Genomic DNA, 56,945 nt, shown 5'->3' on the forward strand with positions numbered 1-56,945 from the left:
ACCGTGTCTATGCGGCCAAGCTGGCTGAGTCCACGGGAGCCCATCTTGAAAGCACCATGCAGCAACTGGCATACAGCGCCAGTTTGCTAGCTGCGGCCATGGACAATCCGGCCCGTGTGAACGAGGAGGCCGAGCGCTTGCGCTTGCAGACCAGGAGCCTGAACTCGGTGGCCATCGTCCGCCAGGACGGCATGGTGCTATCCGTGTCGCCAGCGGCCTTGCGCCGGGCCGGACAGAGCGTGAGGTCCGATTGGGGGCACACGCTCCTGACCACCCGCACCCCGGCGATCAGCGAGCCCTTTACAACTTCCAGCGGGCGGCTGATTATCTTTATTTCCCATCCCATAATTAATGCGGAGGGGCGGCTGCTTGGTTATGTCGGGGGTACGATTTATCTGAATGCCAAGAACCTGCTGCATGAGATTCTCGATAGCCATTATTATCGGGATAGCTCTTATGTCTATGTGGTGGACCGTAAGGGCACCGTGATTTTTCACCCGGACGACACCCATGTTGGCAAGTCGATCTTCAAGAATTCGGTCGTGCTGGCGGTAACCAGCGGCGCAGCGGGCGCGCAGCAGATAATGAACCAGTACGGTGTCGAGATGCTTGCAGGCTATGCGCCGGTCGCGTCCACCGGGTGGGGCATCGTGGCGCAAAGATCCACGCAAGCCACGTTAGCCGATCTGAATGACCTGGTGCTGGTGACATTCGGCAACAGCATTCCCATCCTGCTTCTGTCGCTGGTCTTTATCTTGTGGTTTTCCCGCTGGATCTCGCGGCCGCTGGGGCAGTTGGCCGATGATGCCCGGATGGGCACCACGCCCGACGGGATGGAGCGGATCGAGCGGATCCAGGCCAGGTATGTCGAAGCCGATCGTCTCAAGAAGGCGCTGCTGCGGGGCATGAGCCTGACCAGCAGCAAGCTGGACCGGCTCAACCATGAATCCATCACCGACGCACTGACGGGGCTGCGCAATCGGCGCGGGCTGGGCAATGCGCTCAGCCTGTACGCGCTTGGCGGGCAGTCCTTTGCCGTCATCACGCTCGACGTGGACCACTTCAAGTCGATCAATGACCGCTACGGGCACGATGTCGGTGACGAGGTGCTGGCGCATATCGCTAGCCTGATGCGGGCCGGCTCCCGGGGCGGCGACATGACATGCCGCAACGGCGGGGAGGAGTTCGTTATCTTGCTGCCCGGCACGACCGCGGACAATGCGTTCCTGATTGCGGAGCGTTTGCGCGAGGCTGTGGAAAAGACGCCTAACCCCACCGGTGGGGTCGTGACGGTTTCGCTTGGCGTCGCGCATTTTCCTTCTTCGGCGGAGGAGGTTGGCGAGGTGCTGAAAAAGTCGGATATCGCGCTCTATCAGGCCAAGCGCAACGGACGCAACAACACGGTCCGGTACCAGCCGGAACCGGCCGTCCAGGCGGATTCACCCTGATCGCGCTGGCAGCGCCGCCTGGCGCGACAACTTGCGCGAAGCATGGCGGCCCTCACTCGCGCGACGGCGACTCCGGCGCTGGCATCGGTTGCGCGGACAGCGCGCTGCGTAGCGGCGGACGCGCCAGGTTGGCCCGCCACGCGCGCTGGATCACTCGCGCTATCTGGTTGTAGGCTTGGCTGGAAATGACCTTCTCCTCGCGCATGGCCTCCAGCGAACGCTGGCCCTTGCGCAGGGCAAACAGCATCAGCAGGCGCTTCTCCAGCGCCACCGTGTAGCCGCCGAATTGCGCGCGCATCTCATCCAGGCCACCGCCGGCCGATTTGACGCGCTCCTCCAGCACGCCGTCCAGCAAGGTCGCCATGCGCGCGCCGAACACCGGCGTGAGCAGCGAGCGGTTGTACTGGCGCAGCCGCTCCAGCACCGTCTGGCGGCAGACCAGCAGCTCGAAGCGGTCGGCCAGCGCGTGGGCCAGCGGCCGGTCGATCGACAGGCGCTGGTGCAGGAAGAGCGCCACGCGGTAGCCGCGCTGGTAATCCAGGATATGCCGGGCGGCGCGGTTGTAGCCCAGGCGGCCATGCTCGCGCGCGGCGTCGATCATCAGCGTGGTGTTGCGCATCATGGCGTCGAGGTTGGCTACCGAGATCACACCGTCGCCGTACTCCGGGATCAGTTCGCGCTCGCGCGTGGCCAGCGTGACCAGGCCAATGGTGACGCGGTCGCGCTCGGATAGCGCGGCGTCGAAATCGAACTCCAGCGCGCCCAGCTCGATGTCGCGCCGGTAGTGCTGCGCCACCTCGCGCGCCGCCGCGGGAGGCAGGTCGAAGGTCTGCGCGATGTGGTTGAGCGTGGTTTCGACCTCCTCGGTGGAGAGCTGGATGGCCTGCTGCTGCAATGCCCGGTCCTGGGCGGTGAGCTGGTCCAGCCCGAGCCGGTGGATGAGCCCGCGCAGGGTGGTGCCGTTGAGCAGCAGGCTGACCAGCACGAATCCGGTGGCCAGGATGGCGATGAAGTGCCGTGCCTCATAGGGCAGCGCCTCGTTCTCGGCGATGCCCAGCGCCAGCACCAGCGTCACCGCGCCGCGCAGGCCGCCCCACGCAATGGCCAGCTTGTAGGCATTGCTGATCGGCGCGCTGACCTTCAGCCAGGAGAGCAGTGGCAGCAAGCCGAACAGCGTGAGCAGGCGCGCCCCCAGCGCGGCCACTACGAGTGCCAGCAGCAGCAAGCCGTGATGCACGCTCACCCCGGCCAGCAAGGACGGCACGCGCACCGCCGCCAGCAAGAACACGACGGCCCCCGTGATGCCGGCGTACTGCTCCCAGATCATGCGCATGTGGTTCCAGTTGCGCGGGCTCAGCCGGGTGGGCCCGAGCGCGCTCACCATCAGGCCGGCGCATACCACGGCCACCACCCCGGACACGCCGAGCAACTGGTCGGCGAGCAGGTAGAGCGGATAGGGCAGCGCCAGCGTCAGCGCGCCCTCGGCCATGGCCAGCCCGGCCAGGCGCGGCAGCAGGTCGGCCAGCAGGCGTCCGGCGATCGCGCCGCACACCACGCCGCCCACGAATGACCAGGCCAGTTCCCGCGCGCCAGCGGCCAGCGTGGCCTCGGCGCCATGGCCGGTCAGCATGGCCACCAGCACGCCGGCAATGGCAATGGCGGCGGCGTCGTTGAGCAGGCTCTCGCCTTCCACCAGCCGGATCAGCCGGCCGGGCGCGCCGACATCGCGGAAGATGGCGATCACCGCGGCCGGGTCGGTGGTGGCTACCACCGCGCCCAGCAGCAGGCACACCACCAGGCTGGCGCCGCTGACCAGCGTGGTGACCAGCCCGATCACGCCCGTGGCCACGATCACCGCGACGATGGCCAGCAGCAGGATCGGCGCGGCGTCCGGCAACATGCTGCGCACATCGGCGGTCAGCGCGGCGTGGAACAGCAAAGGCGGGAGGAAGATCCACAGATAGGCCTCGGGCGGGAGCGCCGGGTCGATCAGGGGATGGAGGAAATGCAAGGCGAACTGCGGGTAGGCGGCGTCGACGGCTACATAGCCCGCGCCGATAGCGATGCCGATGGCCGAGAGCAGCGTGGACTCAGGCAGTGCCAGCTTGGCGGCGGCGACCTGCACCACCGCCACGATGGCCAGCAGCGCGCCCGCCAGGATGAGCACGTCGACGACGATATTCAAGCGCGCCTCCGTTGCCGGGCGCGGGAGGGCCCGGGTTGCATTGTGTGTACTGTGGGCGACGACTGTGTCACTAAGGGATCCTTGCGCTTAGGTGGCTGCCGGCTCCGAACATACCGCGATATCGCGCGCGCTTTCAAGCCTTGTGCGCTTTGCCCACCGCTTTGCCCACCGCTTCTCGCGATCCCGTCCCCGCTCGCTCATGCCGGATCGGCAACACCGCCGTCGGCTTGGGCCAGGTGGGCGCGCAGCACGCCGACCAGCGCCGCCGCCGCGGGCGACAGGCTGCGGTTGCGTGCCGTCACCAGCCCGATCGAGCGCTCCGTCACCGGCGCGGTGAGCAAGCGCTCGACAATGCCGGCCTGGCGCACCGTGCCGGCCGCAATCTCAGGCAGCGCCGCCACGCCGAAGCCGCATTCGACCATGGCCGCGATGGTGGCCAGGTGCTCGGCCTCGAACACCGGCTGGAAGCGGATACGGTTCTGCAGGAAGGCCCATTCGGCGTACTGGCGCACGCTGCTGGGGTGCGTCATGGAAACATGGCCGGCGTCCACCGTATCGGCCCAGCGCACCGGCCCCTTGCCGTGGGCCAGCGGGTGCTCGCTGGGAATCAGCAACACGAAGCGGTCGGACATCATGGGGTCGTAGTGCAGGTCCGCCTGCTGCGGGTCGGCCGCGGTCAGTGCGAAATCCACCTCGCCCGCACGCACCAGGTCGAAGGCCGGGCCGGAGAGCGTATCGAAGACCTTAAGCGTGACCTTGGGATGCTCCCGCCGGTAGGCCATCAGCACGCGCGGCAGCAGGCGGGCGGCCAGCGAGGGCAGGGCGGCCACCGCAACATGGCCGCGCTCGGCGCTGGCAATGCCGCTCACGGCGTCGATGGCGTCCCGGAAGGCGGCCTGCAGGATCGCAGCCTGCTGCATGAAGACTTCGCCTGCCGCGGTCAGCCGCACGGTGCGGGTGGTGCGATCGAACAGCCGCACGCCGAGGGATTCCTCGATGCGCAGGATCTGGGTGGACAGCGCCGATTGTGACAGGTGCAACTGCCCCGCTGCCTGGCGGAAGTTCAGGGTGCGGCCAAGCACCAGGGTGGTCTCGACATCGCGCATCGACAGATTGATTTTCACGGCATGGACGGCGGATTGATCTTGATTGTCGATCATTCTATCCAGAAAATCTGATTCATCAATCAAAGCGGCTTGTCTACACTCATGGTCAATCCCGCTGAACCCGGGCCATGACGTGGCGCAGGCGATGTTTTCGCCATATTTTCATGGCAAACACGGGTTCAGCCGCCTAACGACAACACCAGACAGTTCAAAGGAACGCCATGCCCGACGCCGCCCACTTTTCGCTAGCCGCACCTGGCACCGCACACGCCGTGGTGGTAGGCGGCGGCACCATGGGCGCCGACGTGGCCGTGGTGCTCACCCGTGCGCACTGCCGCACCACCGTCGTGGAGCCGGATGCGCCGCGCGCGCAGGCAGTCGCCGCAAGGGTAGCCGCCAATCTCGCCGCGATTGGCCCTGCGGCCGAGGTTGGCCTGGCGGGATTGACGGTAGCCGCAGGGCTCGACACGGTCGACTGGAGCACGGTCGACCTGGTGATCGAGTGCATCCCCGAGCGGCTCGACATCAAGCGTGCGCTGTTCGCCGACCTGGCCCAGCGTGCGCGCCCGGATGCCATCCTCGCCAGCAATAGCTCGAGTTTCCCGATCAGCGCCATCGGCGCGGGCCTGCCCACCCGCGAGCGCATGCTCGGCCTGCATTTCTTCATGCCCGCGCACCTGGTGCCGCTGGTGGAGGTGGTGCTGGGCGAGGGCAGCGCCGAGGCCGGCGCCGACGCCTTGATCGCTTTCATGCGGCGTTGCGGCATGGTGCCGGTCAAGGTGAAGAAGGACTTGCCGGGTTTCCTCGCCAACCGCCTGCAGCACGCGCTGTCGCGCGAAGCCTTCGACCTGATCGACCGCGGCATCGCCTCGCCCGAGGATGTGGATGCGGCGGTCCGCTTTGGCTTCGGCTTTCGTTTCCTGGCCGCCGGGCCGGTCATGCAGCGCGACCACGCTGGCATCGACGTGCACGCGGCGGCCGGGGCTACCATGTATCCCACGTTCAACAACGCGGCGGAGCCGGCCCGGTGCCTGACCGAGCGCGCGGCGGACGGCCGCCACGGCATGAAGAGCGGTGAAGGCTTTTACCAGTGGACGCCGCAGACCATCGCCGCGGAACGTGAGCGCTATGATCGGCTGCTGCGCGCGGGGCTCGACCTGATCGCGCCCGAGCTGCCCAAGATCGAACCCTGAACCTCGCCAGATCCACCAGATTCACTAAATCGATTAGATCGACCAGGTCGACCAGAGCGCACTATGAGTGAACACACCTTGCTGGCGGATTCGCCGCTGATTATTACCGTCGCGCCCAACGGCGCCTACAAGACCGCCAAGGACCACCAGGCCGTGCCGCTGACCGCGGCGGCACTGGCGGCGGACGCGCGGGCCTGCCTGGAAGCCGGCGCGGCCATGATGCACATGCACGTGCGCCAGCCCGACGGCCGTCATTCGCTGGATCCACAGATTTATCGCGAAGCGCTTGCCGTGGTGAAGAAAGAAGTGGGCGATGCCTTGCTGGTCCAGGTGACCAGCGAAGCCGCCGGCATCTACCGCGCGGCCGAGCAGATCGCCATGGTGCGCGAGCTGCGCCCGGAGGCAGTTTCCATCGGGCTGCGCGAGATCGCCGTACCGGACATTGCCGAGGCCGAGCTGGCCGATTTCCTGGCCTGGCTGGCACGCGAGCGGGTGATGACGCAGATCATCCTGTACGACGCAGCCGACGTGGCGCGCTGGCAAGCGCTGCGCGCGCGCGGGCTGGTGCCGCCGGGTGCGTGGTCGGTGCTGTTTGTGCTGGGCCGGTATTCGGCGGGGCAGGTATCGTCGCCGCGCGACCTGCTGCCGTTCCTGCAGGTCTATGACGGCGCGCTGCCGTGGGCAATCTGCGCCTTCGGGCGCGAGGAGAATGCCTGCGTGACCACGGCCGCTGCGTTTGGCGGGCACGTGCGGGTGGGCTTCGAGAACAACCTGAAGCTGCGCGACGGCAGCACCGCGCCAGGCAACGCGGCACTTGTCGGGCAGGCGGCCGAAGGCGCGCGCACGCTTGGGCGCCCGCTAGCTTCGGCCAACGAAGCCAGGCAAATCTACAGCGAGATCCGCTGATCGGCGGCGCTCGGCGCCGATGCTTATGCGCCGTCGCTGAACGAGTCGCGGGTGCCGTTGCGCGCGCCGTCGGTGAACGGGTCCCGCGTGCCGCTGCGTGCGCCGTCGGTGAACGGGTCGCGCGGGCCGAGCTTGTTGGCGCCCTGGGTGTAAATGTCTCGCGCCTGGCCGGTGGCCGCGCCATCGAGATACGGGTCCACGCTGCGCGGGGCGGCGCTGGCGAGGCTGGCGACACCGCCAAGGGTGGCGGCCAGCGCAGTGGCGAGCAGGGCTTGCTTGAGTGTACGCATTGTTTTTCTCCGAGGATTCGAGGGGCGGGCAATCTCTTTCGATCGACCGTGCTGGCAGTCTAAGAAACAGGCACCCACGACAACATGACCGGCACATGACAATGCTGTCATGCGGCGGGCGTTGCCTCGGCGGCACTCCTTGTCCGCCGCCACGTGATTTCCACAAGTTCCAACGCCTTCGAAGTTCGCGCAATTTCTCCCCGTTGCGCCCCAACTTTTGCCAACTGGCGTGACTCGCTAATCCTGGCGGGTAGCAACTTGGCTCGGCACGCCCAAACTGTGTCGAAAATGTGCCAAAAATCTCATAAGTTCTTAGTGATTGGCGAAAACGCGCAATCAAGCTATGCTTGCCCGATTGTCGGGCGTGCAGCACACCATCCGCGCGTCAAAGGCGGCTGCAGGGAGGCTGGGCAACGGGTCCGGCATGGCCAGTGGCCGCGGGCGCGGATACCATGGCCGAAAATGACGACCGAAGATGACATTAGGCCTGAAAAGGTCGTGAAACATGACGCTTTACCAGATCAAACCGAAGTTCCAGGCCCTTCTGCGGCCATTGGTGAAGCGCCTCGCCGCGCGCGGCGTCACCGCCAACCAGGTCACGCTGGCGGCGGCTGGCGGGTCACTGGTGGTGGGGGCGCTGGTGGCCGCGCTGGCCTGGCTGCCGGGCGTCTTCCTGCTGATGCCGCTATGGCTGTTCGTGCGCATGGCGCTCAACGCCATCGACGGCATGCTGGCCCGCGAGCACGGGCAGCAGAGCTTGCTGGGCGCCTATCTCAACGAACTTGGGGACATCGTCTCCGATATTGCGCTGATCCTGCCGTTCGCCCTCGTTGCGCCGTTTGGCGCTGGCGAGATCATGGTGTTCGCGCTGCTGGCCGTCATCGTCGAGTGCGCTGGCCTGATCGGGCCGCTGGCCGGTGCCAGCCGCCGCTACGATGGCCCCCTGGGCAAGAGCGACCGGGCCCTGGTGCTGGGTGCGCTGGGCTTATGGGCAGGCCTCGGGCTGAGCCTGGCGCATGCCGCTCACTGGCTGTGGGTGCTGTTGTCGCTGCTGTCGTTGCTGACCATCGCCAACCGGGTGCGCCGCGGCGTGGCCGAGGGCGAGCAGGCACGCCAGGCCCGTGCCCAGGCAGCCCCGCACGCCAAATCGTCTTCCCAACCCGTGGAGTGATACTACGTGGATAGTCAAACCGGCCGTACCGCTATTGAGTCACAGTTCGAAACCCACGATGGCCAGTCGCTGTTCTATCGCCACTGGCCTGCGGCGCCTGCCACAGGCCAGGCGCCGCAGGGCGCCGTTGTGCTGTTTCACCGCGGGCACGAGCATTCGGGCCGCATCGCCCACCTGGTGGACGAACTGGGCTTGCCCGGCCACGCCTTCTTCGCCTGGGACGCGCGCGGCCATGGCCGTTCGCCGGGCGAGCGCGGCTATAGCCCCAGCCTGGCCACGTCGGTGCGCGATATCCAGACGTTCATCGACCACATCGCCACCGAGCACGGCATTCCGGTAGAGCGCATTGCCGTGGTCGCGCAGAGCGTTGGCGCTGTCCTGGCGTCAACGTGGGTGCACGACTACGCGCCGCGGATCCGCGCCCTTGTGCTGGCTTCGCCGGCGTTCAAGGTCAAGCTCTACGTGCCGCTGGCGCGGCCGGGCCTCAAGCTCATGCACAAGCTGCGGGGCAAGTTCTTCGTCAACAGCTACGTCAAGGCCAGGTTTCTCACGCACGATCCCGACCGGGTCGCCAGTTACCAGCAAGATCCGCTGATTACGCGCCCGATTGCCGTCAATATCCTGCTGGATCTCTACGAGACGGCTGATCGCATCGTGGCCGATGCGGCCGCCATCACCGTGCCCACGCAGTTGCTGATCTCCGGCGCGGACTGGGTGGTGCATCGCGGCCCGCAGGATGCGTTCTATGAGCGGCTGGGCTCCAGCGTCAAGGAGCGCATCGTGCTGGACGGCTTCTACCACGATACCTTGGGCGAGCGCGACCGCGCGCAGGCCGTGGCGGCGGCGCGGCGCTTTATCGTGCGCGAATTCGAGACGCCATCGGCGCCGGTCTCCTTGCTGAACGCCGATCGCGGCGGCGCCTTCAAGGATGAGTCCGACCGGCTGGCGCAGCCGCTGTCCGCGGCCAGCCCGGCAGGCATTTACTGGGGCCTCACGCGCGCCGGCCTGAAGTTCGGCGGCCTGCTGTCCGACGGGGTGCGGCTCGGGCACAAGACCGGTTTCGATTCTGGCTCCACGCTCGACTACGTCTACTGCAACAAGGCGCAGGGGCGGTTTGGCGTCGGCTCGATGGTCGACCGCAACTACCTGGACGCGATTGGCTGGCGGGGCATCCGCCAGCGCAAGGTGAACATCGAGGAGCTGCTTGGCGTTGCCATCGGCAGCCTGCGCGCCGCCGGCGTGCCGGTGCGCATCGTCGATATCGCCGCGGGCCATGGCCGCTACGTGCTGGAGGCGCTGGCAGCCAAGGGCATCAACGGAGCGGCCGCGCAACAGGTGCAGAGCATCCTGCTGCGCGACTACAGCGATATCAACGTGCAACAGGGCCGCGCGCTGATCCGCAGCAAGGGCCTGTCCGATATTGCCCGCTTCGAGAAGGGCGACGCCTTCGACGGCGACGATCTCGCCGCGCTCGATCCGGCCCCCACGCTGGCCATCGTCTCAGGCCTGTATGAGCTGTTCGGCGACAACGGCATGGTGTCTCGTTCGCTTGGCGGCCTGTCGCGGGCGGTGGCGCCGGGCGGCTACCTGGTCTATACCGGGCAGCCCTGGCATCCGCAGCTCGAGTTCATTGCGCGGGCGCTCACCAGCCATCGCGCAGGCTCGGCCTGGGTGATGCGGCGCCGCTCGCAAGCGGAGATGGATGAACTGGTCCGGCAAGCCGGCTTCGAGAAGATCGCGCAGCGCATCGACCCGTGGGGCATCTTCACAGTCAGCCTGGCGCGCAGGGTCGCGTGATGCTGCGCCAGCAGGCCGAAGACGGGGCCGCGGACATGGCCGCAGGGGAGCCGGGCGCTGCCGAGGCTCGCCCCTGGGGCCTTGCCCTGGTCCTGCTGGCCGGCATGGGCGCCTTGTTTTTCTCGTCCTATGGGCTGGCCAACTGGCTGGCGAGCCAGCGTGCCGACGTCCCGTTCTTCTATTTTGAATGGGAGCGGCATATTCCCTTTGTGCCCTGGAGCATCGTGCCGTACTGGTCGATCGACCTGCTCTACGGCCTGTCCTTTTTCCTCTGGCGCACGCGTGCCGACCTGCTCGTCCATGCCAAGCGCTTGCTGGCGGCGCAACTGATCTCGGTTGCCTGCTTCATTGCCTTTCCGCTGCGATTCGCCTTTGATCGCCCGCAGGCCGACGGCGTGCCCGGCCACCTCTTCACGTTGCTGGGCGGCTTCGACAAGCCGTTCAACCAGGCGCCGTCACTGCACATCAGCCTGCTGGTGATCCTGTGGGTGGCCTATGCCGTGCACGCGCGCGGGGCCTGGCGCTGGCTGCTGCACGGCTGGACCGCGCTGATCGGTGTGTCGGTGCTGACCACGTACCAGCACCATGTCATCGACGTGCCCACCGGCTGGCTGGTGGGCTGGTTCTGCGTTTTCCTGTTTCCCTTCGGGATGGGGCAGGGCAATGCGGTGCCCGCTGCCCGCGTGCGAACGCGGCAACTGGCCGGGCGCTACGCAGTGGGCGCACTGTCCGTCGGGGCGGTAGCGCTGGCGTTATTGCCCGCCTCGGCCCTGGCCGCCTTGCTGCTGGGCTGGCTGGCCCTGTCGCTGGCTTGCGTCGCGGCGATCTACCGGCAGGGCGTTCCGGCCATGTTCCAGAAGCGGCACGACGGCACCATGCCGATGGCCGCGCGCTGGGTGCTGGCGCCCTACCTGCTGGGCGCGCTGGCCAACTCACGCTGGTGGACGCGCCGCCAGCCCGGCGCCAGCCAGATCGTGCCCGGCCTCTGGGTCGGCCGCTTCCCCGGCGGCGCCGAATTGCGCCGCCTCGGGGCCGATGCCGTGCTCGACCTGACCGCCGAGTTGCCGCGGCTGGCGGATGCCGCCTGGTACCGCTGCGTGCCGGTGCTGGACCTGACGGTGCCCGCGCCGGCGCAACTGGACGAAGCGGTGGCCGTGCTTGAATCATGGCATCGCGATGGCCGCAAGGTGCTTGTATGCTGCGCGCTTGGTTATTCGCGCAGCGCGCTGGTGGCCGCCGCCTGGCTCGCGGGCCACGCCGGCGCGCGCGATGCCGGGCAGGCGCTGGCCCTGCTGCGCAAGGGGCGCCCGGCCGTGGTGCTGGGCCCGGATAGCGTGGCGGCGCTGTCGCAATTCATCCGCCGCCGGCAGGCGGCCGCACAGTCTTCTGGGGGAGCAGGCCATGTCCGTTCCGATGCATGACGACCATCACCTGGATGCTGCCGCCGGGCACTGGATGGCGCAGGCTGCGGTGGGTGGCCTCGATGGCGCCGGCCGCGTGCTCTGGGCCGGGTTGGTGCTGGCACTCATCAATCTGCTGCTGGCCGGTACCTTGTCGCCGGCGGGGCAGGTCTATCTGGTGCTTGGCATCGTGGCGGCGTTGCTCGGCGCTGTCCAGCTGTGGCTGCTGATCCGCGTGGCAATCGACCGCCGCTTGTTTGCGGCGCTTGCCGAGGCCTTGCGCATCGCCGATCCAGTCTCGACGCTGGCCTCGCTGGACCAGGCGCTGGGGCTGCTCGGATGGGCGGGTCCCGAGGCCGGCGGGCGATCCCTGGTGCAGCGCGCTCGCGGCGCTTTGCGCTTTCTCCACTGGGCCGCGGGACTCGCTGCCCTGCAATTGCTGGTGGCCTTGCTGCTACTGCTGCTGAGATAACACACGATGTGGATTTCCAGACTGGTGGCGCGCGCCATCATCCTGTTCGCGCGCTTGCTGACCGGTATGCAGGCGCGTTGGAACGGCTGCATGCCCGCCGCGGCGCAGCGTATCTATTTTGCCAATCACAGCAGCCACGGCGACTTCGTGCTGATCTGGGGCTGCCTGCCGCCGGAGCTGCGCTCGCTCACGCGGCCCGTGGCCGGCGCGGATTACTGGAACAAGTCGGCGTTGCGCCGCTTTATCGGCAAGGATGTATTCAACGCGCTGCTGATCGATCGCACCCGCAGCGAGCCGGGCAGCGATCCCGTGGCCCTGATGCAGCAGGCGGTGCGCAAAGGCGACTCGCTGATCCTGTTTCCCGAGGGCACGCGCAATACCACCGACGAACGGCTCCTGCCCTTCAAGAGCGGCATCTACCACCTGGCGAAAGTTTGCACAGAGATCGAGTTCGTGCCCGTGTGGATCGACAACCTCAACCGCGTGATGCCCAAGGGCGAGATCGTGCCGGTGCCGCTGCTGTGCACCGTGACGTTCGGCAAGCCGCTGACCCTGGGCGCGGAAGAAGCCAAGGATGATTTCCTGGCGCGCTGCCGGGACGGCCTGCTGACGCTGGCGCCCGCGCTGGACTAAGAACCCATGACCTTTCCTCACCTGACCATGATGCATGAGACCTGGCTGCTGTTTGGCGGCGTGCTGGGCGTACTCGTGCTGGCTTCCACGGTGACCGCGCTGCTGCGCTGGCGCGTGGCCGGGGGCGGCCCGCACGCGGTCATCGACAACCTTGCCGCGCGCGTATCGGCATGGTGGTGGATGATCGGCGTGCTAGGGGTAGCGTTCGTGATGGGGCGCACCGCCATCATCGTGTTGTTCTACCTGCTGTCGTTCTTCGCCTTGCGCGAGTTCATCACCATCACCACCACGCGGCGGGGGGACCATCGCGCCATCGTCGCCGCCTTCTTCGTCTTCCTGCCGTTGCAATACGTGCTGGTGTACACCGGCTGGTATGGGTTGTTTTCCATCTTCATCCCGGTCTACGCTTTCCTGATCCTGCCCATACTTTCAGCGCTGTCTGCGGAGACCACGCGCTTTCTCGAGCGTTGCGCGGGGGTGCAGTGGGCGGTGATGATCTGCGTGTTCTGCGTATCGCATGTGCCGGCGTTGCTGACCTTGCCGATTCCGGGCTTCGAGGATCGCAACCTGCTGTTGATCGCATTCCTGGTGATCGTGGTGCAGGGCAGCGACGTGCTGCAGTACGTGTGGGGCAAGCTGCTAGGCAAGACCAAGATCGCGCCGCTGCTGTCGCCGTCCAAGACCGTGGAAGGCTTTGTCGGCGGCGTGGCCAGCGCCACCGCGCTGGGCGCCTCGCTCTGGTGGATCACGCCGTACGGCTCGCCCTGGAAGGCGGGGCTGATCGCGCTGGTGATTGCCTTGATGGGCTTCCTGGGCGGGCTGGTGATGTCGGCCATCAAGCGCGACCGCAACATCAAGGACTGGGGCCAGATGATCCAGGGCCACGGCGGTATGCTGGACAGGCTGGATTCGGTGGTGTTCGCCGCGCCGATCTTCTTTCACATCACGCGGTACTGGTGGGTGCCCTGAGCGGGTCCATCGCCTTCGTCCTCATTTTTCTTTGAATTTTGCCGGCCCAGCCCGCGTGTTGGCCCGGCACGTTGTTTGTCATCATGTCTAGCAAGCGCATCGAGCATATCGTCATTGTCGGTTTTGGCTGCATCGGCCAGGCCATCCTGCCCTTGCTGGCGCAGGCGCACCCGGAAGCGGCGGTTACGGTTGTCGACCGGGCCATGGACGCCCACCGCCTGGCGCTGGCCCGGCAATACCGGGCCACGCCGCTGCATGCCACGGTAGCGCCGGACAACTTTGCGCGGGTGCTGAGTCCGCTGCTGGGGGCGCAAACCTGCCTGCTTAACCTGGCGCCCGCCGTGTGCAGCCGCGACCTGATCGCGCTGGCGCAGGCACACCATGCGCTCTACCTGGATAGCGGCATCGAACCATGGGACTACGAAGACGGCGCTGCCTCATCCCATCTGAGCAACTACGCTCTGCGCAGCGAGATGCTGGCATTTGCCCGCGGCCGCGAGCGGATGTCCACCGCGCTGGTTGCTCATGGCGCCAATCCCGGGCTGGTCTCGCTACTGGTCAAGGCGGCCTTGCTGAAACTCGCGCGGCACGCCGGCGTGCCGGACACCCCACCGCAGGACCAGGCTGGCTGGGCCCGGCTCGCGCGCCGGCTCGACGTGCGCGTGATCCAGGTGGCGGAGCACGATAGCCAGTGCGCCCCGGGCTATCCGGCGCACGGCGAATTCGCCAATACCTGGTCGGCCGACGGCTTCATCACGGAATGCCTGCAGGACGCCGAACTGGGCTGGGGCAGCCACGAGCCCGCGCTGCCTGCCGGTGGCCGGCGCCATGGCTACGGCAGCGATGCGGCGATCGTGCTGGACCGGCCCGGGCACCGCACCCGTGTGCGCTCCTGGTCCGCGCTGCACGGTCCGTTCGATGCCTACCTGATCACGCACAACGAATCTATCTCGATTGCCGAGTATTTCAGCTGTGCCACGCCCGGCGAGCCGCATTACCGGCCCACGGCCTACTACGCCTACCGTCCCGCCCGCGCCACGATGGCATCCATGCAGTGGCTGGGCGAGCGCGACGCCAGCCGCATTGCCAGCCACCGCATCCTCAAGGACGAGATCGTCGATGGCGTGGATGAGCTTGGCGTGCTGCTGATGAGCGGGCGCCATGGTGCGGTGTGGCACGGCTCGCAGCTCGACATCCACCGGGCACGCGCGCTGGCGCCGCACAACTCCGCCACCAGCCTGCAGGTGGCCTCCAGCATCGTCGCCGGGATGCGCTGGGCGCAGGCCAATCCGGCGCGCGGTGTGACCGAGTCCGATGCCATGGATCACCACGCGGTGCTGGAGCACGCAGCCGCCTGGTGGGCGCCTCTCGTCACGCGCTTCACCGACTGGACGCCCAGGCCGGGCCGTCGCTCGCTGGCCTTCGACGAATTCCTCATTACCGCATCCGCGCCGGCGCCAACGCTGAGCGCCGCGGAGATCGCCCTGCCATGAAACGCATTGCCCAGACCCCGCGTGCCGACTGGCCGCAGCAGCTTGAGCGCATCGGTTTTCACTTCCACTCGCTCGACGAGCAAAACCTGCCGCGGCAGGTGGATCGCAACACGTTCTTCTACTGGCGCGAAGACGTCGCCTACGAGTTCGAGGCGCATGAGATCGAGGCGCTGTATGCCGCCGCGCTCGATCTGAACCAGCGCTGCCTGGAAGCCGTGCAGCACGTGATTGACCACAACCTGTTTGCGCGGCTCGCCATTGCCCCGGATTTTGCCGAGTTGATCCGCACCTCCTGGGACCGCGACGAGCCGACGCTGTTCGGCCGCTTCGACATGACCATGGATGCGCTTGGCGTACCCAAGATGTACGAGTTCAACGCCGATACGCCCACCTCGCTGATCGAATCGAGCCTGGCGCAATGGTTCTGGAAGGAGGCGGTGCGCCCGGATGCCGACCAGTTCAACAGCCTGCATGAAGCGCTGGTGTCGCGCTGGCAATGGCTGCGCCGCCACTATCGCGACGCCAAGGTCCTGCATTTTGCCTGCATGTTTGACAGCCAGGAGGATGTCTGCAATGTCGAGTACCTGATGGACACGGCGCTGCAGGCAGGGTGGTCGGTCAAGCTCACCGACCTGGAGCAGGTTGGCTCCGATGGGCGCGGCGGCTTCTACGACGGCGACGACCAGCCGATGGAGCTGGTCTTCAAGCTCTACCCGTGGGAATGGATGGCCACTTCCGACTATCGCACGGAGCTGGCGGGCAGTGCGGTGCGATGGGTGGAGCCACCCTGGAAGGCCGTGCTCTCCAACAAGGCCATCCTGCCGATCCTGTGGGACCTGTTCCCCGGCCATCCGAATCTGCTCGAGGCCTCGTTTCGCGAAGCCACCTTTGCCGGGCGCTCTTACGCCAGGAAGCCGTTCCTGTCGCGCGAGGGCGAGAGCGTGGCGCTGGTGACCCCGCAGGGGCGTTTCGAGAATCCCGGCGAGTACGGCGAGGAAGGCTTCATCTACCAGGCTTACGCGAGCGCGCAGCGCTTTGACGATCGCTACACCACGCTCGGCGTATGGCTGGTCGACGACGTGCCCAGCGGCCTGTGCGTGCGCGAGGAACTGGGACCGATCGCCAAGAACACCAGCTTCTTCGTCCCGCATTATTTTCAGCACGGCTAATCCGAAGAAAGGAGAAACGCAGCGCAATGGCCAAGAAGAAAGGCAAGAAGGGCGGCCAGCCGTCAAAGTACGGCAGCTCCTACCAGCCGCGGGCGAGCGGCTCCAGCCGGTCCGCATGGTCCGGCCAGCCCGCGCTCCGGCGCAAGTCCCGCTCGCCGGCGCTATGGCTGATCGGCGCTTGCGCGCTGGCGGCCGGCGTGGCGGTGATCGGTTCATGCCGCGATGATGGCGACGACGAAGCCGTCACCGTGCGGCGTGCCAGCTATGCCTCGCAAGCCGATTGCGTGGCTGACTGGAATGCGCCCGAGGATTGCGAGGGCGTGCCGCTCGACAACATCTACGCCTCCAGCCTGGCGGATACGGGTGGTAGCGACGGCAGCAGCGCCAGCACGAGCAGCGGTGGCCATGGCGGCGGCTACTACGGCGGATATCACGGCGGCATGGCCCGCTGGTACGGCCCGTACTACACCGAGTCCGGCACCGTCTACCACCCAGACGGCACGCAGACCCGGCGCGACATGTCGAGCGGCAATTCGCGGCCCATGGGTGTCTATGACAGCAACGGCAACCTGACCCGCGTGAGCCAGGCGCCGGGCACGCCGCATGCGACGATGGTCGAGGAGGCCACGCTGAGCCGCGGCAGTCTCGGGCGTGGCGCGAGCGGCGGCATGTCGATGCGCGCGGCCGCTGTCAGCCGGGCGCCTGCCGTGTCCTCGCGCGGCGGCTTTACCAGCCGCTTTGGCGGGTCTGGGCGCTCCGGCGGCGGCTAAGGCCGCATCGCACCCTTTCAGATTCGCTCCAAATCCGGTCCAACCCAACCAGGAATCCACATGACATTGCCCCTACAACCGGTCTACGCCTACCTGATCTATATTCTCTCGAGCTTCGCCATGCTGGGGCTGTTTCTGCTCGTATACACGCGGATCACGCCGCACCGTGAGTTCGAACTGATACGCCAGGGCAATGTGGCGGCGGCCTTGTCGCTGGGCGGCGCGGTGCTAGGGTTTTCGCTGACGCTCTCGGCCAGCATCCAGCACAATGCCGCCTTCTCGATGTTCGTGCTGTGGGGCTTTGGCGCCTTCGTGGTGCAGGTGCTGGCCTATGTGCTGGTGGCGCGGGCGCTGCGCGGCGTCAGCGAGGAAATCACCGCGGATAATCGCGGCATGGGTGCGCTGATGGGGGTGGTATCGCTGGCGGCCGGCATTGTCAATGCCGCCTGCCTGGCCTAGTGTCGCCGTTGCTTTGGCATGCGGGCGGGCGCCGAGAGACGGAGTGTGCACCTTGCGGTGCGTTGGCGGGATCGGAGGGAGTGCCAGGGGCCGCGCGGCAACTGGCATTAACGCTTAGGAAATGTCTGCGCCAGCAAAGACGCAAGACCCTGTAAAATCTTGCCTCACAGGCGGCTTGACCCGCTGGATTGCCCCCCCTTCCTCCGCTTTGCCGGCCATCTGTCCGGCGGCAAAGTCAATTACGAAAGTCATGTCAGAGTCTGATGAAGCCAAACTAGCCGCGGCGACGTGGGTCCGTGAGCAGATGGATCGCCACGGCCTCACGCTCGACGATTTACTCGAAGCGGGCTGTTTCGCTGTCCCCCCGGCTCCGCCGGCACCGGCTCAGGCAGTGCCAAGGGCCACGCTGGCCGTTGCGCCCCCGGCTGCTGCGCCGGCGGCAGCCCCCGACCCGGAAAAGCCAGCCCGGGCGCTTTACCGCAACGCCATGGGCCAGAGTTGGGACGGTACCGGCGAGCGTCCGGAGTGGCTACAGCGGGCAGTCAACGCGGGGCAGACGGTCGATTTCTTCCGGGTCGGATAAACGTCGGAAAAACATCCTCTTACTTCCCTGGCGGCTGCACCACCAGCGCGGTTACCGTCAGCGCGCCGTTGGCCCGGATCACGCTGAACCTCACCTGGTCGCCTTCCTTGACCTGACCCAGCAGGGCCGGGTCTTGCACGCGGAAGATCATCGTCATGGCGCCCATATCCAGGTTGGTGATGGGGCCATGCTTGATGGTCAGCTTGCCAGCCGCGGCATCTACCTTGCGGATTTCCCCATCGGTCATTGGCACAGCCTCGGCTTGCGCCGCGCTGGCCGGGGCGAGAGCATTGCCGGCATTGGTGGCGGCCTGGGCCGGCAAGGTGGCGAAGGCTGCCAGTAGCGGCAGCAGCGCGAGCAGGTTCTTGCTGGGGTTCATTTGCATTCCTTCCTGGTTGGCTGGTATTGCATACAGGGCGCGGTGTCGCCGCGCCGCGAAATCGCTTAGCGCACGCTGACCTTGCCGCGCATGCCGGCGTCATAGTGGCCGGGCTGCAGGCAGGCAAAGTCCACCCGGCCACTGCGCGTAAAGCGCCACACCATGTCGCCGCGCTGGCTGGCTTCGAGCGTGACGGCGTTCGGGTCGGCGTGTTCCATCTCGGGCATCTTCAGCATCTCGGCGTAGTGCGCCTTCAGGTCGGCTTCGGTGCCGAGCACCATCTCATGCCGTAGCTTGCCTTCGTTGCGCACCACGAAGCGGACGGTCTCGCCAGCTTTGACCTGGATATTGGCCGGGCTGAAGCGCATGTTGTCGGTCATGCTGACCTGGATAGTGCGGCTCACGCTGGCCGCGTCGCCAGGTTCGCCAATAGCGCTGGCGGCCTCGCCGGCATGATGGCCGCCGTGGTTGCCGGCGGCGAAGGCACCGGCGCACGGGACGGCGAGGGCAACGGCACTGGCCACCGCCATCCAGGCGGTAGCGGCACGGGATTTCCTGTTTCGCATGTTGTCTTTCCTTTTTCTGGCTGGCGTGGTCATTGGCTGGCGCCTGGCGTGCCGGCGTATTCGAAGGCAACCGTGCCTTTGGGATGGCGATACCAGCCGGGGTCGCGGTAGTCGTTGCGGCCAAGTCCGGCGCGCACCTTGAGCACCGTGAACATGCCGCCCATTTCGATCGGCCCGAATGGTCCCTGTCCTGTCATCATCGGCAAGGTGTTGTCCGGCAACGGCATCTCCATGCCGCCCATGTCCGCCATGCCTGCCTCGCCCATCGCCATGTACTCCGGTACCAGCGCGTTCATCCGCTTGGCCAGGTCCTTTTGCTTGACGCCGATCATGGTCGGCAGCTGATGGCCCATCGCGTTCATGGTGTGGTGGGACTTGTGGCAGTGGAAGGCCCAGTCGCCGGGGTTGTCGGCGATGAATTCGATGGCGCGCATCTGTCCCACCGCCACGTCGGTGGTCACCTCCGGCCAGCGCGCGGACGGGGGCACCCAGCCACCGTCCGTGCCGCTCACCTCGAAGCGGTGCCCGTGCAGGTGGATCGGGTGGTTGGTCATGGTCAGGTTGCCAAAGCGTATCCGCACGCGATCGCCCAGGCGTACCGGCAGGCTGTCGATGCCCGGGAACACGCGGCTGTTCCAAGTCCACATATTGAAATCCGTCATCTCGGCCACGCGCGGCGTGTAGGAGCCGGGGTCGATGTCGTAGGCCGAGATCAGGAACACAAAATCGCGATCGACCCGCATCTGCGCCGGGTCTTTCGGATGCACCACAAGGAAACCCATCATGCCCATTGCCATCTGCACCATCTCGTCGGAATGCGGGTGGTACATGAAGGTGCCGGCGTGCTTCATCTCGAACTCGTAGACAAAGGTCTTGCCGGGCGGGATATGCGGCTGTGAGAGGCCGCCGACACCGTCCATGCCCGCCGGCAGGATGATGCCGTGCCAGTGCACGGTGGTGTGTTCCGGCAGCTTGTTGGTGACGAAAATCCGCACCTTGTCGCCTTCCACGCACTCGATGGTGGGGCCGGGGCTCTGGCCGTTGTAGCCCCACAGGTGCGCCTTCATGCCGGGCGCGAACTCGCGCTCGACGGGCTCCGCCACCAGGTGGAACTCCTTCCAGCCTTGGCGCATGCGCCAGGGCAGGGTCCAGCCGTTGAGGGTCACTACCGGGTTGTACGGGCGGCCAGTGGCAGGCGCCAGCGGCGGCTGGGTGGCGGGGCTGGCTTGCAGCGCGGCCTCGGGCAGCACCGCGGCGCCGGCGCGCGTCACCAGCGCCGCGCCGAGCATGGTGGCGCCGGAGCCATGCAGGAATTGTCTTCGGGTAACCATGGTCATTGTCCTTTGGGCGTGGCGGGCGAGGCCGGGGTGGGGGATGCAGGCGCAGGCAATGCGCTGCCGTCCGGCAGCCGTCCGCCGAGCGCGCCTTGCAGCTCGGTTTCGGCCACCCAGTATTCGCGCAGCGCATCGAGATAGCCGTTGACGGCGCCGACCTGCTCGCGCGCGTCGGCCAGCAGCTCGAACACGCTGACCAGCATGCCGTTGTAGCGCAGCATGCCTTCGTCGGAGATGCGCTTGCGCAGCGGCACTACCTCGTCGCGGTAATGCCGGGCGATGTCGTAGCGCGCCTGATAGCTGGCGTAGGTCTCGCGCACTTCCGAGCGGGCATTGATGGCACGCTCGGCGAGCCGGCTGGCGGCCTGCATGTAGACCGCTTCGGCACGCGCCACGCGGGCGCCGCCCCAGTCAAACAGCGGGATCTCGATATCGATGCCGTAGCCGGTCTCGCGCGGCTTGCCGGTTTCCGAGTTGTGCAGGTAGCTCACGTCCAGCACGCTGATAAAGCGCGTAGCGCGGGTCAGTCCAAGCGAGCGCGCCAGGCTATCCAGTTGCAGCTTGCCGGCTTGCAGGTCGAGGCGGCTGGCAATGGCATAGCCCTCCAGGTCCGCCATGGCGGGACGCCCCTTCGGCAAGTCCGGCAGGCGTTCGGGGAGCCGGTATTGCGCGCCGGTGCCCCACAGGCCAAGCCGGCGCGTGAGCTGCTCGCGCGCGGCCAGTGCCTGCTGCCGGGTGCGGGCCAGCTGGGTCGCGGCCTCGGCGTAAAAGGCCTGCTCACGCGCGTGATCGAGCGCGCTGACGTTGCCTGCACGCGCCAGGTCGCGGGCGAACAGCGCGCCTGTTTCGGCGGCGTTCTTGACCTGCTCCGCATAGCGCGCCGATTGCTCCGCGGCCACCGCGTTGACGAAGGCCTTGCGCGTTTCCAGCGCCTGGCGCAGCAAAGTGTCGGCCACGGCGAGCCGGGTTTGGGTAAAGCGGTCCTGCTCGATGCGGGCCGCCAGCGGAAGCACCAGCAGGTTCATCAGGCCGACAGAGATGGCGCGGTCGATCTTGAGGTCGTCGCCCTGGCGCGTGCGGCTGAAGGAGAATCCCGGATTGGGCAGGCGCGTTGCCTGGACATACTCGGCCTCGGAAATGCCCAGGTCCGCAAAGGCCGCCTGCAGGCCGGCATTGTTGAGCAGCGCGATCTGCACGGCGCTGTCGGCGTCGAGCGGCTGCGCCAGCAAGGCCTGGGTGCGCTCGTAGACGGCGGCGCGGTCCTGGTCGGAGCGGACCCAGATGGCCTCCTTGCCGAGGCGCTCGCGCGCGGCGGTGGCCGCGGTGCCGAAGCCACCATCGGCGGAAAATCCGGCGCAGCCGGCCAGCAGCAGGGCGCAGGCCGCCGCGGCCAGTCCCGGCCGGATTGGCAATGGGAAAGACATGTGGCCTCCTTAGTGGTGGTGGCCGTGGCCGGCGGCAGCGGGCTTGGCCGCTGGTGTCGACGCGGGCATGGACATGGGCGCATTGGCGCCCGTTGCGTCCTTGCCCGCCATCGGCGTGACCTGCGCGTTGGACTCGCGCCATGGGGCGATGGCTTGCGCCTGGAATGGCACGTAGCCCGCCAGCACGTTCGGTGCCGGCAGCGGCGGCACGGATGCGCGCGGATCGAGTGGATCGGCGGCGGGTGCGCTGGACTGGGCCGACGACAAGGTCGGCCCGAGCACCAGGCAAGCCGCCGCAAGAATGCGGACGAAATGCATGACAACCTCAGTGTTCGTGGGATGCGCGAATGACGGCGCGGGGTAAGACGAACGGGGGGCGAGCGTGCGCTGGACGCACCTCGGGTGTCAGCAGCGTGCGGCGGGCGGGCGGTCGGAGGGGGCGGGGAGGAAGCCGGCGTAGGCGGCCAGGGCGGCTACCGGTGCGGCGTGGCCATGGCTGGCCAGGGCGAGCTCAGGCAGGATGGTGGGCATGATGGCCCCGAGCGCGCAGGCCGAGCAGGCGCTGCAGGCGCCACCGGCGCCATGGCTGGCGTGGTGATCCTGATGGTCTTGATGGGCTGGCTGGCCAGTCATGCCGGTCATGCCAGATTCACTGACCATCTCGTCCCGCTGCTGGGCCGGGTCCGCCGCGTCATGGCAATGCGCGCCGGCATGGCTGCCAAGGGCGGTTTCCGCCTGCGACTTCATGGCCGCATGGCGTAACATCATCGATTCCACGGCCGGCGAATCGGCCGGCAGTACGACGGATGGCACCTGCGCCGAAGGCCACGATTGCACAGATTGCGCCGCGCTGCAGACCATCATGACTGCCGCCGCGACACCCTGTGCGGGCAGCGCGATCATGGCAAGGCATAACAGGAAGTAGCTAAGGACGCGTTTCATCGGGGCAGGGGAATGAGCAGCCGATATTGTACCTGCATCGAAAGGTGCGGTAGCGTGACGCCAACATGACAATGCTGACATCTTCGGCTGCGGCGGTGCTTCCTCGTATAGCGTGTCGGTCTAGCGGGGCCGGCTGATGGCCCGGAGTGAATAACTATGCGCATATTGATTGTCGAAGACGAGCCCAAGGCAGGTGACTACCTGCGCAAGGGCCTGAGCGAATCCGGTTTCGTGGTGGACCTGGCGCGCGATGGCGTGGACGGCCTGGCCCACGCACGCGGGCAGGAGTACGACCTCATCGTGCTGGATGTGATGCTGCCGGGCATGGATGGCTGGCAGGTGCTCCAGGAACTGCGGCGCGAGCGCGATACGCCGGTCCTGTTCCTCACCGCGCGCGACGAGCTTTCCGACCGGCTCAAGGGCCTGGAGCTGGGCGCGGACGACTACATGGTCAAGCCCTTCGCCTTCGCCGAGCTGGTCATGCGCATCCGCACCATCCTGCGGCGCGGCCCGCTGCGTGAAAGCGAGCTGATCGAAGTAGCGGACCTGCAGATCGATACCGTCAAGCGCCGCGTCACGCGCGACGGCCAGAAGCTGGAACTGACCTCCAAGGAGTTCGCGCTGCTGCAACTGCTGGCGCGCCGCAGCGGCGAAGTGCTGTCGCGTTCGCTGATTGCCTCCCACGTCTGGGACATGAATTTCGACAGCAACACCAATGTGGTCGATGTCTCCATCCGCCGGCTGCGTGCCAAGGTCGATGACCCATTTCCCGCCAAGCTGATCCACACGCGCCGGGGCATGGGCTACGTGCTGGAAGAGGAAGCCCGGTGAGCCGGTCCATGTCAGGGGCCGCCGCTTGATCCGCGCCGTACTCCGCCTGCCGGCATCGCTCACGGCACGGCTGGCGCTGGCCTACGGCGCTGCCACTGTGGCCATCCTGGTGGCCGTTGGCACCTACCTGGCGAGCGCGCTTGCCGCCCAGTTGCAGGATCGCGACGAGAGCGAACTGGTCAGCGAAGTGCTGCTGGTGCGCCATCTGCTGCGCGAGGTGGGCTCGGAGGCGGAGATTCGCGCCGACACGCATCGCTTCGCCGATCTCGCGCTGGGCCATGAAGGATTGATCCTGCTGGTGCGCGGCAGCGGCGGCGAGCCGCTGGTCACCCTGAACCCACGCCATGAGCCGGTGCCGGCATTGCCGGTGCTGCCGGCGGCCACACCGCCCGACAAATCCCAGCTGCATACTTGGTATCCCCGCAATGGCGTCGCCTCGCGCGGCATCTCCGCGCTCGGGCAGTTGGGGGATTCCGAGCGCGCGGTCGAGATCGTGGTGCTGCGTGATGCCGGGTATCGCGTGGCGCTGATGAAGGCCTACCAGACGCAGATGCTGTGGGCAACGCTATGCGGCGCGGCGGTCGCGGCGGGGCTGGGATACCTGCTGGCCAGGCGCGGCCTGCGCCCGCTCAGGCGCATGGCGCAGGACGCTTCCGCCGTCACCATGAGCCGGCTCGCCACGCGGCTCGATGCCGGCCAGGCGCCCACCGAGGTGCGCGCGCTTGTCGCCGCGCTGAACGATATGCTGGCACGGCTGGAAGATGGCTTCCATCGGCTCTCCGAATTCTCTGCCGACCTGGCGCACGATTTTCGTACGCCCATCAGCAACCTGATCGGCCAGACCCAGGTCACGCTGGGCCATAGCCGCCCGGTGCAGGAGTACGAGAACCTGCTGGAATCCAACCTGGAAGAATACGAGCGGCTGGCCCGCATGATCGAGAACATGCTGTTCCTTGCGCGCGCGGATCATGCCCAGGTGGCCATGAAGGTGCGAGAGCTGGACGCGCGCGCGGAGCTGGACAAGGTTGCCGAGTACTACGAAGCCGTGGCGGCGGACCGCGACATCAAGGTGCAACTTGCAGGCCAGGGCGCCGTGCGCGCTGACCAGACGCTGCTGCGCCGCGCGGTGACCAACCTCGTCGACAACGCCTTGCGGCACGCGCCCGCGGGCAGCGCCGTGGACATCCGGGTCGTGGCGGACACCGCCGCTACCCGGATCCAGGTGAGCAACGGGGGCACCGGCATTGCCGCCGAGGCGCTGCCGCATGTGTTCGGGCGTTTTTACCGAGGCGATCCCGCGCGCAGCAATTCGGCGGGTTCGACCGGGCTTGGGCTGGCCATCGTGGATACGATCATGCGGCTGCATGGGGGCAGCGTGAGCATGCGCAGCCGGCCCGGCGAGACGGTGGCGGAGCTGAAGTTTCCGATGCAACATGCCCGGTCCGCGGCAGACCCGGCGGGTAGAGGTTAAGAGCCCGCTTGCTGCCACGCATTGCCACACATGTGAACGCGTCACCATGCCATGGCGCAGCGGTGCTTGATGGCAGGAGCGGCGTGCCACTCCTGCTGCCGCCAGGATTAGCCGTTGGGCAATGCCGGTGGCACCGGCAAGCTGCCAGCCAGGCGTTCGCTGCCTGCGTCATCTTCCACGCCAGCCTCATCCTTGTCGCGCCGATGCGCCAGCCGGTACAGCACCGGCAGCACCAGCAGGGTCAGCGCGGTGGAAGACAGGATGCCACCTATCACCACCGTGGCGAGCGGACGCTGTACCTCGGCCCCGGTCCCGGTGGCAATCGCCATCGGGATAAAGCCCAGCGATGCCACCAGCGCGGTCATCAGCACGGGACGCAGCCGGGTCAGCGCGCCGGTATGGATGGCATCATCGAGCGGCTTGCCTTCTTCGCGCAGGCTGCGGATGAAGGACAGCATCACCAGTCCGTTGAGCACCGCCACGCCGGACAATGCGATAAAGCCCACCGCCGCCGAGATCGACAGCGGAATGCCCCGCAGCCACAGCGCCAGGATGCCGCCAGTGAGCGCAAAGGGGATGCCGGTGAAGACCAGCAGGCCATCGCGCACATTGCCGAACATGGCAAACAGCAGCACGAACACCATCAGCAGCGCCACGGGCACCACGATCTGCAGCCGCGTGGCGGCCGATTGCAACTGCTCGAAGGTGCCACCCCAGGTGACCCAATAGCCCGCCGGGACCTTGACCTGACGATCCAGCGACGCCATCGCCTCGGGCACGAAGGTACCCACGTCGCGCCCGCGCACGTTGGCGCTGGCCACGATGCGGCGCTTGCCGTTCTCGCGCGAGACCTGGTTGGGGCCCGGGGCCAGCGTTAGCGTGGCCACTTCGCCCAGCGGGATATAGCTGGCGGCTGCCGTATTTCCCTTCGGCAAGGGAATCGGCAGCCGGCGCAGCGCCTCCACATCGCCACGGATGCCTTCCGGCAGGCGTACGCCGATATTGAAGCGGCGGTCGCCCTGGAAGAAGATGCCGGCGTCCTTGCCGCCCACGGCAATGGCCACGGTGTCCTGCACGTCGATCATGTTGAGGCCGTAGCGGGCCGCGCGGGCGCGGTCCACGTCCACCGTCAGCATTGGCAGGCCGCTGGTCTGCTCGACCTTGACCTCGGTTGCGCCGGGCACGGCCCGCAGCACGGTGGCGACCTTTTGCGCGGTGTCCTCCAGCACGGCGTTGTCGTCACCGAAGATCTTCACGGCCACGTCGCTGCGCACCCCGGAGATCAGCTCGTTGAAGCGCAGCTGGATCGGCTGCGAGAACTCGTACTTGTTGCCGGGGATGGTTGCCAGTTCGGCCTCCATTTCCGCCAGCAGCTGCTCGCGCGTCTTGGACGGATCGGGCCACTTCGCCCGAGGCCTGAGCATGATGTAGCCATCCGAGGCGTTGGGCGGCATCGGGTCCGAGGCGATCTCGGCAGTGCCGGTGCGAGCGAAGACGCGCTCGATTTCGGGGAATTTTTCCTTGAGGCGCGTCTCGATCTGCTGCTGCATGGCGAGCGACTGGGTGAGGCTGGTGCCGGGAATGCGCAGCGCCTGCACGGCGAAATCCCCTTCGTTCAGATTGGGGATGAACTCGCTGCCCAGCCGCGTCGCCACCAGGCCGCTCAACAGCACCGCCACCGCGGCAAGGGTCAGCACCACCGGTGTGTTGGCGATGGTCTTGCCGAGCATGGGCGCGTAGGCGCGCTTGGCCCACAGCATCAGGCGGTTTTCCTTCTCGGCCACCTTGTCGCCGATAAACAGCGCCACGGCCGCCGGCACGAAGGTGACCGACAGGATCATCGCGCCGATCAGCGCCAGCACCACGGTCATCGCCATGGGGTGGAACATCTTGCCCTCCACGCCGGTCAGCGCAAAGATCGGGATGTACACGATCATGATGATGAGCTGGCCGAAGATCAGCGGGCGGCGTGCCTCGCGGGAGGCCGCAAAGACTTCGTGGAAGCGTTCGCTGCGGGTGAGCGGGCGGCCGTGCTGTTGCTGGGCATGGGCGAGGCGCCGCACGCAGTTCTCCACGATCACCACGGCGCCGTCGATGATGATGCCGAAGTCCAGTGCGCCCAGGCTCATCAGGTTGGCGCTGATCTTGTAGGTCACCATGCCGGTGAAGGTAAACAGCATGGACAGCGGGATGACCAGCGCGGTGATGATGGCGGCGCGCAGGTTGCCGAGGAACAGGAAGAGAATCACGATCACCAGGATCGCGCCCTCGACCAGGTTCTTCTTGACGGTGGCGATGGCGCGGTCCACCAGCACGGTGCGGTCGTACACGGTGACGGCCTTGACGCCGGCGGGCAGCGAGCGGTTGATGGCGGCCATGCGCTGGTCCACCGCTTGCGACACGGCACGGCTGTTCTCGCCGATCAGCATGAAGACGGTGCCCAGCACCACTTCGCGCCCGTTGTCGGTGGCCGCGCCGGTGCGCAGTTCGCGGCCGATGCCCACGTCCGCCAGGTCGCGGATGCGGATGGGCTGGCCCTGCGCGCTGCCCACGATGATCTCGCGGATATCGTCGACGGACCTGACCTGCCCCGGCGCGCGCACCAGGTATTGCTCGCCGCGCCGCTCGATATAGCCGGCGCCCACGTTGGCGTTGTTCTTCTCCAGCGCCACCACCACGTCCTGCAGGCTCAGGCCGTAGGAGGCCATCCGTTCCGGGCTGGGCGCCACCAGGTACTCCTTGGCGAAGCCGCCGATGGAGTTGATCTCGGTGACGCCGGGCACCGTGCGCAGCTGCGGCTTGATGACCCAGTCCTGGATCTCGCGCAGGTCGGTAGGCGTGTAGGGCGTGCCATCGGCCTTCCTGGCGCCGTCCTCGGCTTCCACCGTCCACAGGTAGATCTCGCCGAGCCCGGTGGAGATCGGGCCCATCTGTGGCGCAACGCCTGTGGGCAGGTTCTGCGCGGCTTCCTGGATACGCTGGTTGACCAGCTGGCGCGCGAAGTAGATATCGGTGCCGTCCTTGAAGATCACTGTCACCTGCGACAAGCCATAGCGCGACAGCGAGCGGGTTTGCTCCAGGCCCGGCAGGCCGGACATCGCGGTCTCGATCGGGTAGGTAACGCGCTGCTCGGTTTCCAGCGGCGAATAGCCTGGCGCGGAGGTGTTGACCTGTACCTGCACGTTGGTGATGTCGGGCACGGCGTCGATGGGCAGCCGGCTGTAGTTGTAGATGCCGAGCGCCGCCATGGCGACCACCGCCAGCAGCACCAGCCACCGCTGCTCGATGGCAAAGCGGATCAGTCTTTCAAACATGAGGGATTCTCCGCTTAGTGGCTATGTTCGGCGCCGGCCTTGCCAAGCTCGGCCTTGATCACGAAGCTGTTGCCTGCCACGTATTGCGTGCCGGCTTTCAGGCCTTCGGTGATCTCCACCAGCTTGCCGTCGCTGCGGCCGGTCTTGACCGGCTGCGCCTGGAAGCCGCCTGGAACGACAGCGAATACCACCTGCTGATCGCCGTTGCTTTGCAGGGCTTCGGCCTCGATCGCCACCGGCACCTCGGCGCTGGAGTCGGTCACGCCCACGGTGACGAACAGGCCGGGACGCCAGGCCGTCTTGGGGTTGGGCAGCGTGACGCGGGCGGTGGCGGTGCGCGTTTGCTGGCCCAGCAGCGAGCCGACATACGAGACCGTGCCTTCTGCCTTGCCGTCGAAGGCGGTGGAGGCGATCTTCACCTTCTCGCCAACCCGCACGCGATCCAGGTCTTTGGGCGCGATCACGAACTCGGCCCATACCGTGCTGAGGTCGGAGATGACGAACACGTTGGCGTCGGCCGCCACAGCTTCGCCCAGCGCCAGGTGCTTTTCGACCACGGTGCCGTCGAAGGGCGCGCGCAGCTCGAAACGGTTGAGCGACCTGGCGCTGCCTGCGTTGCCGCTGGCACCGATGGCGGTTAGCTTTTGCATGGCGTTTTGCGTGGCGATGCGGGCTTCCTGCAGCGCGGTGCGCGCGGCCAGGTAGTCCTGCTCGGCGGAGATCTTGTCCTCCCACAGCTTCTTCTCGCGCTGGAAGGTGGATTCGGCCAGCTCCAGGCGTTTTTGCGCGGCCAGCAGTTCGCTGCGCTGGTCGGACAGCGCGGTGCTAGCCAGCACCGCCAGCAAATCGCCTTTCTTCACCTGTTGCCCCAGGTTGGCGGACACGCCTTCCACCACGCCGGCTACGCGCGGCACCACGTGGGCCGTGCGGTCCTCGTTGAAGCGGATCTCGCCGGGGAAGGATGCCGTGCCCTCGATGTGCGCTGGTCCTGCCGTGCGCAGCGTGAGCCCGGCCGCCTGGACCTGCGCCGGGGTCATCTCGATGTGGCCTTCTTTTTCTTGCGTGTCGTGGTGCTCCCCGTCGGTGTGCCGGGCGGCGTCGCCGTGCGCCGCGCTGGCCGGCCCGCCGTGATGCTCGCCGTCGCCGTGGGCCGCGTCTTCGCTATGCGCGCCTGCTGCGTGGGCAGCTTCGGTCGTGGCGTCGGCGCTGCCGCGCCCAGTGAAGATCAATCCCGCGGCTGCGATGGCGCCGCCCGCCAGGATGATGGCGATGCTCGTTTTTTGCTTGTTGCTGATTGCCATGATGGAATTCCTTTGGTGCTAGCGGCCAAGAATGCGGTCGATGGTGGTGGCTGCCTGATAGGCATTGGCGACCACGCCGAGATAGCGGATGCGCGCCTGGAACCAGGTGCGCTGCGCATCGAGCACGTCGAGGAAGTTGAATTTGCCGGCTTCGAAGCCGCGCGTGGCAGCCTCATAGGCCTGCTGGGCGGCCGGTAGCACGGTGCCCTTTAGCGAGTCGGCCGAGCTCCGCGATACGCTCAGTTGGCGCGTGGCCTGCTGCAGCGCATTGGCGAGCCGCACCTGCGTGGCGCGGTACTCGTCGGCCGCTTTGTCGGCCTGGCGCAGCGCGGCGTAGAGATTGCCCTGGTTGCGGTCGAACAGCGGCAGCGGCAGCGACACGCCCAGCACGGGCATGGTGCCGCGGTCCGAGCCGTTGTCGCGCTTGCTGCCCAGGCTGACGGTCAGGTCGGGGTACTGGCGGCTGCGCTCCACGCCGATGATGGCCTGCCTGCGTTCCAGTTCCAGCCGCTGGCTTGCCAGTTCCGGCGCGCTGTCCAGCGCTTGGGCGAGGCTGGCGCCGTCGGGCCGCGCGGGCAGGGTGTCCAGGTTGCCGGCGGCTTCCTGGAAGCGGGCTTCGCTGCTGCCCCAAAGGCCGGCCAGGGACTGGCGTGCCATCGCGAGTGCCGCCTCGGCGTCGGCGACCTCGAGTTCCGCATTGGCCTGCTCCACGCGCGCCTTGCTCTCTTCTAGTGGCGCGATCTTGCCGGCGGCTACGCGGCGGATTGCCGCCTGTGCGCCCTTGGCGGCGATCTCGGCCGAGCCACGCGCCAGCTTGACGCGCTCCTGCGCGATGACCACCGCGAAGAAGCCGCCAACCACGGCCGCGCGCAGGTCGGTGCGCGTTGCGCCCAGTTGCGATTGGGCCAGCTCGCGCGCCTTCTGCGCGGCGCCGATGCGCGCGGCGCGCTTGCCGCCGAGCTCGATCGGCAGGTTGACTTGGGCCGTGGTGGTGCGGGTGTCGCGGCGGTTGTCCTCGAGGAGCACCGCGACTTCCGGGTTGGGGATGGTGCGGGCCTGCATGATGCCGCCGTCGGCGGCATCGAGCTCATGGCTGGCGGCCGAGAGCGTGAAGTTGCGCCCGGCCGCGAGGGCGAGCGCATCGTCCAGCGTGAGCGTGCCGGCGGGCTCGGGGATCTGTTGCGCCGCTTGCGCGGCGGGCAATGGGGTCGTCGCCGCGTTCTGGGCGAACGCGGCAGGGCTGAGCAAAGCTGCCGCCAGCCCGAGCGGCATCACAAGTGTTCTCATCGAATTTCACCGGGAAGAAGCCAGGGAAGTTCGGCGAGACGAGAGTCTGGAGGTAAAGGGAGTCGTCTCGCCGTTTAGGCGGCGAGCGGCCACTGCGGGCGGTCGGGGGGGGCGCCGGGCGCAGACAGGTAGGATGCGGCTAGCGCCCGGTAGCTGATGGCTACGCCGTGGTGCGAGGCGCTCGTGGCCATGTCCGGCAAGACCAGTTGGGCGCTGGCAAAGTGGCACACGGCGCAGTCCAGGTCGGGCAGCTTGATGTTGTCCTTGCCGCTCTTGCTGTCGCTGCTGTCGTTGCTGCCGTGCTGGCTGAGCTTGCCCTGATGGGCGTGGCTATGGTGGCCAAAATGCCAGTTGGCGATGGCCGTGGCGGTGTCGTTGCCCTGTTGCGTGCTTTCGTGATTGCAATACGCCGCAGCCCCGGCCCAGGCGAACTGGAGGGGCAGCATGATGGCGAAAAGCAGGATCAGGAAACGGCGCATGCGGCGGATTATATAGGCAGCAAGCATGACCCTTGCGCGACTATGGCTTAAACCGTGGCGCAAAGGTGACCTCAGGTGCCCGCACCGGCCGATGTGCAGACAGCACTTGACCCTGTAGTCGCTTCAGGGTCTTAAATGGGCGGTAAGCAAAAACAAGCAGGGAAAACCGCCATGCCTAGCGCAATGCCAGACCAAGCTTCGCTCCGTGACCCATCTTGCTGCGGTCATGGGCATTCTGATGCACACGAACACGCGCATAAGCACGATCAAGCACACCAGCACAACCATGGCCACGATCACGATCGCGGCCACCAGCGCGACCACGATCACGGCCACCAGCACGCTCAGGCGGGCGGCGCCGCTTGCTGTGGCAGCGCCAGCGTGGCGCCGCCGATTGCCGTAGCCGTTCCTGTCGGCGCCGCCGCGGCCAGCTATCGCATCGACGCGATGGATTGCCCCACGGAAGAGACCCTGATCCGCAACAAGCTGGGCAGCATGGCGGGCGTGGCCGCGCTGCAGTTCAACCTGATGCAGCGCGTGCTGACGGTGCACCATACGCTGGACTCCCTGGAGCCGGTGGTGCGGGCCATCGAGAGCCTCGGCATGAAGGCCGAGCCGCTGTCGGAGCAGGCCGCGGCGCTGCCGCCGCAAGCCGCCAGGCCGTGGTGGCCGCTGGCGTTCGCCGGCGTGGCCGCGCTCGGCGCGGAGGCTGTGCAGTGGCTGCAAGTGCCCGGCCAGGAATGGCTGGCGCCCCTGCTGGCGTTGGTGGCTGTGGCAATAGCCGGGCTGGGCGTCTACAAGAAGGGCTGGATTGCGCTGTCCAATGGCAACCTGAACATCAACGCATTGATGAGCATCGCTGTCACTGGCGCCATGCTGATCCGGCAGTGGCCGGAAGCGGCCATGGTGATGGTGCTGTTCGCGCTGGCCGAGCGCATCGAGGCGGCGTCGCTGGACCGTGCCCGCAATGCCGTGCGCGGCCTGATGGCAATGGCGCCGGAGCAGGCCACGGTGCAGCAGCCCGACGGCAGCTGGCTGCCCGTGGAGGCTAGCGCGGTGGCCATCGGCGCCTTGGTGCGCCTGCGCCCTGGCGAACGTGTAGCGCTCGACGGGCGGGTGCTGCGTGGCCAGTCCACGCTGGACCAGGCACCGATCACCGGCGAGAGCGTGCCGGTCGACAGGACCGTCGGCGATGCACTTTTCGCCGGCACCATCAACCAAGCTGGCGAACTGGAGTACGAAGTCACCGCGCCGGCCAGCGGCTCCACGCTGGCGCGCATCATCCACGCGGTGGAGGCGGCGCAGGGCAGCCGCGCGCCCACGCAGCGCTTTGTCGACCGCTTTGCCCGCATCTACACGCCGCTGGTGTTCCTTGGCGCGGTGCTGGTGGCCGTGGTGCCGCCGCTGGTGATGGACGGCGACTGGAGCGCATGGATCTACAAGGCGCTGGTGCTGCTGGTGATTGCCTGCCCGTGCGCGCTGGTGATCTCCACGCCGGTAACGATCGTGAGCGGCCTTGCGGCCGCGGCGCGGCGCGGCATCCTGATCAAGGGGGGCGTCTACCTGGAGCAGGGCAAGGATCTGAAATGGCTGGCGCTGGACAAGACCGGCACCATCACCCACGGCAAGCCGGCCCAGACCGATTTCCAGCCCCTGGGCGCAACCGCCGCGGCAGGTGCGGCGGCGAGCGATGCGGCGCGCCTGATGGCGGCTAGCCTGGCTGCCCGGTCCGACCATCCGGTGTCGATGGCCGTGGCCAATGCCGCGCGTGCGCATGGCATCGTGCCGCTGGAAGTGCAGGACTTTGCGGCGCTGCCCGGGTACGGGGTCAGCGGCAGCGTGAACGGGCGCAGCTACTATCTGGGGAACCATCGCCTGATCCACGACCGCGGGCTGTGCTCGCCGGAGCTGGAGGCTACGCTGGAAGCGCTGGAGCGGCAGGGAAAGACGGTTGTGCTGCTGGGCGCGGATCACGGCGTCGAGGCGCTGTTCGGCGTGGCGGATACGGTCAAGGACAGCAGCCGCGAGGCGGTGGCTGAGCTGCACGCGCTGGGCGTCAGGACGCTGATGCTGTCGGGCGACAACCCGCATACCGCGCAAGCGATCGCAGCGCAGGTGCAGATCGACGAGGCACGCGGCAATCAGCTGCCGCAGGACAAGGCGGACGCCATCGCTGCGCTGAGCGTGAAGGGGGCAGAAGGGGCGCCGGGTAATGGTAGCAATGGTAGCAAGCGCGTCGTGGTGGGCATGGTGGGTGACGGCGTCAATGATGCGCCCGCGCTGGCCCGTGCCGATATCGGCTTCGCCATGGGCGCGGCCGGGACCGATACGGCGATCGAGACCGCCGACGTGGCGCTGATGGATGACGACCTGCGCAAGATCCCCGCCTTTATCCGGCTGTCGCGGCAGACTTCGACGATCCTGAAGCAGAACATTGCCCTGGCGCTTGGCATCAAGGCGATTTTCCTGGCCCTCACGGTCATGGGCCTGGGCACCATGTGGATGGCGGTGTTCGCCGATATGGGGGCGAGCTTGCTGGTGGTCTTCAACGGCCTGAGGCTGGCGGGGAGGGACCGTAGCTGAACGTTGTCGAGGGTCCGCCGGGGCCTTCGCCAACGGGCCGAAGCGAGGCTGAGGCACACGCGCACGCAAGCGGTGCACGCATGAACGCATCGTCAATGGCCGGTTGCCGGCCGTTGACGATCGTTGATGGTACTGACTGTGTTTTGATGCGGGCGGGCGCGGGCAACATGCCGTCCCGGCCAGATGCCTACGGCTGCAGGATCAGCTCGCCGCTTCTTCCCTCGATCGCGCCCCACGTCACCGGCAGTTGCGGCAGGGCGCTGCGATCGATATGCCGGTAGAGCGTGGCCATCGACACCAGTTCATGCCCCTGCGCGCGCCAGCCATCCAGCAGGCGGTTGAACACCGGCGCAAGCTTGCCGCCCTCGAGTTCGGTGTGCAGGGTGAACACGTGGTCGCGCCCGTCTTCGCTCAGACGCAGCACGGCGTGGTGGACGTTGTCTTCCGTCATGTCGCCCACGCCGATCAGTTCGTCCAGCGTCGGCAGCGTGGTCGGCATCTGCACGTGGCGGCATGCCACACCATCGACCGTGGGGATATACGGACCGGTGCCGCGGCCATCGGACGCGTACACCATGCCCCAGTCGTCGATCTGGCGGAAGGCCTCATCGTTCATTTGCCAACCGGCCGCGCCATGGGTGGGCGGTGCTTCGCCGAATATCTCGACGAAGCGGTCGAATGCACTTTGCATCTGGCGCCGGGTCCAGGCCGCATCGCGCTCGCGCACGTTGTCCTGCCAGTAGACGTGGTCCCAGGTGTGGATGCCGCACTCGTGCCCCGCCGCACGCGCCGCGCGCATCTCGGCCGCGCCCTTGCGGCCGATATCGGGACCGGGCAGCAGCACGCCGTACATCAGCGTGCGCAAGCCATAGTTCGACACCACCGAGGTACGCGACACCTTCTTCAGGAAGCCGGGACGGAACACGCGCCGCAGCGCCCAGCCGGTATGGTCGGGGCCAAGGCTGAACAGAAAGGTGGCCTCGGCCCGCACGCGGGCCAGCATGGCGAGCAGCGCCGGCACGCCTTCGCGGGTGCCGCGCAGCGTGTCGACGTCGACCTTCAGGGCGATACGGGCCATCGGGTGCGTGCGCTCAGTTGGCCGAATCGACCAGGGTACGCGCCTCGATCACCTTGCTGCGGTAAGCCTCGAAGATGGCGCGCAGCGCGTCTTCCATGCTGACCTCGGGCTTCCAGCCGAGCTCTTCCACGGTGTTGTCGATCTTCGGCACGCGGTTCTGCACGTCCTGGTAGCCCTTGCCGTAGAAGTCGCCCGAGGAGGTTTCCACGATCTGGGTCTTCTTGGCTTCTTCCGCGTACTCGGCGTAGTCGCCGGCCATCTTCAGCATCATCTCGGCCAGCTCGCGCACGGAATGGATGTTGCGCGGGTTGCCGATGTTGTAGATCTTGCCGGTGGCGATGCCGTTCGGGTTCTCGATGATGCGCATCAGGGCGCTGATGCCGTCGGTGACATCGGCAAAGGCACGCTTTTGCGCGCCGCCGTCCACCAGCTTGATCGGCTCGCCGCGCACGATGTGGCCGAGGAACTGGGTGACCACGCGCGAGGAGCCTTCCTTCGATTCGAAGATTGAGTCCAGGCCGGCACCGATCCAGTTGAACGGGCGGAACAGGGTGTAGTTCAGGCCTTGCTCCATGCCGTAGGCGTGGATCACGCGGTCCATCAGCTGCTTGGAGCAGGCATAGATCCAGCGCGGCTTGTTGATCGGGCCGCAGATCAGCTCGGACGTCTCGGGATCGAACTCGTCGTCATGGCACATGCCGTACACCTCGGAGGTGGACGGGAACACCAGGTGCTTGCCGTACTTCACGGCGGCGCGCACGATCGGCAGGTTGGCTTCGAAGTCGAGTTCGAACACGCGCAGTGGCTGGCGCACGTAGGTGGCGGGCGTGGCGATGGCCACCAGCGGCAGCACCACGTCGCACTTGCGGATGTTGTACTCGATCCACTCCTTGTTGATGGTGATGTCACCTTCAAAGAAGTGCATGCGCGGATGGTCGATCAGGTCGCCAAGGCGATCGCTGGACATGTCCATGCCGTAGACTTCCCACGACGTGGTTTCGAGAATGCGGCGCGTCAGGTGGTGGCCGATGAAGCCGTTGACGCCAAGAATCAGGACCTTTTTCATCGGTTTTCCTCTTTGGACAATGCGGTAAGAAATGTGGAAAGCGCGGCAGCCGAGACGGGCGCGGGTTGGGCGCCATCGTCCAGCAGTTCGCGTACAAGGATCAGGCCGCCATCGCCGCACACGCCGACGATCTGCCCGTCGATCACGTGCAAGCCCGGGCGGGCGGCGCTGGTGGACTGCAATGGGGCTGCTCCGGCTGCGCTGCCGGCATGCGGCAGGCGCGCCTGCGCCACCACGAAGCGGCGCGAGCCGACATCGGTGAAGGCGCCGGGATAGGGCGGTGCGACTGCGCGGATCAGGTTGTAGACCTGCGCGGCCGGCTGCTGCCAGTCGATGCGGCCGTCCTCCGGCTTGCGCCCGGAGAAGTAGCTGCCTTCGGCAAGGCGGTTGGGCAGCGGCGTGATGTTGCCGGCCATCATGGCGGGCAGGGCGCGCCATAGCGTTTGCTCGGCGGCCACGGTCACTTTCTCGAAGACCTCGCCGGCGGTGTCATCGGGCAGGATCGGCACTGACGTCTGGTCGACGATGAAGCCGGCATCCGGCTTGGCTTCCATCGCATGCAGCGTGGCGCCGGTCTCGCTTTCTCCGTGCAGCACCGCCCAGTTCACCGGCACGCGGCCGCGATACTTGGGCAGCAGCGAGCCGTGCATATTGAACGCGCCTTGCGGCGCCAGCGCCAGCACTGCCGCGGGAATCATCGCGCGGTAGTAGAAGGAGAAGATCACGTCGGGGCGCGCCGCGGCCACTGCGGCAGCCAGCGCCGGATCGGCCGGGTCTTCGCCGTAGGTGACGGGCAAGCCGAGTTCGGCGGCGGTATCGGCAACGCGGCGGAACCAGATGTTCTCATCCGGGCGGTCGCGGTGCGTGACGACCAGCGCCACTTCCACGCCACGCGCGTGCAGCACGCGCAGGCAGCGGTCGCCGACGTTGTGATAAGCGAAGACTACTGCGCGCACGGGACCTCCGTCGCCTTTTGCTGTTCCGGCGTGCCTTCCAGCACCGCCTGGATGCGGTAGCGCGGACGGTTGCGCACTTCCTGGTAGATGCGGCCGATGTACTCGCCCAGCAGGCCGATGCCGAACAGCATGATGCCAACCAGGAAGAAGTTGAAGGCGAGCAGGGTGAACACACCCTGCACTTCCGCGCCAAGCACGAAGCGCCGAACCAGCAGCACCGCCACCAGGCCCGCCGATGCCAGCGACAGCAAGGTGCCGATGGCGGAGAACCACTGCAGCGGCACGATGGAGAAGCCGGTTACCAGGTCGAAGTTCAGCCGGATGAGCTGGAACAGCGAATACTTGGATTCGCCGGCGTGGCGTTCCTCGTGCTCGACCACGATCTCCACCGGATTGGAGGAGAAGGTATAGGCCAGCGCGGGGATAAAGGTATTGACCTCACGGCAGGCATTGATGGTGTCGACGACATTGCGGTCGTAGGCACGCAGCATGCAGCCCTGGTCGGTCATCTTGATGCGCGTGATGCGCTCGCGCAGCCGGTTCATGGCGCGGGACGCAATGCGGCGGAACGCCGTGTCGTTGCGCTCGCGGCGGATGGTGCCAACGTAGTCATGGCCTTCGCGCATGGTTGCCACCAGCCGCGGGATTTCCTCCGGCGGGTTTTGCAGGTCGGCATCCAGCGTGATCACGATCTGGCCGCGGGTGTGCTCGAAGCCGGCCAGGATGGCCATATGCTGGCCAAAGTTACCGTTGAACAGCACGACGCGCGTGGTGTCCGGGCGCTTGTGAAACTGGCTGGCCAGGATCTGTGCCGAACGGTCGCGACTGCCGTCGTTGACGAAGATGATCTCGTAGTTGCAGCCGAGCCCGTCCATCGCCGGGTAGAGCCGGTCGAACAGAGCTTGCAGGCCATCTTCCTCGTTATAGACGGGAATGACGACGGAGACTTCGACAGGGCTCATTTGAAGAGGCGTTTGCATGTTTCACTAAGAGTTGCGCATACCCGCTCCACGTCGGCGGCTTGCATGGCGGGGAACATCGGCAGCGTGACGATGCCCCGTCCGATGCGCTCGGCGTGCGGCAGCATGCCTTCGCGCCAGCCCAGGGAGCGGTAATAAGAAAACAGGTGCACGGCGGGATAGTGCACGCCGGTGCCGACGCCTTGCTCGCGCATGGCCTCCATCACCGCGGTGCGCCCGCCTTCGATGCGTTCGGCCGGCAGCACCACCTGGAACATATGCCAGTTGGTGGTGGCCAGCTCGCCGTCACGCGGCAGCGGCAGCTCGATGCCGAGTTCGGCCAGGCCGCTGCCGGCGGCGCAGCGGTAGTACGCCTCGGCCAGTTCGGCGCGGCGTGCCGTGATGGCGTCAAGTTGCGCCAGTTGCGACAGGCCGATGGCGGCGTTGACATCGGTCAGGTTGAATTTGCCGCCGGGCTCTTCCACGTCCATCCCGTCCATGCCGGTACGGATCACGCCTTGCAGGCGCAGGCGTTCGGCACGTTCGGCTTCTTCGGGCGAGTTCATCACCAGGCAGCCGCCTTCGACGCTGGTGATGTTCTTGTTGGCCTGGAAGCTGAAGCTGACCAGGTCGCCGAAGGCGCCGATGCGCTGGCCGCGCCAGCGCGAGTCGATGGCCTGCGCGGCATCCTCGATCACGCGCAGGTTGTGCTTCTTTGCGATGGCGTAGAGGCGGTCCATATCCACCGGCAGGCCCGACAGGTAGACCGGCATGATGGCGCGGGTACGGGGCGTGATGGCGGCTTCCACGGCATCGAGATCGATATTGCGCGTGCGCGGATCGATGTCGACGAAGACGGGCTTGGCGCCCACCGTGATCACGACATTGGCAGTGGCAACCCAGGTGATCGGGGTGGTGATGACTTCGTCGCCGGGGCCGATATTGGCCACGCGCAGCGCGATTTCCATCGTCGCTGAGCCATTGGCGAAGGTGCGCACCGGGCGGCCCCCGAACAGCTCGGACAGGGCGGCCTCGAAGGCGTGCATCTTGGGGCCGGAGGTGATCCAGCCCGAGGCCAGCACCTTGCCCACCTCGGCGATGGCAGCGGCGTCAATATTCGGCTTGACGAAGGGCAGGAAGGCTTGCGCAGCGGAAGCGGTCATGGCAATCAGGCTCTTGTGTCTTGTGTCTTGTGGCGATGGTGCGATGGTGCGATGGTGCGGTGATCAGGAACGCGCGATGAGAAACACGCCAGCGAGGATCAGCAGGATGCCCGCTACGCGCAGGGGGCCGATCATTTCACCGAACAGCCACCAGGCTGCCAGGGCGTTCACGACGTAACCGAGCGACAGCATCGGGTAAGCGATCGATACATCGACCCGCGACAGCCCGACGATCCACACGCCGACGCTGACTACGTACAGTGTCAGGCCAGCCAGTACCGGCCACTGCGTCAGCACGCGAAACGCCGTGGCAAACAGCGTCGCGCGCTCGATGGTGATTGCGCCCACGGCGTTGGTGCCGGCTTTGAGCAGCAACTGCGCGCACGCATTAAGCAGCACGCCGGTGAAGATAAAAGCGAAGGTAGAGAGCGTCATGGCGCGCGGTTCGGTTCTTGCTGCGGGGCCGCCGGCGCCTGGCCGGGAGGCGGGAAGTTGGTGACCGCGACGCGGCGCTTGTCTTGCCCGATCTTGTACATTGGCACCTTGCGCTCTTGCAGCATCTTGTAGGTGGCAGCCGACATGATGCCCACGGCGTGCTGACCATCCTGCCATTTTGCAATAAAGGCATCCAGCGTGGGGAGCCATTTCTGCGGCTCCTGCTTGGTGCCGAACTCCAGTTCGTCCGGCCATTCCACCATGATGGTGGTGCGGCGCAGGTAGTACGGCAGCGTGTGGTCCAGCATGCGCACGCCGTAGATCGGCATGTCATCCGTCAGCACGGCGTTGATGGCGGGCACCATGTCCACGCCCGAAGTCTGCCGTCCCATGACCTCGTGGCCCAGCAGCGCCACCGTGAAGCTGGTGAACAAGCCGAGCGAGTAAACGGTGATGCTGACCATCAGGCCCTTGCTCGCCAGCAGCTTGCGCGCGAGGAACACGGCGCCGAGCATCAGCACGAAGGCGGCGCCGACCCAGACCGCGAACAAGCGGTACAGCTCGTTGGGCGTGTTGTCGGAATTCAGCGTGGCCACCACCGGGCTGGCCAGCAAGCCGATTGCCGCAATGACCAGCATGCCGTTGAGCTGCCGCTTCCAGCTGCGCTCATCGATGTGCTGCAGCGCCACGGCTGCCAGCATGCCAAGCGCCGGGAAGATCGGCACGATGTAGCCGGGCAGCTTCGAGCCGGACAGGCTGAAGAAGACAAAGATGGCGATGGCCCACACGGCCAGCAACAGCGCCGGCTGGAATGGCCGTGCCGGCGCCACGCGTGCCGCCGCGCCTTCGCCACGGACCACTTGCCACATGCGCGGCGCCAGGCCCAGCCACGGGATGAAGCCCGCCACCAGCAACGGCACGAAGTACCACAGCGGGCCTTTGCGCGAGTGTACCGTCGAGGTATAGCGCTGCCAGTGCTCGTGGATAAAGAAGAAATTCAGGAATTCGGGGTTGCGCTCAGACACCAGCCAGAACCAGGGCACCGTGACGATCAGCATCAGCGCGATGCCGGTGATCAGGTGCAGGCGGCGCCACAGGCCGAAGTCGCGCGAGATCAGGGTGTAGATGACCAGCACGAGACCGGGCAGGGCAATGCCTACCAGCCCCTTGGTCAGGATCGCCACGCCCATCGCTATCCAGCAGGCCCACATCCAGTAGCGCCGGGCGGCCGGCGTCGCAGCCGGGTGCTGCGCGAGCAGCATGAAGGCCAGCACGCAGGCCATGGCGCCGGACAGCGTCATGTCCAGCGAGTTGAAGTGCGAGGCCACGCTCCACATCGGCGCGGCGGCCAGCACCAGCCCGGTCAGGAAGGCGGCCCGGAAGCCATACCAGCGGTGGGCGGCGAGCATCGAGACTACAAGGCCGACCATGCCGGACAGCGCCACGCACAGCCGGGCCTGCCAGTCGCCTACGCCGAACACGGTGTAGGACAGCGCCGTCACCCACATATGGAAGGGCGGCTTCTCGAAGTACTTGAGTGCGTTGTAGCGGATGGTTACCCAGTCGCCGGTAGAGAACATCTCGCGCGCGATCTCGGCATAGCGGCCTTCATCGGAGCGCAGCAGGTGGCGAGCGTCGAGCGTGCCGAACCAGACCAGGAGAATAAACAGGCAAACCAGGACGATGGTGGTCGTGGGCAAGCCGGCAGATTGCGAAACACCTTGTGCGGTGCTTCGCGAGGTGTCTCGCGAGGTCACGGAACTACGCATACGTCTCCTGGAAAGGGATCGGGTGACCGCCCTGGCTTGCGCACATGACGACCGGTTCTCGGGCTTGCGGGGTGTGGCGATCCGCGCGCTGGCGGACCGGGTGGCTTGTCCCGCCTGCTGCCACACAATCATTGCATTGGCTCGCGATGGCGCGGCCACTTGCATGATGATTAAAGCTTGGTAATACCGCCTTGGCACCGCTAAACAGGCGGCGTCAGGCTGTTGCCGCAGCGTGCGGCCGGGCTGCTTGACGGTTTCGGGCTGCCTGCGCAGCCGGCGAAAACATCACAACGCAGCAGCGACTGCTTTGGTAGACAAAAAATGAAGGCAAGCGATCGTGCCCGTTGCCATGCGCCTTCTGCTTTGTCCGTCTTTCTAGCCGTTACCCCATGGCCAACCGTGGTTGCCAAGTGGCGCGGCGCGCAATGTTAGCACGACCGCCGCAACCCGCCGTCGCGCGCGGGGTCGGCGCACGCGGGACGGCCCGGGTAGCACGCGCGGCTTAGCTGGAAAGTGTATTAATCGGCATGTTTCTGGCGCGACGCAAGCGCAGCGAGACGCCGATCAGCAGAATGCCGCAAACCACCGCCCAGGCTCCGATCATCCACAGCACCGCCAGCGCGCCGGCAAGGGGTTGCCACAGCAGCAGGAAAGCGAACACGATGCTCACCAGCCCGGCCAGGATCAACCACCATTCATTGGGAATGTCCTTGCGCAGGCGGATCGCCGCGACAATTTGCAGCACCCCTGTGGCAAGCGTCCAGGCGGCGATATATAACAGCAGGGAAAACGCCGTGACCACGGGGCTGAACCAGGTCAGCAAGCCCACGCCCAGGCCAAGCAGGCCTTGCAGTGCAAGGATGCCGCGGTCGCTAGCCTCGCGCTGGCTGCCCGAGATGGCCATCAGCAGCGCGCTGACGCCGTCGGCGGCGGCAAAGGCGCCAAACAAGAGCACAAGTGCAGCCAGTGTGGCAACAGGTGCGAAAAACGCACAAATCCCGAAAAGAACGGCGAGAATGCCGCGCAAGGCCACTACCCACCAAAGCTTGGCGTAATACTGAAGCATAGGAACTCCCTGGCAAGCTGCCCGCATGGGCCGGCAGCGACGGCGACCGACTAAGATTGCCGACACGCGCGGGCAAAAAAGCGCTAGTTTCTAGCCAGCGCGAGCTACAACGTCTGGCTGGCCTTGCGTGTGGGACACCGGGTCGGAACGAGCGGGGGCGCGAAATCATTCTAGACAGGATTCATGTGAGGACAAAGGCGCAACGGTTTAGGGCTGCTTCCATTGCCAGCGCAGTGCTGCTGGCCGTGGGCGGCCTTGCGCAGGCTCAGACAGTGGCGGTGGCCGCTGCCACGCCTGAGCAGGCGCCGGCGCGGGCGCTCGCCCCGCTGTGCGACGCGCCATGGTTCCGCTCCGGCTCGCGGGTGCAGATGGAAGGCGATGGCGCCATGCCCATGTCGATCACCATGACCTTGCGCCGGGCGACCAAGAACCAGACTGGATGCCGGGCGCAGCTCGAGGTGCGCTCCAAGTCGGCGCTGTCTGCCCTGATGGGGCCGCCGGTCATCATGGACCAGGTCCACATGGTCAATATCGACCGCCGCTCCGACTCTGCCAAGAGCAGTATCGAGAGCGAGCATGCCGTCATCAATGCACAAGGGCGCTATGCCCGCATGTACGGCGAAGCCGCCTTCAGGGGCCAGGGCGTGTTCAGCTACGCGGGCATGGATATCCACGAGGGCGGCACCCTGGAGGGCGAGGCGTTCGAGTCCAGCGTCTCGCTGCAGATCTATCCGGTGGGCGCGGACGAGGTCGTGGGAAGCATGCGGGCGCTATATGCCTCGATCAGCGTCGGATCCCGCCACGTGGGCAAGCGCCAGATGATCGATACCGTGCTGGGCCGCAAGGAGTGCATGCCGATCACCTACGAGAAGCGGACTTCGCTGGGGCCGCTGATGGTGGGGGAGGAGGTGGTGCAGGTGGAGCCCACGCTGATGCACGTAACCGACTGGTATTGCCCCGCCGAGGCATTCGTGCTGCGCACCGAGATTCGCCAGCAGGACAAGGTGCAACGGATCGACGTCACGGGGATGGATCTGGATACGACTTCGCCCTGACGCTTTCCCCGCCTGCCAAAGCGGATTCTCCGGCAGCACATAGCAGAAAGCCCGCCAGTTTGAATTGGCGGGCTTTCTGTTGTCAGGGCGCCGGGTACCAGCGCGGCGCCCCTTACCGATCAGTTCGCGGCTGCGGCCGATGCGGCGGGCTTCTTGCTCTTGCTCTTCTTGCTCTTCTTGGTCGACTTCTTGGCCGGCGGCGCGGAGGCGTCGGTCAGGTCCGTGCGGGTGCTCTTGTTCGCGCCCTGGGAATACGGGTCGAACTTGTCACCGGACTTGGCACCCTGGCTATATGGGTCGAACTTATCGCCCGACTTGGCGCCCTGGCTATACGGGTCGAATTGCTTCTTCCCGGTCGATTGCGCCTGGGCAGCCACGGAGACGGCGCCAATGCACAGCGCGATGGCTGTCGCGACGAACTTGTTCATGTTTTCTCCTGGTAAATGCCGCCTTCCGGCGGTTCGAATACACGGAAACTGACGGCTAAGGCCGCCACGCCGATTGCGTGGGATACCGTTGCCGCGTTGTCCGCTGGTCCCCAGTGTCGCCAACATTTCGCCTGGCTGTCAACATACGCTGTATTGTGAAATGCACGCTTTGTATCGTCCTATGGAAAGCCGCTATTGCCTTTATCGCCAAGACTTGCTTGACGCTTGACGATCTATGTGCCTAATCGCACACTTTCCGTTTGCGTTAGGTGAGAAAAAGCCCCCGCAGGCCTGATGGCCTGCGGGGGCTTTGATTTTGGCGGATCGCCGGGCTTCGAAGGCCGTTATTCGGTCGCGACATCCGAAGGATGCTTCCACGCATCCCGGACTTCCGGACTCGGTGCCAGCGCAAGGTTGATGCTGCGGGCGCCGATTGGCTGCTGGAACCATTGCTTTTGCAGGGCGATCACCTGCGGGCCGGCGAATACCGATGCCAGGGTCTGGTCCACCAGTTGCTTCCACTCCGGATCGGCCTTGGACATCATCAGCGCATTCTGCTCGATCGACAGAGCGGGACCCACGATCACGAACTGCGAAGGGTCCTTGGCGCGGGCGCGCAGTCCCGACAGCAGTACATCGTCCATCACGAATGCCTGCGCACGTCCGGATTCGAGCAGCAGGAAGGATTCGCCATGATCCTTCGCGTAGATGTCATGGAAACCATACTGGCCCTTCAGGCGGCGCACATGGCGATCGCCCGTGGAGCCGGCGCTGGTCACCACGTTCTTGCCGCGCAGGTCCTCGAAGGATTTGATGCCCGAATCCGCGCGCACCAGCATGCGGACCGTGGAAATGTAATGCGAGACGCTGAAGGCGACCTGCTTCTGGCGCTCCAGGGAGTTCGTGTTGGGCGCGCAGTCGAGATCGACCAGGCCATTGACCACGGCGGGGATCCGGTTCTGCGGGGTGAGCGGCATCCAGCGCACCTTGATCGTTTTCAGCCCGAGCTTCACGCGCGCGGCCTCCGCGGCGCGCAGGCACAGGTCCACCGCGTAGCCTGCGGGCTCGCCCTTGTCGTTGGCGAAGGAAAAGGGCAGCGCCGATTCACGGTAGCCCAGCACGATGGTGCCGGTGTTGCGGATCTTGTCCAGCACCGGGCTTTGAGCCTGGGCGGCGTGTGGGGCGGAAATCGAGAGGGCGGCGGCAGCGACGAACGCTAGCTTTGCCAGCAGGCGGGAGGCACGGAACGTGCCGGCACTGGCGAATGTGGCAAACGAGAACATATGTCGAATATTTCAAAAATGGCGAGGCTACGCCCGTGGCCCGCTTCGGCAAAGTACATCTTTGTCATAAGCAAATATCGGCCCGGAGAGCCGCCTGGGCAAAGGCGCCCGGTCGGAAAGCGCACTACGCCGGCGGGTGGCGCCGAGCGCGCGGCCGCGCAGGCAGTCACAAAATTTCACGGTGGCTGGGTTGCGGTTTGATTGATGTGCGCGGTACGCTACCGGGTTCGCTGCATCTGTGACGTGCAGTGATCACGATCGTGAAGGGAATCATGAAGATTTCGCGCAAGAGAATCGCGCTTGGCACCGCCGCGCTGGCGATTGCCGCTGGTGTGGCCGTGCAAATGGTCTGGCACCCGTTCGGACGCGCCTGGAAGGGGCAGCCCCGCCAGCTTGAACTCGATTTCAGCCGCCCCGATGCGCTGGTCGACAGCGAAAGCCTGTCCAGCCTGCCGCGCGATATGCTCCGCGTGCCGCTGCTGCGCGATGTGCTCACCGAAGATTTCGTCAATTATTACGAAGACAACGAAGGCCGCCTGTCTGCCTCGGGCGCGTTGCGTCGCATTGCCTTCGAGCACGACCTGGACTGGGGCGATGCGTTGCTCAAGCGCGTGTTCGACGAACCGGGCCGGCTCATGGCCTGGCGCGGCGCCGATGGCACCTTGCGCTACTGGGCGTTGTCGATGGAGCGCAACGGGCTGGCCAAGGTGCTGCAGACACTTGGCACGATCGCCCCGGCTGACACGCAGCTGAGCCGTGCCGGTGAGGTCGGCGGCACGCCGCTGTATGCGTTGCGGATCGGCCCGGCGCGCAGCCTGCTGCTGGCGGGCAAGGGCGATCGCCTGGTAGTGCTGTCGGAAGCCGGCATGCTGCTGGACGCGGAAGGTAAGCCCATCGGCGCCCGCGCCAAGGCGGTGGCCGCCTGGCTGTCCGACGATGCCGGCGCGCGCGAGACCCCGCTGCAATCGTTCGCGCTCGACGCCGCCAAGGGCCCGCTCAAGGGCCATCGCGTGCTGGTTGGCGCGAATTACCTCTCGTTTGGCTACCAGGCATTCTTCCCGGGCATCGAAGCGCTGCGTTTCGATTTTGCCGGCGCCGACTCTAAGTCCGACTCTAAGTCCGATTCCAAATCCGATTCCAAGGCCGGCGCCGATGATGCCGCCTGGCACAGCGCGGTGCTGGTCGATGGCGCGCGCCTGCCGGGCAAGTGGAACACGGCCGAACTCTGGAAGGCCTTGCCGGCCGACCCCGCGGCGTGCGCCACGCTGCCGGTGGACTGGCAGGCCGCAGGCAAGATGCTGCAGAAGGTCAGCGGCGGCAAGGATGAACTGGCTGCGCAGGTGGCCCAGGCCTTCGACGGGCCGGCTGCCGTGTGCTTGTATAGCAAGTCGGCGCTGGTGGCGCCGTTGTTCATGGCCCGGGTCAAGTCGGCCGATGCCGCTACCGCGCTGCGTCCGGTGCTGGCGAGCCTGTTCGAGCAAGTGATCGGCGCCTATGAACCCAATGCCGGCGCAGAAAAGGGCGCCTATGCGCGCCTGCCGGTGCAGAGCCGCCAGGGCGCGGGCGGCGCGGTGTTGTGGTCGCGCGCGGTCAGCTCGCCCTACGGCACGCGTGAGGGCAAGGGGGCGCCGTTCGCGGCGCAGCTTTCGGCGGGCGCCTATTTCCCCGTGACGCTGGCACTGGCTGGCAACACGGTGCTGTTTTCGCCTGACGGCGCGTTGGTGGATGACGCGCTGGCGGTGCAGGGCAAGCGCTTCCCCGCGGTGGCCGACACCATGCAGCGCGGCCAGCAGGCTCGTACCGTGCTCAGTTTCACCCCGTCGACGCTGGCGCCGCTGGTGCGGCGCGAAGCCACCAAGGCGTTGCCCGCGGACCAGGAAGCCCTGTTCCTGAACGCGGCGCGCGCTCACCTGTTCCCTAAGCTGAAGACCCTTGCGGCCTACCCGGCGGTCTCGCTTGTGCTGCCCGATAGCTTGCCTTCGGGGCGTGCGTGGGTGTCGGTGACCTGGCAGCAGGCAGGCACGCCGCCGCGCGGCGTGCTGGCCGCGGCCCCGTCGATAGCGCCGATAGCACCGGCACCGCAAGAGGCCGCGCAGTGATAGCTGTGAGCCGAGGCCGCCGCTCGATGCTGGCGGCGCTTGCCTTGCCCCTGGCCGGCGGCGGTCGGGCCTGGGCCTTGTCGGGCCTGGCGTCGGACACGCCAGACGCGGATGCGCTCGATGCCGCGCAATCCGCGGCGTTTCGTGCCTGGTTCGTGCGCATCGTCGGCGAGCAGCTGCGCCAGGGCCCGACCCCACGCTGGTACCAGCGCGATTGTGCGGGCCTGGTGCGCTTTGCCGTGGGCGAGGCGCTCAAGGTGCATGACGCGCGCTGGCTGCGCGCCAACGGCATGCAAGGCAGCGCCTCGGCCCGCCAGTTGCCGCCGGAGCTTAGCCTGAGCCCGAGCCAGCGCACGCTTGGCCAGCGCTGGACCCGCGCCGACGGCAGCACCGGGGCTTATGCCTCCGCCCTGGCCCTGGTGCAGGGCAATAGCCGCTTTGTCGCCAGGAACGTCAACCTGGCGCAGCCTGGCGACCTGCTTTTCTACGACCAGGGTGATGAACAGCACCTGATGATCTGGATGGGCCAGTACCTGGCCTATCACACCGGCACCGTGACCCGTACCGATAACGGCCTGCGTGCCGTCACCCTTTCCCGCTTGATGCAATGGAACGATTCGCGCTGGCAGCCGCAGGACGGCAATCCCAATTTCATCGGCGTATTCCGTTTCGCCTTTTTGTCGAGGTAAAGACGATGCTTGTCGTCATGACGCGCGCAAGCGCGCTTCTGCGTTCCTCCATCCCCCGCATGCTGCTGGCGCTTGCCTTGCTGGCAGGCACCCAGGCGGCAGGCGCCGCCGAGCGGCCGAGCGTCACGCTCGACACGGTGCCGTCAAGCGGCTATAGCGCCTTCCAAGGGCAGCCGTTCTTCCTGCTGTCGGACGCCAGCTACGGCAGCGACCAGACGGCGCAGGTGCGCCTGGAAGCCCCGGGCCGCGAATACAAGAGCGAGCTGCAGCGCTACGGCGGCGCCGACATCCTCGTGTACCGGGTCGCCGATCCGATCGCCTTCTTGAAGGCACAAAAGAACCTGCACCGGATCGACGTCAAGGCGAACTACCGCGGCGAAGGGCTGGCCAATACCTTGTCCTACCTGTGGGATAGCTGGTACAAGCAGGCGCGCCGCGCATGGCAACGCGTGCTGTCGTTCGCGACCCGCAGCAAGGCGGTGGAGGACGCGCCGCAGTTCAGCATGGGTGACCAGATTGCCCAGCCGACCCGCTTCGAGAACAACCCGCAGTACGAGCCGCTCAAGGGCTATGACGTGGTCGAGCGCTTCCGCTACCCGATCTGGGACGCCAAGGAAATCGCGCCGCCCAAGGACGTCAAGCTGGAAGGCAGCAGCAGCGAATTCCTGCCGCGAGACGCGGGCAACGTGATGGTGCCGCTGGGCAAGCTCAAGCCGGGCCTGTACATCGTCGAAGGCATCATCGGCACCTACCGCGCCCATACCTTGCTGTTTGTGTCCGATACCGTGGCCATTACCAAGAGCACCGGCAACGGTATGCTGGTCTGGGCCGCGCAGCGCAAGAGCGGCCGCCCGGTTGCCGGCGCCAGCCTGGCCTGGACCGATGGTCTCGGCGTGCTCCAAAGCGCCACCACTGGCGCTGACGGTGCGGCAGATCTGGCCCACGCCAGCCCGGAGCGCAGCTACCTGCTGGGCGTGGATCCGGCCGGCGGCGCGTTTATCTCGGAAAACTTCTACTACGACAGCGAGATCTACAACACCAAGCTGTACGCCTTCACCGACCGGCCGCTGTACCGTCCCGGCGACGAAGTCCGGGTCAAGTTCATTGGCCGCAATTTCCGCAATGCCACCGAATCCGGCCCCGCTGCGCCCGGTGATATCAAGCTGGAGGTGCTGGACCCCAACGGCGCGCCGCTGGCCTCGGTCGCTACCGCGCTGGCCGCTGACAACGGCGCCGACGCGCGCTTCACGCTGCCCGCCAATGCCCTGGCCGGCGGCTATACGCTGCGCTTCGACTACGGTGGCAACACCTACGGCGGCGCCTTCCGCGTGGCCGAGTACATCAAGCCGCATTTCGACGTGAATCTTGCGTTGGACAAGGCCGACTATGCCACCGGCGAGGCGGTCAAGGGCAAGATCCAGCTGCGCTATCCCGACGGCAAGCCGGTCAAGGACGCCAAGCTGTCCGTCAGCCTGCGCGCGCAGCAGGTGACGATGGTGGAGGGCGAGCTGCAATATGCCGGCCTGTTCCCGGTCAAGCTGGAGCAGCAGGAACTGACCACCGACGGCAGTGGCAATGCCGCGCTGGTGCTGCCTGCCGCCAAGGATCCGAGCCGTTACGTGGTGACGGTGTTCGCCAACGACGGCGCGGCCTATCGGGTCAAGGTCACGCGCGAACTGCTGATCGCGCGTGGCGCCACGCCATACAAGCTGACAGCGCCGGCCAACTTCACCAACCCGGGCCAGAGCGTGACCTTCCAGTTGCAGGCGCTGGCCGCAGGCGGGCAGGCCTCGGCGCAGGCGCCGGCCAAGTGGGAACTGGTGCGCCTGGAGTCCCGCACCCGCAGCGAAGGCGCGCTGAGCCCCGCCGCCAACGGCACTGTGTCGTTCCCGGTCAAGTTCGACCAGCCGGGCTCGTACACGCTCTCCGTCAAGGACGGCGCGGGCAATCTGCTGGCCGCCGCTAGCCACTGGGTGGCCGGCGAGGGCCTGCAGACCGTGCCGGGCAATATCGAGATCGTGTTCGACCGGGACCGCTACCGCATCGGCGACACGGCCGAAGCGCTGGTGACGTTCCCGCTCGCCGTCGAGGATGCCTTGCTGACGCTCGAGCGCGACCGGGTGGAGCGGCGCGGCCTGCTGTCCAAGGGTGGCGACTGGCTGTCGCTGGAGAAGGTCACCGACAAGCAATGGCGGGCGCGGATCAAGGTGGGTAACGATTTCAGCCCCAATATGACGTTCTCCGTGCTGTACGTGAAGGACGGCGACTACGTGTTCCAGAACGCCGGCATTGCCGTGGTACAGCCCACGATCGAGCTGGTGGTCAAGAGCGACAAGCCTGTCTATGCCCCCGGCGAGACCGTCACGCTGGACCTCACCAGCGCCTTCAATGGCAAGCCCGTGCCGGCGAATCTCACCGTCAGCGTGGTGGACGAGATGGTCTACGTGCTGCAGCCTGAAATCGCCCCGAGCATCGTCGACTTCTTCTACCATCCGCGCCGCAACAGCGTGCGCACCACTTCCAGCCTGAACTTCATCGGCTACGACCTCGCCGTGTCGGGCCAGCCCGGCGCCGGTGGCCCTGAGCGAGGCCGCTATAACGAGCGTGGCGTGAAGGTGCTGGAGCGCCCACGCCGGGACGAGAAAGACACTGCCGCGTGGGAGGTCAACCTGCGTACCAGCGCAGACGGCCGCGCGCGCATGAGCTTCACCATGCCTGACTCCCTGACCCGCTGGCGCATCACGGTGCGAGCGATGTCTGCCGACGGCATGGTAGGGCAGCGCACCGCCAGCATCCGGTCCGACAAGGGCCTGTATCTCAAATGGACCGGGCCGCAACGCTACCGCGCCGAGGACGCGCCGCGCATCGACATGGTGGCCTTCAACCAGGGTGAGCAGGAGGTGGCCGCGGACCTCGTGGTGATCGGCGCCGGCCTGAACATCAACCAGAGCGTGACGCTCAAGCGTGGCGCTAACTACGTGCGCCTGCCGGTTGCGCAGGGCGCTCTGCAGGGTGGCGTGGTCAATGCGGAGATCAAGCTGCAGGGCAAAGTGCTGGACCGCCTGCAGACCACGCTCACGGTCGAGCCCACCGGCTGGCTCTCGCAGCGCGAGCTGACGCTGCCGCTGGCAGGTGCCAATGCCGCGTTCAAGCTGCCGGCGGACGCACAGGACGTGCGCCTGCGCTTCGTCGACGGCGCCGCCAGCCAGTTTGCCCGCGTGGCGGACGACTTGCTGGCTTATCCGTACGGCTGCACCGAGCAGACCGCCAGCCGGCTGATTCCGCTGGCATTGGCCCAGCGTAGCCTGGCCGCCACCGCCGCGGACACGGGCGGCGGCACCCAGGGCATCGACGCGCTGCTGCGCACCCAGCGCCAGCGCCTGGCGCTGCTGGCTGGGGTCAATGGCCAGTTTGGGTGGTGGGGCGATACGGTGGGCAATAGCGCGCTGCTGACGGCGTATGCCTATTACGCCGACTGGCTGGCAACGCGCGCCGTCGGCATCAGCCTGCCGCCCGATCACTGGAAGCGCACGCTGGAAGCTTACAAGCAGGCCATGAAGGAGCCGCTGCTGCACCGTGCGCTCGCGCTGTGGTTCATCAACGAGATGGGCTTGCCGGTGGCCACGCAGCTCGGTGGCGTGGCCGGCGAGCTCGCTCGCCCCGGCGCCGACGCGCCTGGCGCGGCCGTGGGCGAAAGCCTGGTGTTTGCCGCACCGGATTCGCCGCAAGGCCGCCGCGTGGCGACCGTGCTGGCCGCGCAGCTCTACAAGCAGATCGGCCAGCCGATGCCGGAAGGCCTGGCCAGCGCCGCCGAGGCCGCGCGTCTGACGTTGGCGAGCGATCCTTCGCCGCTGGTGCAGAGCCTGCTGCTGATGGCGGGCAAGGGCGCGGCCACTTCCGACGTGCAGGCGCTGCTGGCCCGCGCCGGCGCTGCCTCACCGACGATTGACCGGGCCGTGACGCTGGTGTGGCTCAACAAGGCCCTTGGCGGCGGGCTGGGCCGCGGGCTGGCCGGCGAGGGCGATCCCGCGCTGCGCGTGCCGCAGGGCAACTGGAAGGCTACGCGCAGCCCGCTCGGCCTGCCGGAATGGCGCTGGAGCGGGGCGCAACTGCCTGAGACGCTCGCGCTTACCGTGCCGCAGAACATGGATGCGGCTTCGCAGTCGTTCAACACCAATGCCGTGGTGTCCTACCGCAGCCGTGCCCAGGAAGCCTCGCGCCTGCCGATCGGCATCGAGCGCAAGCTCTATCGCCTGGTGCCCACGAGCGATGGCGCAGCGAAGGACGGCAAGCCAGCCGAAGCCGCCGCGGCGGGTACGGCCGGCCTGAGCTTCTCGGCCAAGCCGGTCAAGCCGGGCGACAAGCTCGACAGCAACACGCTCTACGTCGATGAAATCGTGCTGAGCCCGCGCCAGGGCACCTATCGCTACGGGCTGGTCGAAGCACCGCTGCCGCCCGGCGGCGAGGTCGAGGGCACGACGTGGGGCCTGCGGATCGACGGCTTGCCCGATCCAGACAATAAGGTCACCGGCCTGCAGCCGTTCCAGCGCGCCGTGACATACGAGATGGGCATGCTGTCGTATCACCAGCCGGTAGTCTCGCTAGAGCGCCCGGTGGTGCTGCGCCAGCTGGTGCGCTTTTCGCTGCCAGGCAAGTTCAACCTGCCCCCGGTGCGCTACTTCCGCATGTACCAGCCAGATGCCAAGGCCCTGCAAGGCGACGGCAAGACGGCGGGTTTCCCCTTGACGGTGGAGTGAGGCGGGCATGAACGGCGCAGCGCGCATGGCCGCCGGCCGTGCCTGGTGGCGACGGCTTGCGGTGCTGGCCGCCGTGGGTGCGGCGTGCGCCGGGCCCGTGCTGGCTGCCACGCTCGCGCCCGCCGAGCCCCTGCGCTTCGCGCGGCTCGCGGGAGCGGACGCGCAATTGTTCGCCCTCGACGGCAACGCCGCCGCGCCCGCTGCCACGCCATTGCCTGCCAGCTTGCAGACCCCATTGGGCAGCGTGTGGAAGCTGTTCGTCTATGGCTACCTGGTCGGCCGCGACAAGCCATCCGATGACTACACCTGCCGTGGTGGTGACCCGGAGGAGGTTTACTGCTGCACGCCCGGCCAGAGCATCGACCGCGAGCGTGCGCTGATTCAATCCTGCGGACGCTATTTCGAGCCGCGGCGGCTGGGTCTGTCCGCTGCGGACTGGCGCCGCTTCTGGAAGGAGGCAGGCGCACCCGCGTGGCTGCAGGACATGCGGGCGATGCAGCCCGCTCGCAACGTGGCCGTTGCCGATCTGCTTGCCGGGCTGCATGCCGTGCCCCCCGCCGCGCAACAGGCAGCCGCCGCGACGCTGGTATCGGTACTGACGGTGGGGCGCGGCGAAGGCACGCTGGCCAACTATGGCAGCCTGCTGCGCGCCAAGACGTGGACCATGCCGGACCCGGCGCGGCCGGGCGCATCCATCGGCGGCGCGGCCGGCTGGCTTGCCGATGGCAGCCCGGTCTGGCTGGGCGGCCCCGGCGCCAGTGCCAATGTGCTGCGCCGTGCGGCGCCCCGCCTGCAGCCGTTGCTGGCCACCGTGCCGGTGCCTGATGATGGCGCCTGCGTGCTGGTCGATATGTTCGAGCGCTATGCGCTGCGCGATCTGCAAGCCGCCGGTACCGGTACCGGCAATGGCACCGGCGCAAGTCGCCAGGCCGTGGCGGATGGCCCGCTCAACGGCACCTATCGCGCCGAGTTTGCCAATGGCAACACCCTGCGCGTGGAGAGCCGTGGCGAACTGATGCTGCTGCGCAAGCCCGGCGCCGCGCCGCGCGTAGTGGGCCGTTTCGGTCTCAATGACTACGTGGCGCGGGTGGTCGAGCGCGAGGGCGACACCACCGAGCCCGAGGCCGCCCGCGCCCTGGCGGTGGCCGCGCGCAGCTACCTGATCCAGCAAGCCACGCGTGAGCAAGGCTGCTTTCATATTGCAGATAGCAGCCGCACCCAGCGTGTGCTGCCACGTGCACCTACCGCCGCGGCGCGGCGTGCCGCTGATGTGACCGATGCGCTGGTGTTGTCCGGCGTGGCCGTGCGTTATCACCACGACGCGAGCGGCCAGGGGCGCATGGCCTGGCTGGAGGCCCGGCGCGCGGCCGGGCAGGGGCAGTCGTTCGATGCCATCCTGGCCCGCTGGTGGCCTCAGGCCACGCTCACCTCGTTCCAGAGCCCCGTGGCCGGCGATTGCCTGGCGGTGGCCAATGCGCGGCAGTGGCTGGCGCAGCGCGCGCCGCACTGGGAGCGCCGGCTGGCGGCGGAGCCGGGCTATGAAACGCCGCCGCTGCCCGCAGTGTGCGAAGTGCGCGAAGGCCGCCCTTATGCCGATGCGCGTCGCAACCGGCTCTATATCCACCGGCTGGCCAGCGAGGACGACCGCATTGCGCTGGCTCACGAATATCTCCATCTTGCATTTGCCCGCCACCCGCGCGGGCAGGACGAAGGCTTTGTCGAAGCCATGGCGCGCAAGCTGGTACGTACGCAAAACCCATCATGAATCTCACCCGTAATCTGTCCTGCAACTGGCGCCACGGCGTGCTGGCCCTGGCCTGCGCCGCGGCGCCGCTGGTGGCCGCGGCCGAGCCGGTTGCCGATCTGGACGGCCCGGTGGGCGGCTGGCGCCACGGCGGCTTGTCCAACGAGCTCGAGCGCTATACCGCCGCTTATCCCAAGCCGCCGGTGGACCGGGGCACGCAGAAGTACCGCACGCTGATCGAGGGGCGCCTGCGCAAGGTCGGCAAGGAGGGCCGCAAGCCGCCCACGCTGGTGGTCAACGGCACGGCCATGCCGCTGTATGCCGACGAGCAGGGGCGCTTCGCGCGGCCGTGGGCGTTTGGCCGGGGCTCCAACAGTGTGGAGATCGTGTCCGCTGATGGCGCCTCGCGCCAGCGCTTGCAGTTCTACGAGGCCGACGCGACCAAGATACAGGCCAAGCTGCGCGCGGTGTTGACCTGGGACGATCCCAAGGCCGAGGTCGACCTGCATGTGATTTCACCTGACGGTGGCCATGCCTTCTTTGCCAGCCCCTTGTTGCCGGAAGGGGGCGGTCTGGACGTGGATAGCGTGGACGGTGCGGGGCCGGAGATTTTCTCGAGCGCGGCGCCGCGTCCCGGGGTGTGGTTGTTCTATGTGAATTACTGGGGCAATTTCAACGCCGACGGCTACAACTTCGAAAAAGGCAAGAACGATCGCGACCTGATTACCGCTAAGCTCACGCTGATCTACAACGAGAACACGCTCAATGAAAAGCGTGAGACGCTCGTGGTGCCGCTGCGCAAGCTGGGCGAACTGGCGCTGATGAAGTCGGTGCGTTTCTGATCCGACACATCGATCAGCCACACTGATAGCCAGACTGACGCCTAGCCAGAAAACCAGTCGCAAAGAACGCAGGAAGGAACCGTGGATATGCAGCACTCGCCGAAACTAGCCTTGATCAGCCTGACCCTGCCGGCACTGTTGCTGGCCGGCGCCGCGCGAGCCGACGATGCCATCGAGTTCACCACGCCGCGCAATGGCTGGCGCAACTCGGCCGGTGATGCTTCGGCCTATACGCAGGAAGTGCATTACCCGGCGGTGGCGGTCTCCACGCGAGCCGGGCAAGCCGCCAGCGCCATGATTGCCGGGCGCATCCGCGCGGCGCCGAAGTCCGAGGCGGATGCCGCGAGCGCCGCGTCGAGCCCCGCACCCGGCGGGCGCGGGCGGCGCGGTGGCGGCTCGGTTGCCACCCTGGTGGTCAACGGCGTGGCGATGCCGCAGCGGGTTGAGGAGGATGGCCGCTTCTCACGGCCCTACGCCTTCTCGGGCGGCAGCAACAGTGTGGAGATCCGCAGTGCGCAGGGCGCCAGCAAGCGCGTGCAGTTCTACGACGGCTACCTGGGCAAGACCCGTCCGCGCCTGCGCGTGGTGCTGTCCTGGGACAGCGATCAGACCGACCTGGACCTGCATGTGGTGGCGCCCGACGGCCAGCACACCTTCTATGCGAATCGCGTGGCCAGCAACGGCGGCGCGCTCGATGTCGACGTCACCACCGGCTATGGCCCGGAGATCTATTCGATTGCCGCGCCGCCACCCGGCACCTACCTGGTGTATGTGAACTACTACGGCAGCGGCGCCGGCCCCGAAGCCATTACCGTGGCGCAAGTAGCGCTGATCACCGATGAAAACACGCCCAACGAAAAGCAGCAGGTGTTCCGCGTGCCGATGCGCAAGCCCGGCGAACTGACGCTGATCAAGTCCTTCGCCATGAAGTGAGCACCGCGCCGAAACTCTCCAGCACCCCAGCACCCCAGCGTCCCGGCACCTCCGGGATCACCCCGGCAGCCCAATCTCCCACAATCCCCATGCAGCAGCAGAAGATCCTGTTCCTCAGTGTTTCCGCCGGCGCCGGCCACATGCGCGCCGCTGAAGCACTGCGTCTTACCGCCGAAGCCGAATTCCCCGGCGTGCAGACGCTTCACCTGGACGTGATGGAATACGTCCCGGCCACGTTTCGCAAGCTCTACACCGACTTCTACATCAAGCTGGTAAACAGCTATCCGGCCCTCTGGGGCATGCTGTACCAGCACACTTCCGAGGCCGACCCGGCAGCGCCGATGCAAAAGCTGCGGCGCGCCGCCGAGCGGCTGAGCACGCGCGCGCTGCGCCGTGCGATCGACGAGTTCGCCCCGGATGCCATCGTCTGCACGCACTTCCTGCCCGCCGAGATCCTGATGCATGAGGTGCGCCGGCAGCGGCTGGCGGTGCCCGTGTGGGTGCAGGTGACGGACTTTGATCTGCACGGCATGTGGGTGATTCCCCATATGACGGGTTACTTTGCCGCCAGCGAGGAAATCGCGTTTCGCATGCGGGCCAGCCGGATCGAGGCTGGCCGCATCCATACCACAGGGATTCCGGTGGTGCCGGCGTTTTCCCATCCGCAG

At 66.8% G+C, this 56,945-nt stretch carries 48 protein-coding genes (2 of these 48 cut by a window edge); 25 read left to right on the forward strand and 23 right to left on the reverse strand.

Annotated features, from left to right (window positions below; all coding sequences use genetic code 11):
- Positions 1-1,448, forward strand: the 3' portion of a protein-coding gene (locus AC1Q7Q_RS19285; RefSeq protein WP_492373688.1) for a sensor domain-containing diguanylate cyclase. The gene continues 124 nt to the left of window position 1, outside the view; 1,448 of the gene's 1,572 nt are visible here — the last part of the coding sequence; the start codon falls outside the window, past its left edge; the stop codon is at positions 1,446-1,448.
- Between the two features lie 52 nt (positions 1,449-1,500).
- Here the strand turns inward: AC1Q7Q_RS19285 and AC1Q7Q_RS19290 are convergent, their stop codons facing one another.
- Together AC1Q7Q_RS19290 and AC1Q7Q_RS19295 are read right to left on the reverse strand one after the other, a co-directional pair.
- Positions 1,501-3,633: a cation:proton antiporter gene (locus AC1Q7Q_RS19290; RefSeq protein ID WP_492373646.1), complete on the reverse strand. Its 2,133-nt coding sequence runs from the start codon at positions 3,631-3,633 to the stop codon at positions 1,501-1,503.
- Between the two features lie 197 nt (positions 3,634-3,830).
- Positions 3,831-4,757, reverse strand: coding sequence for a LysR family transcriptional regulator (locus AC1Q7Q_RS19295; RefSeq protein ID WP_492373687.1), 927 nt, complete (start codon positions 4,755-4,757; stop codon positions 3,831-3,833).
- Between the two features lie 203 nt (positions 4,758-4,960).
- On the opposite strand from AC1Q7Q_RS19295, the gene AC1Q7Q_RS19300 reads away from it, so the two are divergent.
- Positions 4,961-5,932, forward strand: coding sequence for a 3-hydroxyacyl-CoA dehydrogenase family protein (locus AC1Q7Q_RS19300; protein ID WP_492373645.1), 972 nt, complete (start codon positions 4,961-4,963; stop codon positions 5,930-5,932).
- 63 nt (positions 5,933-5,995) lie between these two features.
- Positions 5,996-6,838 carry a beta-keto acid cleavage family enzyme gene (locus AC1Q7Q_RS19305; RefSeq protein ID WP_150986591.1) on the forward strand — a complete coding sequence of 281 codons (843 nt, stop codon included), beginning with the start codon at positions 5,996-5,998 and terminating at the stop codon, positions 6,836-6,838.
- Positions 6,839-6,861: 23 nt separating this feature from the next.
- On the opposite strand, the gene AC1Q7Q_RS19310 is transcribed toward AC1Q7Q_RS19305, so the two are convergent.
- Positions 6,862-7,128: a hypothetical protein gene (locus tag AC1Q7Q_RS19310; RefSeq protein ID WP_253929871.1), complete on the reverse strand. Its 267-nt coding sequence runs from the start codon at positions 7,126-7,128 to the stop codon at positions 6,862-6,864.
- 505 nt (positions 7,129-7,633) lie between these two features.
- On the opposite strand from AC1Q7Q_RS19310, the gene AC1Q7Q_RS19315 reads away from it, so the two are divergent.
- The 11 genes from AC1Q7Q_RS19315 to AC1Q7Q_RS19365 all read left to right on the forward strand — a co-directional run bounded on the left by AC1Q7Q_RS19315 (position 7,634) and on the right by AC1Q7Q_RS19365 (position 18,044).
- Complete coding sequence (locus AC1Q7Q_RS19315) at positions 7,634-8,299, forward strand: CDP-alcohol phosphatidyltransferase family protein (RefSeq protein WP_492373644.1); 666 nt, start codon at positions 7,634-7,636, stop codon at positions 8,297-8,299.
- Between the two features lie 6 nt (positions 8,300-8,305).
- Positions 8,306-10,096 carry a bifunctional alpha/beta hydrolase/class I SAM-dependent methyltransferase gene (locus tag AC1Q7Q_RS19320; RefSeq protein ID WP_492373643.1) on the forward strand — a complete coding sequence of 597 codons (1,791 nt, stop codon included), beginning with the start codon at positions 8,306-8,308 and terminating at the stop codon, positions 10,094-10,096.
- Positions 10,096-11,517 carry a phosphatase PAP2/dual specificity phosphatase family protein gene (locus AC1Q7Q_RS19325; protein ID WP_492373686.1) on the forward strand — a complete coding sequence of 474 codons (1,422 nt, stop codon included), beginning with the start codon at positions 10,096-10,098 and terminating at the stop codon, positions 11,515-11,517. The genes AC1Q7Q_RS19320 and AC1Q7Q_RS19325 overlap by 1 nt, the downstream gene beginning before the upstream one ends.
- A complete protein-coding gene (locus AC1Q7Q_RS19330) occupies positions 11,498-11,968 on the forward strand; it encodes a hypothetical protein (protein ID WP_492373642.1) in 471 nt (156 codons plus the stop codon). Before AC1Q7Q_RS19325 ends, AC1Q7Q_RS19330 begins: the two co-directional genes overlap by 20 nt.
- A gap of 6 nt (positions 11,969-11,974) precedes the next feature.
- A complete protein-coding gene (locus AC1Q7Q_RS19335; protein WP_416052836.1) occupies positions 11,975-12,601 on the forward strand; it encodes a lysophospholipid acyltransferase family protein in 627 nt (208 codons plus the stop codon).
- 6 nt (positions 12,602-12,607) lie between these two features.
- A complete protein-coding gene (locus AC1Q7Q_RS19340; protein ID WP_492373641.1) occupies positions 12,608-13,570 on the forward strand; it encodes a phosphatidate cytidylyltransferase in 963 nt (320 codons plus the stop codon).
- Positions 13,571-13,653: 83 nt separating this feature from the next.
- Entirely contained in the window at positions 13,654-15,063 is a 1,410-nt protein-coding gene (locus AC1Q7Q_RS19345) for a saccharopine dehydrogenase NADP-binding domain-containing protein (RefSeq protein ID WP_492373640.1), read from the forward strand.
- The gene (locus tag AC1Q7Q_RS19350; RefSeq protein WP_492373639.1) at positions 15,060-16,232 is read left to right on the forward strand and encodes a glutathionylspermidine synthase family protein; all 1,173 of its coding nucleotides are present in this window, start codon (positions 15,060-15,062) and stop codon (positions 16,230-16,232) included. Before AC1Q7Q_RS19345 ends, AC1Q7Q_RS19350 begins: the two co-directional genes overlap by 4 nt.
- Positions 16,233-16,258: 26 nt before the next feature.
- On the forward strand, positions 16,259-17,002 hold the full coding sequence (locus AC1Q7Q_RS19355; protein WP_492373638.1) for a hypothetical protein: 744 nt from the start codon (positions 16,259-16,261) through the stop codon (positions 17,000-17,002).
- A 60-nt stretch (positions 17,003-17,062) separates the two neighbouring features.
- Positions 17,063-17,461 carry a DUF350 domain-containing protein gene (locus AC1Q7Q_RS19360; protein WP_441637696.1) on the forward strand — a complete coding sequence of 133 codons (399 nt, stop codon included), beginning with the start codon at positions 17,063-17,065 and terminating at the stop codon, positions 17,459-17,461.
- 250 nt (positions 17,462-17,711) lie between these two features.
- Positions 17,712-18,044 carry an H-NS family nucleoid-associated regulatory protein gene (locus AC1Q7Q_RS19365; RefSeq protein ID WP_492373637.1) on the forward strand — a complete coding sequence of 111 codons (333 nt, stop codon included), beginning with the start codon at positions 17,712-17,714 and terminating at the stop codon, positions 18,042-18,044.
- 19 nt (positions 18,045-18,063) lie between these two features.
- Here AC1Q7Q_RS19365 and AC1Q7Q_RS19370 read toward each other — a convergent pair whose 3' ends face one another.
- The 6 genes from AC1Q7Q_RS19370 to AC1Q7Q_RS19395 all read right to left on the reverse strand — a co-directional run bounded on the left by AC1Q7Q_RS19370 (position 18,064) and on the right by AC1Q7Q_RS19395 (position 22,689).
- Positions 18,064-18,423 (reverse strand): copper-binding protein, encoded by a 360-nt coding sequence (locus tag AC1Q7Q_RS19370; RefSeq protein WP_492373636.1) that lies wholly within the window; start codon positions 18,421-18,423, stop codon positions 18,064-18,066.
- A gap of 65 nt (positions 18,424-18,488) precedes the next feature.
- Positions 18,489-18,989, reverse strand: a complete 501-nt coding sequence (locus AC1Q7Q_RS19375; RefSeq protein WP_492373635.1) for a cupredoxin domain-containing protein — start codon at positions 18,987-18,989, stop codon at positions 18,489-18,491.
- Positions 18,990-19,018: 29 nt separating this feature from the next.
- On the reverse strand, positions 19,019-20,320 hold the full coding sequence (locus tag AC1Q7Q_RS19380; protein WP_183034553.1) for a multicopper oxidase family protein: 1,302 nt from the start codon (positions 20,318-20,320) through the stop codon (positions 19,019-19,021).
- Between the two features lie 2 nt (positions 20,321-20,322).
- Positions 20,323-21,747 carry a TolC family protein gene (locus AC1Q7Q_RS19385; RefSeq protein ID WP_492373634.1) on the reverse strand — a complete coding sequence of 475 codons (1,425 nt, stop codon included), beginning with the start codon at positions 21,745-21,747 and terminating at the stop codon, positions 20,323-20,325.
- A gap of 9 nt (positions 21,748-21,756) precedes the next feature.
- Entirely contained in the window at positions 21,757-22,065 is a 309-nt protein-coding gene (locus AC1Q7Q_RS19390; protein WP_150986579.1) for a hypothetical protein, read from the reverse strand.
- Positions 22,066-22,152: 87 nt separating this feature from the next.
- On the reverse strand, positions 22,153-22,689 hold the full coding sequence (locus AC1Q7Q_RS19395) for a hypothetical protein (RefSeq protein WP_492387198.1): 537 nt from the start codon (positions 22,687-22,689) through the stop codon (positions 22,153-22,155).
- Positions 22,690-22,845: 156 nt separating this feature from the next.
- Between AC1Q7Q_RS19395 and AC1Q7Q_RS19400 the strand changes: the two genes are divergently transcribed.
- Both AC1Q7Q_RS19400 and AC1Q7Q_RS19405 read left to right on the forward strand, forming a co-directional pair.
- Positions 22,846-23,520, forward strand: a complete 675-nt coding sequence (locus tag AC1Q7Q_RS19400) for a heavy metal response regulator transcription factor (RefSeq protein WP_492374689.1) — start codon at positions 22,846-22,848, stop codon at positions 23,518-23,520.
- A gap of 25 nt (positions 23,521-23,545) precedes the next feature.
- The gene (locus tag AC1Q7Q_RS19405; RefSeq protein WP_492374690.1) at positions 23,546-24,991 is read left to right on the forward strand and encodes a heavy metal sensor histidine kinase; all 1,446 of its coding nucleotides are present in this window, start codon (positions 23,546-23,548) and stop codon (positions 24,989-24,991) included.
- Positions 24,992-25,098: 107 nt separating this feature from the next.
- On the opposite strand, the gene AC1Q7Q_RS19410 is transcribed toward AC1Q7Q_RS19405, so the two are convergent.
- The 4 genes from AC1Q7Q_RS19410 to czcI all read right to left on the reverse strand — a co-directional run bounded on the left by AC1Q7Q_RS19410 (position 25,099) and on the right by czcI (position 31,372).
- Positions 25,099-28,305 carry a CusA/CzcA family heavy metal efflux RND transporter gene (locus tag AC1Q7Q_RS19410; protein WP_492374691.1) on the reverse strand — a complete coding sequence of 1,069 codons (3,207 nt, stop codon included), beginning with the start codon at positions 28,303-28,305 and terminating at the stop codon, positions 25,099-25,101.
- A gap of 14 nt (positions 28,306-28,319) precedes the next feature.
- On the reverse strand, positions 28,320-29,606 hold the full coding sequence (locus AC1Q7Q_RS19415) for an efflux RND transporter periplasmic adaptor subunit (protein ID WP_492374692.1): 1,287 nt from the start codon (positions 29,604-29,606) through the stop codon (positions 28,320-28,322).
- Between the two features lie 18 nt (positions 29,607-29,624).
- Positions 29,625-30,893, reverse strand: coding sequence for a TolC family protein (locus tag AC1Q7Q_RS19420; protein ID WP_492374693.1), 1,269 nt, complete (start codon positions 30,891-30,893; stop codon positions 29,625-29,627).
- Between the two features lie 74 nt (positions 30,894-30,967).
- Positions 30,968-31,372, reverse strand: coding sequence for a cation efflux protein, CzcI family (gene czcI / locus AC1Q7Q_RS19425; RefSeq protein ID WP_492387199.1), 405 nt, complete (start codon positions 31,370-31,372; stop codon positions 30,968-30,970).
- A gap of 183 nt (positions 31,373-31,555) precedes the next feature.
- Between czcI and AC1Q7Q_RS19430 the strand changes: the two genes are divergently transcribed.
- The gene (locus AC1Q7Q_RS19430; protein ID WP_492374695.1) at positions 31,556-33,955 is read left to right on the forward strand and encodes a heavy metal translocating P-type ATPase; all 2,400 of its coding nucleotides are present in this window, start codon (positions 31,556-31,558) and stop codon (positions 33,953-33,955) included.
- Between the two features lie 187 nt (positions 33,956-34,142).
- Here the strand turns inward: AC1Q7Q_RS19430 and AC1Q7Q_RS19435 are convergent, their stop codons facing one another.
- The 8 genes from AC1Q7Q_RS19435 to AC1Q7Q_RS19470 form a co-directional block, all read right to left on the reverse strand.
- Complete coding sequence (locus AC1Q7Q_RS19435) at positions 34,143-35,033, reverse strand: polysaccharide deacetylase family protein (RefSeq protein ID WP_492374696.1); 891 nt, start codon at positions 35,031-35,033, stop codon at positions 34,143-34,145.
- A gap of 13 nt (positions 35,034-35,046) precedes the next feature.
- Positions 35,047-36,099: a bifunctional UDP-4-keto-pentose/UDP-xylose synthase gene (locus tag AC1Q7Q_RS19440; RefSeq protein ID WP_052495092.1), complete on the reverse strand. Its 1,053-nt coding sequence runs from the start codon at positions 36,097-36,099 to the stop codon at positions 35,047-35,049.
- The gene (locus tag AC1Q7Q_RS19445) at positions 36,096-37,055 is read right to left on the reverse strand and encodes a formyltransferase (protein ID WP_492374697.1); all 960 of its coding nucleotides are present in this window, start codon (positions 37,053-37,055) and stop codon (positions 36,096-36,098) included. The genes AC1Q7Q_RS19440 and AC1Q7Q_RS19445 overlap by 4 nt, the downstream gene beginning before the upstream one ends.
- On the reverse strand, positions 37,043-38,035 hold the full coding sequence (locus AC1Q7Q_RS19450; RefSeq protein WP_459376337.1) for a glycosyltransferase: 993 nt from the start codon (positions 38,033-38,035) through the stop codon (positions 37,043-37,045). Before AC1Q7Q_RS19450 ends, AC1Q7Q_RS19445 begins: the two co-directional genes overlap by 13 nt.
- Entirely contained in the window at positions 38,014-39,177 is a 1,164-nt protein-coding gene (locus AC1Q7Q_RS19455) for a DegT/DnrJ/EryC1/StrS family aminotransferase (RefSeq protein ID WP_492374698.1), read from the reverse strand. The genes AC1Q7Q_RS19450 and AC1Q7Q_RS19455 overlap by 22 nt, the downstream gene beginning before the upstream one ends.
- Before the next feature lie 63 nt (positions 39,178-39,240).
- On the reverse strand, positions 39,241-39,612 hold the full coding sequence (locus AC1Q7Q_RS19460) for a DMT family transporter (protein WP_043355625.1): 372 nt from the start codon (positions 39,610-39,612) through the stop codon (positions 39,241-39,243).
- Positions 39,609-41,381 (reverse strand): glycosyltransferase family 39 protein, encoded by a 1,773-nt coding sequence (locus tag AC1Q7Q_RS19465; RefSeq protein WP_492374699.1) that lies wholly within the window; start codon positions 41,379-41,381, stop codon positions 39,609-39,611. The genes AC1Q7Q_RS19460 and AC1Q7Q_RS19465 overlap by 4 nt, the downstream gene beginning before the upstream one ends.
- Positions 41,382-41,883: 502 nt before the next feature.
- The gene (locus AC1Q7Q_RS19470; RefSeq protein ID WP_492374700.1) at positions 41,884-42,447 is read right to left on the reverse strand and encodes an HdeD family acid-resistance protein; all 564 of its coding nucleotides are present in this window, start codon (positions 42,445-42,447) and stop codon (positions 41,884-41,886) included.
- Positions 42,448-42,680: 233 nt separating this feature from the next.
- On the opposite strand from AC1Q7Q_RS19470, the gene AC1Q7Q_RS19475 reads away from it, so the two are divergent.
- On the forward strand, positions 42,681-43,502 hold the full coding sequence (locus tag AC1Q7Q_RS19475; RefSeq protein ID WP_492374712.1) for a hypothetical protein: 822 nt from the start codon (positions 42,681-42,683) through the stop codon (positions 43,500-43,502).
- A 119-nt stretch (positions 43,503-43,621) separates the two neighbouring features.
- On the opposite strand, the gene AC1Q7Q_RS19480 is transcribed toward AC1Q7Q_RS19475, so the two are convergent.
- The gene (locus tag AC1Q7Q_RS19480) at positions 43,622-43,930 is read right to left on the reverse strand and encodes a hypothetical protein (protein WP_043355619.1); all 309 of its coding nucleotides are present in this window, start codon (positions 43,928-43,930) and stop codon (positions 43,622-43,624) included.
- A gap of 344 nt (positions 43,931-44,274) precedes the next feature.
- Positions 44,275-45,213, reverse strand: coding sequence for an amino acid ABC transporter substrate-binding protein (locus AC1Q7Q_RS19485; RefSeq protein ID WP_416052814.1), 939 nt, complete (start codon positions 45,211-45,213; stop codon positions 44,275-44,277).
- A 272-nt stretch (positions 45,214-45,485) separates the two neighbouring features.
- On the opposite strand from AC1Q7Q_RS19485, the gene AC1Q7Q_RS19490 reads away from it, so the two are divergent.
- The 7 genes from AC1Q7Q_RS19490 to AC1Q7Q_RS19520 form a co-directional block, all read left to right on the forward strand.
- Positions 45,486-47,312 carry a DUF2138 family protein gene (locus tag AC1Q7Q_RS19490; protein WP_492374701.1) on the forward strand — a complete coding sequence of 609 codons (1,827 nt, stop codon included), beginning with the start codon at positions 45,486-45,488 and terminating at the stop codon, positions 47,310-47,312.
- Between the two features lie 26 nt (positions 47,313-47,338).
- Positions 47,339-48,001 (forward strand): DUF1175 domain-containing protein, encoded by a 663-nt coding sequence (locus AC1Q7Q_RS19495; RefSeq protein WP_492374713.1) that lies wholly within the window; start codon positions 47,339-47,341, stop codon positions 47,999-48,001.
- Between the two features lie 5 nt (positions 48,002-48,006).
- A complete protein-coding gene (locus AC1Q7Q_RS19500) occupies positions 48,007-52,758 on the forward strand; it encodes an alpha-2-macroglobulin family protein (protein WP_492374702.1) in 4,752 nt (1,583 codons plus the stop codon).
- Positions 52,759-52,765: 7 nt separating this feature from the next.
- The gene (locus tag AC1Q7Q_RS19505) at positions 52,766-54,523 is read left to right on the forward strand and encodes a DUF2300 domain-containing protein (RefSeq protein WP_492374703.1); all 1,758 of its coding nucleotides are present in this window, start codon (positions 52,766-52,768) and stop codon (positions 54,521-54,523) included.
- Entirely contained in the window at positions 54,520-55,344 is an 825-nt protein-coding gene (locus AC1Q7Q_RS19510) for a YfaP family protein (protein ID WP_492374704.1), read from the forward strand. The genes AC1Q7Q_RS19505 and AC1Q7Q_RS19510 overlap by 4 nt, the downstream gene beginning before the upstream one ends.
- A gap of 87 nt (positions 55,345-55,431) precedes the next feature.
- Positions 55,432-56,277, forward strand: coding sequence for a YfaP family protein (locus AC1Q7Q_RS19515; protein WP_492374714.1), 846 nt, complete (start codon positions 55,432-55,434; stop codon positions 56,275-56,277).
- Between the two features lie 89 nt (positions 56,278-56,366).
- A protein-coding gene (locus AC1Q7Q_RS19520) for an MGDG synthase family glycosyltransferase (protein WP_492374705.1) crosses the window boundary here: on the forward strand, positions 56,367-56,945 show its start. It continues 603 nt past the right edge of the window; 579 of the gene's 1,182 nt are visible here — the first part of the coding sequence; it begins with the start codon at positions 56,367-56,369; its stop codon lies off the right edge, out of view.

The organism is Cupriavidus sp. GW823-FHT07A04, assembly GCF_058794615.1.

Excerpts from the sequence above, each read along its gene's own strand:
- czcI (WP_492387199.1), bottom strand. The coding sequence starts at position 31,372 with ATGCGCCGTTTCCTGATCCTGCTTTTCGCCATCATGCTGCCCCTCCAG.
- AC1Q7Q_RS19305 (WP_150986591.1), top strand. The coding sequence starts at position 5,996 with ATGAGTGAACACACCTTGCTGGCGGATTCGCCGCTGATTATTACCGTC.
- AC1Q7Q_RS19515 (WP_492374714.1), top strand. The coding sequence starts at position 55,432 with ATGCAGCACTCGCCGAAACTAGCCTTGATCAGCCTGACCCTGCCGGCA.
- AC1Q7Q_RS19340 (WP_492373641.1), top strand. The coding sequence starts at position 12,608 with ATGACCTTTCCTCACCTGACCATGATGCATGAGACCTGGCTGCTGTTT.
- AC1Q7Q_RS19450 (WP_459376337.1), bottom strand. The coding sequence starts at position 38,035 with ATGCAAACGCCTCTTCAAATGAGCCCTGTCGAAGTCTCCGTCGTCATT.
- AC1Q7Q_RS19335 (WP_416052836.1), top strand. The coding sequence starts at position 11,975 with ATGTGGATTTCCAGACTGGTGGCGCGCGCCATCATCCTGTTCGCGCGC.
- AC1Q7Q_RS19390 (WP_150986579.1), bottom strand. The coding sequence starts at position 22,065 with ATGCATTTCGTCCGCATTCTTGCGGCGGCTTGCCTGGTGCTCGGGCCG.
- AC1Q7Q_RS19500 (WP_492374702.1), top strand. The coding sequence starts at position 48,007 with ATGCTTGTCGTCATGACGCGCGCAAGCGCGCTTCTGCGTTCCTCCATC.
- AC1Q7Q_RS19465 (WP_492374699.1), bottom strand. The coding sequence starts at position 41,381 with ATGCGTAGTTCCGTGACCTCGCGAGACACCTCGCGAAGCACCGCACAA.
- AC1Q7Q_RS19455 (WP_492374698.1), bottom strand. The coding sequence starts at position 39,177 with ATGACCGCTTCCGCTGCGCAAGCCTTCCTGCCCTTCGTCAAGCCGAAT.
- AC1Q7Q_RS19330 (WP_492373642.1), top strand. The coding sequence starts at position 11,498 with ATGTCCGTTCCGATGCATGACGACCATCACCTGGATGCTGCCGCCGGG.
- AC1Q7Q_RS19375 (WP_492373635.1), bottom strand. The coding sequence starts at position 18,989 with ATGCGAAACAGGAAATCCCGTGCCGCTACCGCCTGGATGGCGGTGGCC.
- AC1Q7Q_RS19315 (WP_492373644.1), top strand. The coding sequence starts at position 7,634 with ATGACGCTTTACCAGATCAAACCGAAGTTCCAGGCCCTTCTGCGGCCA.
- AC1Q7Q_RS19325 (WP_492373686.1), top strand. The coding sequence starts at position 10,096 with ATGCTGCGCCAGCAGGCCGAAGACGGGGCCGCGGACATGGCCGCAGGG.
- AC1Q7Q_RS19380 (WP_183034553.1), bottom strand. The coding sequence starts at position 20,320 with ATGGTTACCCGAAGACAATTCCTGCATGGCTCCGGCGCCACCATGCTC.
- AC1Q7Q_RS19385 (WP_492373634.1), bottom strand. The coding sequence starts at position 21,747 with ATGTCTTTCCCATTGCCAATCCGGCCGGGACTGGCCGCGGCGGCCTGC.
- AC1Q7Q_RS19345 (WP_492373640.1), top strand. The coding sequence starts at position 13,654 with ATGTCTAGCAAGCGCATCGAGCATATCGTCATTGTCGGTTTTGGCTGC.
- AC1Q7Q_RS19410 (WP_492374691.1), bottom strand. The coding sequence starts at position 28,305 with ATGTTTGAAAGACTGATCCGCTTTGCCATCGAGCAGCGGTGGCTGGTG.
- AC1Q7Q_RS19355 (WP_492373638.1), top strand. The coding sequence starts at position 16,259 with ATGGCCAAGAAGAAAGGCAAGAAGGGCGGCCAGCCGTCAAAGTACGGC.
- AC1Q7Q_RS19485 (WP_416052814.1), bottom strand. The coding sequence starts at position 45,213 with ATGTTCTCGTTTGCCACATTCGCCAGTGCCGGCACGTTCCGTGCCTCC.
- AC1Q7Q_RS19470 (WP_492374700.1), bottom strand. The coding sequence starts at position 42,447 with ATGCTTCAGTATTACGCCAAGCTTTGGTGGGTAGTGGCCTTGCGCGGC.
- AC1Q7Q_RS19360 (WP_441637696.1), top strand. The coding sequence starts at position 17,063 with ATGACATTGCCCCTACAACCGGTCTACGCCTACCTGATCTATATTCTC.
- AC1Q7Q_RS19435 (WP_492374696.1), bottom strand. The coding sequence starts at position 35,033 with ATGGCCCGTATCGCCCTGAAGGTCGACGTCGACACGCTGCGCGGCACC.
- AC1Q7Q_RS19395 (WP_492387198.1), bottom strand. The coding sequence starts at position 22,689 with ATGAAACGCGTCCTTAGCTACTTCCTGTTATGCCTTGCCATGATCGCG.
- AC1Q7Q_RS19480 (WP_043355619.1), bottom strand. The coding sequence starts at position 43,930 with ATGAACAAGTTCGTCGCGACAGCCATCGCGCTGTGCATTGGCGCCGTC.
- AC1Q7Q_RS19495 (WP_492374713.1), top strand. The coding sequence starts at position 47,339 with ATGCTGGCGGCGCTTGCCTTGCCCCTGGCCGGCGGCGGTCGGGCCTGG.
- AC1Q7Q_RS19420 (WP_492374693.1), bottom strand. The coding sequence starts at position 30,893 with ATGAGAACACTTGTGATGCCGCTCGGGCTGGCGGCAGCTTTGCTCAGC.
- AC1Q7Q_RS19415 (WP_492374692.1), bottom strand. The coding sequence starts at position 29,606 with ATGGCAATCAGCAACAAGCAAAAAACGAGCATCGCCATCATCCTGGCG.
- AC1Q7Q_RS19300 (WP_492373645.1), top strand. The coding sequence starts at position 4,961 with ATGCCCGACGCCGCCCACTTTTCGCTAGCCGCACCTGGCACCGCACAC.
- AC1Q7Q_RS19370 (WP_492373636.1), bottom strand. The coding sequence starts at position 18,423 with ATGAACCCCAGCAAGAACCTGCTCGCGCTGCTGCCGCTACTGGCAGCC.
- AC1Q7Q_RS19510 (WP_492374704.1), top strand. The coding sequence starts at position 54,520 with ATGAATCTCACCCGTAATCTGTCCTGCAACTGGCGCCACGGCGTGCTG.
- AC1Q7Q_RS19365 (WP_492373637.1), top strand. The coding sequence starts at position 17,712 with ATGTCAGAGTCTGATGAAGCCAAACTAGCCGCGGCGACGTGGGTCCGT.
- AC1Q7Q_RS19430 (WP_492374695.1), top strand. The coding sequence starts at position 31,556 with ATGCCAGACCAAGCTTCGCTCCGTGACCCATCTTGCTGCGGTCATGGG.
- AC1Q7Q_RS19490 (WP_492374701.1), top strand. The coding sequence starts at position 45,486 with ATGAAGATTTCGCGCAAGAGAATCGCGCTTGGCACCGCCGCGCTGGCG.
- AC1Q7Q_RS19440 (WP_052495092.1), bottom strand. The coding sequence starts at position 36,099 with ATGAAAAAGGTCCTGATTCTTGGCGTCAACGGCTTCATCGGCCACCAC.
- AC1Q7Q_RS19350 (WP_492373639.1), top strand. The coding sequence starts at position 15,060 with ATGAAACGCATTGCCCAGACCCCGCGTGCCGACTGGCCGCAGCAGCTT.
- AC1Q7Q_RS19400 (WP_492374689.1), top strand. The coding sequence starts at position 22,846 with ATGCGCATATTGATTGTCGAAGACGAGCCCAAGGCAGGTGACTACCTG.
- AC1Q7Q_RS19505 (WP_492374703.1), top strand. The coding sequence starts at position 52,766 with ATGAACGGCGCAGCGCGCATGGCCGCCGGCCGTGCCTGGTGGCGACGG.
- AC1Q7Q_RS19310 (WP_253929871.1), bottom strand. The coding sequence starts at position 7,128 with ATGCGTACACTCAAGCAAGCCCTGCTCGCCACTGCGCTGGCCGCCACC.
- AC1Q7Q_RS19460 (WP_043355625.1), bottom strand. The coding sequence starts at position 39,612 with ATGACGCTCTCTACCTTCGCTTTTATCTTCACCGGCGTGCTGCTTAAT.